Origin of the sequence: Kitasatospora sp. NPDC057015, from assembly GCF_042673745.1 — a bacterium.
GTDB lineage: Bacteria > Actinomycetota > Actinomycetes > Streptomycetales > Streptomycetaceae > Kitasatospora.
In genome coordinates, this window is the sequence record NZ_JBHUSG010000024.1 from 57672 (window position 1) to 114816 (window position 57145).

The 57145-nt window shown below is 74.6% G+C and carries 46 protein-coding genes, 2 tRNA genes and 2 pseudogenes (1 of these 50 running past the window's edge); 28 read left to right on the top strand and 22 right to left on the bottom strand.

Annotation, left to right across the window (positions count from 1 at the left end):
• The 5 genes and pseudogenes from ACFTWP_RS22390 to ACFTWP_RS22410 form a co-directional block, all read left to right on the top strand.
• Nucleotides 1–407, top strand: partial view of an FMN-dependent NADH-azoreductase gene (locus tag ACFTWP_RS22390; RefSeq protein WP_380266413.1) — the 3' portion only. The gene continues 229 nt to the left of window position 1, outside the view; the window shows 407 of its 636 coding nt (coding positions 230–636); its start codon lies beyond the left edge, outside the window; its stop codon occupies nucleotides 405–407.
• A 163-nt stretch (nucleotides 408–570) separates the two neighbouring features.
• Entirely contained in the window at nucleotides 571–1530 is a 960-nt protein-coding gene (locus ACFTWP_RS22395) for an MBL fold metallo-hydrolase (RefSeq protein WP_380266414.1), read from the top strand.
• A 94-nt stretch (nucleotides 1531–1624) separates the two neighbouring features.
• A pseudogene (locus tag ACFTWP_RS22400) lies at nucleotides 1625–2239 on the top strand (molybdenum cofactor guanylyltransferase); the annotation flags it as partial.
• A gap of 146 nt (nucleotides 2240–2385) precedes the next feature.
• The gene (locus ACFTWP_RS22405) at nucleotides 2386–2649 is read left to right on the top strand and encodes a DUF6457 domain-containing protein (RefSeq protein ID WP_380266415.1); all 264 of its coding nucleotides are present in this window, start codon (nucleotides 2386–2388) and stop codon (nucleotides 2647–2649) included.
• 149 nt (nucleotides 2650–2798) lie between these two features.
• Nucleotides 2799–3956 carry a molybdopterin molybdotransferase MoeA gene (locus ACFTWP_RS22410; protein ID WP_380266479.1) on the top strand — a complete coding sequence of 386 codons (1158 nt, stop codon included), beginning with the start codon at nucleotides 2799–2801 and terminating at the stop codon, nucleotides 3954–3956.
• An 85-nt stretch (nucleotides 3957–4041) separates the two neighbouring features.
• Here the strand turns inward: ACFTWP_RS22410 and ACFTWP_RS22415 are convergent, their stop codons facing one another.
• A complete protein-coding gene (locus ACFTWP_RS22415) occupies nucleotides 4042–5157 on the bottom strand; it encodes a potassium channel family protein (RefSeq protein WP_380266416.1) in 1116 nt (371 codons plus the stop codon).
• Nucleotides 5158–5299: 142 nt separating this feature from the next.
• Between ACFTWP_RS22415 and ACFTWP_RS22420 the strand changes: the two genes are divergently transcribed.
• From ACFTWP_RS22420 to ACFTWP_RS22440, 5 genes are all read left to right on the top strand, one after another.
• Nucleotides 5300–6277, top strand: a complete 978-nt coding sequence (locus ACFTWP_RS22420) for an NAD(P)H-quinone oxidoreductase (RefSeq protein WP_380266417.1) — start codon at nucleotides 5300–5302, stop codon at nucleotides 6275–6277.
• A gap of 170 nt (nucleotides 6278–6447) precedes the next feature.
• Complete coding sequence (locus tag ACFTWP_RS22425; protein WP_380266418.1) at nucleotides 6448–7611, top strand: hypothetical protein; 1164 nt, start codon at nucleotides 6448–6450, stop codon at nucleotides 7609–7611.
• A 247-nt stretch (nucleotides 7612–7858) separates the two neighbouring features.
• Nucleotides 7859–8464, top strand: a complete 606-nt coding sequence (locus ACFTWP_RS22430) for a bacterial proteasome activator family protein (protein ID WP_380266419.1) — start codon at nucleotides 7859–7861, stop codon at nucleotides 8462–8464.
• Nucleotides 8465–8675: 211 nt separating this feature from the next.
• On the top strand, nucleotides 8676–10163 hold the full coding sequence (locus tag ACFTWP_RS22435; RefSeq protein WP_380266420.1) for a protein kinase: 1488 nt from the start codon (nucleotides 8676–8678) through the stop codon (nucleotides 10161–10163).
• 116 nt (nucleotides 10164–10279) lie between these two features.
• The gene (locus ACFTWP_RS22440) at nucleotides 10280–12010 is read left to right on the top strand and encodes a protein kinase (RefSeq protein ID WP_380266421.1); all 1731 of its coding nucleotides are present in this window, start codon (nucleotides 10280–10282) and stop codon (nucleotides 12008–12010) included.
• A gap of 12 nt (nucleotides 12011–12022) precedes the next feature.
• Here the strand turns inward: ACFTWP_RS22440 and ACFTWP_RS22445 are convergent, their stop codons facing one another.
• Together ACFTWP_RS22445 and ACFTWP_RS22450 are read right to left on the bottom strand one after the other, a co-directional pair.
• A complete protein-coding gene (locus ACFTWP_RS22445; protein ID WP_380266480.1) occupies nucleotides 12023–13048 on the bottom strand; it encodes a phosphotransferase enzyme family protein in 1026 nt (341 codons plus the stop codon).
• A 186-nt stretch (nucleotides 13049–13234) separates the two neighbouring features.
• Nucleotides 13235–13894: a response regulator gene (locus tag ACFTWP_RS22450; protein WP_380266422.1), complete on the bottom strand. Its 660-nt coding sequence runs from the start codon at nucleotides 13892–13894 to the stop codon at nucleotides 13235–13237.
• Nucleotides 13895–14339: 445 nt separating this feature from the next.
• On the opposite strand from ACFTWP_RS22450, the gene pdhA reads away from it, so the two are divergent.
• From pdhA to ACFTWP_RS22480, 6 genes are all read left to right on the top strand, one after another.
• Nucleotides 14340–15491, top strand: coding sequence for a pyruvate dehydrogenase (acetyl-transferring) E1 component subunit alpha (gene pdhA, locus ACFTWP_RS22455; protein WP_380266423.1), 1152 nt, complete (start codon nucleotides 14340–14342; stop codon nucleotides 15489–15491).
• Entirely contained in the window at nucleotides 15491–16465 is a 975-nt protein-coding gene (locus ACFTWP_RS22460) for an alpha-ketoacid dehydrogenase subunit beta (protein WP_380266424.1), read from the top strand. The genes pdhA and ACFTWP_RS22460 overlap by 1 nt, the downstream gene beginning before the upstream one ends.
• 14 nt (nucleotides 16466–16479) lie before the next feature.
• On the top strand, nucleotides 16480–17892 hold the full coding sequence (locus ACFTWP_RS22465; protein ID WP_380266425.1) for a dihydrolipoamide acetyltransferase family protein: 1413 nt from the start codon (nucleotides 16480–16482) through the stop codon (nucleotides 17890–17892).
• A gap of 190 nt (nucleotides 17893–18082) precedes the next feature.
• The gene (locus tag ACFTWP_RS22470; RefSeq protein ID WP_380266427.1) at nucleotides 18083–19339 is read left to right on the top strand and encodes a benzoate/H(+) symporter BenE family transporter; all 1257 of its coding nucleotides are present in this window, start codon (nucleotides 18083–18085) and stop codon (nucleotides 19337–19339) included.
• 234 nt (nucleotides 19340–19573) lie between these two features.
• Complete coding sequence (locus ACFTWP_RS22475) at nucleotides 19574–20806, top strand: M64 family metallopeptidase (protein WP_380266428.1); 1233 nt, start codon at nucleotides 19574–19576, stop codon at nucleotides 20804–20806.
• A gap of 135 nt (nucleotides 20807–20941) precedes the next feature.
• Nucleotides 20942–22405, top strand: coding sequence for a nitrate/nitrite transporter (locus tag ACFTWP_RS22480; RefSeq protein WP_380266429.1), 1464 nt, complete (start codon nucleotides 20942–20944; stop codon nucleotides 22403–22405).
• 103 nt (nucleotides 22406–22508) lie between these two features.
• Here the strand turns inward: ACFTWP_RS22480 and ACFTWP_RS22485 are convergent, their stop codons facing one another.
• Nucleotides 22509–23342 carry a Bro-N domain-containing protein gene (locus tag ACFTWP_RS22485; RefSeq protein ID WP_380266430.1) on the bottom strand — a complete coding sequence of 278 codons (834 nt, stop codon included), beginning with the start codon at nucleotides 23340–23342 and terminating at the stop codon, nucleotides 22509–22511.
• Between the two features lie 182 nt (nucleotides 23343–23524).
• Entirely contained in the window at nucleotides 23525–24346 is an 822-nt protein-coding gene (locus ACFTWP_RS22490; protein ID WP_380266431.1) for a maleylpyruvate isomerase family mycothiol-dependent enzyme, read from the bottom strand.
• Nucleotides 24347–24516: 170 nt separating this feature from the next.
• On the opposite strand from ACFTWP_RS22490, the gene ACFTWP_RS22495 reads away from it, so the two are divergent.
• From ACFTWP_RS22495 to ACFTWP_RS22505, 3 genes are all read left to right on the top strand, one after another.
• On the top strand, nucleotides 24517–25314 hold the full coding sequence (locus ACFTWP_RS22495) for a carbon-nitrogen family hydrolase (protein WP_380266432.1): 798 nt from the start codon (nucleotides 24517–24519) through the stop codon (nucleotides 25312–25314).
• Between the two features lie 232 nt (nucleotides 25315–25546).
• Nucleotides 25547–26617: a GntR family transcriptional regulator gene (locus tag ACFTWP_RS22500; protein WP_380266433.1), complete on the top strand. Its 1071-nt coding sequence runs from the start codon at nucleotides 25547–25549 to the stop codon at nucleotides 26615–26617.
• A gap of 82 nt (nucleotides 26618–26699) precedes the next feature.
• Nucleotides 26700–27347, top strand: coding sequence for a hypothetical protein (locus ACFTWP_RS22505; protein ID WP_380266434.1), 648 nt, complete (start codon nucleotides 26700–26702; stop codon nucleotides 27345–27347).
• Between the two features lie 122 nt (nucleotides 27348–27469).
• On the opposite strand, the gene ACFTWP_RS22510 is transcribed toward ACFTWP_RS22505, so the two are convergent.
• A complete protein-coding gene (locus ACFTWP_RS22510) occupies nucleotides 27470–28261 on the bottom strand; it encodes an SLATT domain-containing protein (RefSeq protein ID WP_380266435.1) in 792 nt (263 codons plus the stop codon).
• 570 nt (nucleotides 28262–28831) lie between these two features.
• Between ACFTWP_RS22510 and purD the strand changes: the two genes are divergently transcribed.
• The 4 genes and pseudogenes from purD to ACFTWP_RS22530 all read left to right on the top strand — a co-directional run bounded on the left by purD (nucleotide 28832) and on the right by ACFTWP_RS22530 (nucleotide 35122).
• Nucleotides 28832–30082, top strand: a complete 1251-nt coding sequence (gene purD / locus ACFTWP_RS22515; protein WP_380266436.1) for a phosphoribosylamine--glycine ligase — start codon at nucleotides 28832–28834, stop codon at nucleotides 30080–30082.
• Between the two features lie 655 nt (nucleotides 30083–30737).
• Nucleotides 30738–32330 (top strand): annotated as a pseudogene (locus ACFTWP_RS22520) (hypothetical protein).
• Between the two features lie 240 nt (nucleotides 32331–32570).
• Nucleotides 32571–34130 carry a N,N-dimethylformamidase beta subunit family domain-containing protein gene (locus ACFTWP_RS22525; protein ID WP_380266437.1) on the top strand — a complete coding sequence of 520 codons (1560 nt, stop codon included), beginning with the start codon at nucleotides 32571–32573 and terminating at the stop codon, nucleotides 34128–34130.
• A gap of 92 nt (nucleotides 34131–34222) precedes the next feature.
• Nucleotides 34223–35122, top strand: coding sequence for a phosphoribosylaminoimidazolesuccinocarboxamide synthase (locus ACFTWP_RS22530; protein WP_380266439.1), 900 nt, complete (start codon nucleotides 34223–34225; stop codon nucleotides 35120–35122).
• Nucleotides 35123–35151: 29 nt separating this feature from the next.
• On the opposite strand, the gene ACFTWP_RS22535 is transcribed toward ACFTWP_RS22530, so the two are convergent.
• The 7 genes from ACFTWP_RS22535 to ACFTWP_RS22565 all read right to left on the bottom strand — a co-directional run bounded on the left by ACFTWP_RS22535 (nucleotide 35152) and on the right by ACFTWP_RS22565 (nucleotide 39882).
• Complete coding sequence (locus ACFTWP_RS22535) at nucleotides 35152–35790, bottom strand: response regulator (protein WP_380266440.1); 639 nt, start codon at nucleotides 35788–35790, stop codon at nucleotides 35152–35154.
• Nucleotides 35790–37088 (bottom strand): sensor histidine kinase, encoded by a 1299-nt coding sequence (locus tag ACFTWP_RS22540; protein ID WP_380266441.1) that lies wholly within the window; start codon nucleotides 37086–37088, stop codon nucleotides 35790–35792. The genes ACFTWP_RS22535 and ACFTWP_RS22540 overlap by 1 nt, the downstream gene beginning before the upstream one ends.
• A gap of 53 nt (nucleotides 37089–37141) precedes the next feature.
• Nucleotides 37142–37981, bottom strand: a complete 840-nt coding sequence (locus ACFTWP_RS22545; RefSeq protein ID WP_380266442.1) for an ABC transporter permease — start codon at nucleotides 37979–37981, stop codon at nucleotides 37142–37144.
• Nucleotides 37978–39024 carry an ABC transporter ATP-binding protein gene (locus tag ACFTWP_RS22550; RefSeq protein WP_380266443.1) on the bottom strand — a complete coding sequence of 349 codons (1047 nt, stop codon included), beginning with the start codon at nucleotides 39022–39024 and terminating at the stop codon, nucleotides 37978–37980. The genes ACFTWP_RS22545 and ACFTWP_RS22550 overlap by 4 nt, the downstream gene beginning before the upstream one ends.
• A gap of 207 nt (nucleotides 39025–39231) precedes the next feature.
• Nucleotides 39232–39307: transfer RNA gene (locus ACFTWP_RS22555), tRNA-Gly, on the bottom strand.
• 54 nt (nucleotides 39308–39361) lie between these two features.
• Nucleotides 39362–39434: transfer RNA gene (locus ACFTWP_RS22560), tRNA-Gly, on the bottom strand.
• Nucleotides 39435–39564: 130 nt separating this feature from the next.
• Nucleotides 39565–39882: an Lsr2 family protein gene (locus ACFTWP_RS22565; RefSeq protein ID WP_073929152.1), complete on the bottom strand. Its 318-nt coding sequence runs from the start codon at nucleotides 39880–39882 to the stop codon at nucleotides 39565–39567.
• Nucleotides 39883–40334: 452 nt separating this feature from the next.
• Here ACFTWP_RS22565 and purS point away from each other — a divergent pair, with 452 nt between their 5' ends.
• The 4 genes from purS to ACFTWP_RS22585 all read left to right on the top strand — a co-directional run bounded on the left by purS (nucleotide 40335) and on the right by ACFTWP_RS22585 (nucleotide 44486).
• The gene (gene purS, locus ACFTWP_RS22570; protein WP_073929151.1) at nucleotides 40335–40586 is read left to right on the top strand and encodes a phosphoribosylformylglycinamidine synthase subunit PurS; all 252 of its coding nucleotides are present in this window, start codon (nucleotides 40335–40337) and stop codon (nucleotides 40584–40586) included.
• Complete coding sequence (gene purQ / locus ACFTWP_RS22575; RefSeq protein WP_073929150.1) at nucleotides 40583–41260, top strand: phosphoribosylformylglycinamidine synthase subunit PurQ; 678 nt, start codon at nucleotides 40583–40585, stop codon at nucleotides 41258–41260. The genes purS and purQ overlap by 4 nt, the downstream gene beginning before the upstream one ends.
• Nucleotides 41260–43515 carry a phosphoribosylformylglycinamidine synthase subunit PurL gene (gene purL / locus ACFTWP_RS22580; RefSeq protein ID WP_380266444.1) on the top strand — a complete coding sequence of 752 codons (2256 nt, stop codon included), beginning with the start codon at nucleotides 41260–41262 and terminating at the stop codon, nucleotides 43513–43515. Before purQ ends, purL begins: the two co-directional genes overlap by 1 nt.
• Nucleotides 43516–43658: 143 nt before the next feature.
• Complete coding sequence (locus ACFTWP_RS22585; protein ID WP_380266445.1) at nucleotides 43659–44486, top strand: sterol carrier family protein; 828 nt, start codon at nucleotides 43659–43661, stop codon at nucleotides 44484–44486.
• Nucleotides 44487–44608: 122 nt separating this feature from the next.
• Here the strand turns inward: ACFTWP_RS22585 and ACFTWP_RS22590 are convergent, their stop codons facing one another.
• Nucleotides 44609–45040 (bottom strand): DUF3151 domain-containing protein, encoded by a 432-nt coding sequence (locus ACFTWP_RS22590; protein WP_380266446.1) that lies wholly within the window; start codon nucleotides 45038–45040, stop codon nucleotides 44609–44611.
• Nucleotides 45041–45199: 159 nt separating this feature from the next.
• The gene (gene fbaA, locus ACFTWP_RS22595; protein ID WP_380266448.1) at nucleotides 45200–46222 is read right to left on the bottom strand and encodes a class II fructose-bisphosphate aldolase; all 1023 of its coding nucleotides are present in this window, start codon (nucleotides 46220–46222) and stop codon (nucleotides 45200–45202) included.
• A gap of 325 nt (nucleotides 46223–46547) precedes the next feature.
• On the opposite strand from fbaA, the gene ACFTWP_RS22600 reads away from it, so the two are divergent.
• Nucleotides 46548–47267 (top strand): DedA family protein, encoded by a 720-nt coding sequence (locus ACFTWP_RS22600; RefSeq protein ID WP_380266449.1) that lies wholly within the window; start codon nucleotides 46548–46550, stop codon nucleotides 47265–47267.
• 110 nt (nucleotides 47268–47377) lie between these two features.
• Here the strand turns inward: ACFTWP_RS22600 and pyrE are convergent, their stop codons facing one another.
• The 7 genes from pyrE to clpB all read right to left on the bottom strand — a co-directional run bounded on the left by pyrE (nucleotide 47378) and on the right by clpB (nucleotide 56958).
• Complete coding sequence (gene pyrE / locus ACFTWP_RS22605; protein ID WP_380266450.1) at nucleotides 47378–47929, bottom strand: orotate phosphoribosyltransferase; 552 nt, start codon at nucleotides 47927–47929, stop codon at nucleotides 47378–47380.
• A gap of 99 nt (nucleotides 47930–48028) precedes the next feature.
• On the bottom strand, nucleotides 48029–49123 hold the full coding sequence (locus tag ACFTWP_RS22610; RefSeq protein ID WP_380266451.1) for a hypothetical protein: 1095 nt from the start codon (nucleotides 49121–49123) through the stop codon (nucleotides 48029–48031).
• Between the two features lie 141 nt (nucleotides 49124–49264).
• Nucleotides 49265–50854, bottom strand: a complete 1590-nt coding sequence (locus ACFTWP_RS22615; RefSeq protein ID WP_380266482.1) for a polyamine aminopropyltransferase — start codon at nucleotides 50852–50854, stop codon at nucleotides 49265–49267.
• Between the two features lie 217 nt (nucleotides 50855–51071).
• A complete protein-coding gene (locus tag ACFTWP_RS22620) occupies nucleotides 51072–51602 on the bottom strand; it encodes a DUF2617 family protein (protein WP_380266452.1) in 531 nt (176 codons plus the stop codon).
• Nucleotides 51603–52253: 651 nt separating this feature from the next.
• Nucleotides 52254–53414, bottom strand: a complete 1161-nt coding sequence (locus ACFTWP_RS22625; RefSeq protein ID WP_380266453.1) for a pyridoxal phosphate-dependent aminotransferase — start codon at nucleotides 53412–53414, stop codon at nucleotides 52254–52256.
• Nucleotides 53415–53598: 184 nt separating this feature from the next.
• Nucleotides 53599–54162 (bottom strand): YbjN domain-containing protein, encoded by a 564-nt coding sequence (locus ACFTWP_RS22630; protein ID WP_380266455.1) that lies wholly within the window; start codon nucleotides 54160–54162, stop codon nucleotides 53599–53601.
• Between the two features lie 189 nt (nucleotides 54163–54351).
• A complete protein-coding gene (gene clpB, locus ACFTWP_RS22635; protein ID WP_380266457.1) occupies nucleotides 54352–56958 on the bottom strand; it encodes an ATP-dependent chaperone ClpB in 2607 nt (868 codons plus the stop codon).
• Nucleotides 56959–57145 lie beyond the last annotated feature (187 nt).

Sequence of the window (57145 nt, forward strand, 5' to 3'; positions counted from 1 at the left end):
GCGAGGCGCTCGCGGAGGAGCTGGAGCAGGCCGACGCGATCGTGATCGGCACCCCGATGTACAACTTCACGATCCCCTCCAGCCTGAAGGCCTGGCTGGACCAGGTGATCATCGTCGGGCGCACCGGCGGCGAGAGCCCCTCGGCGGCCGGCACGCCCGTCACCGTGGTCTCCGCCCGCGGCGGCTCGTACGGCCCGGGCAGCCCGCGCGAGAGCTTCGAGTTCGTCACCAACTACCTGGAGAAGGTGCTCACCGGGATGCTCGGCCTGGAGGTCGACTTCATCGTCCCCGAGTTCACCCTGGCCCCGGTCAACCCGGCGCTGGCCGAGTTCATCGAGCACGCCCGGATCTCCAAGGAGCAGGCCCTGCAGGCCGCCGAGGCCAAGGCCAAGGCGCTCGCCGCCTGAACGCCCGGCGCACCCCGTCCGGCGGCGGCGTACGGCGGCCCGGCCCACCACTCGGCCGGGCGCGCCTAACCGGCGAACCGGGGCGCCAGCTCCCATGCTGGTCGGACACGGCGGGCCGGGGCGAGAACCGGCCCGCCCGCCGATCGCGACCAGGGAGCAGACAGTGACGCCGTCCCCGTCCGAGGAGAGCGCCGGACCGGGCCCGGCGGCCCACCACCCCGGCGCCCGGGACGTCCGCCCGCTGGAGATCGCGGTCTTCACCGGCCCCGAGTCGGCCTTCTTCGCCACCTCCACGCTCATCCTCGGCGAGCGCACCGCGATCCTGGTGGACGCCCAGCTGACCCGCAGCGCCGGCCGCGAACTCGCCGAGTGGGTGGCCGGCAAGGGCCGGCGACTGCTGGCCATCGTCATCACCCACCAGCACCCCGACCACTACTTCGGTGCCGAGGAGGTGCTGCGGCTCTTCCCCGAGGCGCAGCTGCTGGCCGCCCCGCCCGTGGTGGAGGGCATCATGCGCACCGCCGCCGCCAAGGTCGCCCAGTGGAAGCCGGTCTACGGGGACGACATCCCCGACCATCCGCTGGTGCCCGCGCAGCTGCTCCCGCAGCCCCTGATGGTCGACCGCCAGCTGATCCCCGTGCTGCTGCTCGGCCAGGGCGACTGCGCCGGCTCCACCGTGGTGCACGTGCCGAGCATCCGCACCGTGGTCGCCGGGGACTTCGCCTACCAGGGCACCCACGTCTGGACCGCGGACACCACACCCGAGCAGCGCGCCGAATGGCGGCGCAACCTGGGCCGGATCGCCGAACTCGGCGTCGAACGCGTGATCGCCGGGCACCGGGCGGCCGACCTCGGTGACGACGCCGCCGAGGTGCTGGCCTTCACCGGCCAGTACCTGAAGGACTTCGACGAGCGGCTGCGCGAGCACCCCACGGATGCGGAGGCACTGGTCGCGGCGATGAACGAGCGGTACGCCGGGCTCACGCTGCCCGCGATCCTGGAGCACGGCGCCGCCGCCAACGTGGCCCGGGAACAGGCCGTGCGGCGGGAGAGCGAGGACGAGATCGTCGAGGGCGAGATCGTGGAGGACGACGACCTCGACGCCGGCCCCGGCCGGACCTGACCGGGGCCTCCCCGGCCTGCCCGACTCGGGCGGACCCGCTCGGCCCGCCCGCGGTCCGCGACGGGAACCGCGCCCGTCGGCGGATACTGACGGCATGACACCGTACGACGCCATCGTGGCCGCCGGCGGCGCGGCGCGGCGCCTCGGCGGGGCGGACAAGCCGGGCCTGACGGTGGGCGCGGACACCCTCCTCGACCGGGTGCTCGCCGCCTGCGCGGGCGCCGCCGCCACCGTGGTGGTGGGGCCCGTCCGCCCGACCGCCCGCACCGGACTGCGGTGGACCAGGGAGGAGCCGCCCGGCGGCGGACCCGTCGCCGCGGTCGCCGCCGGCCTGGCCCGGGTGGACTCGGCCACCGTGCTGCTGCTGGCCGCCGACCTGCCCTTCCTCGACGAACGGACCGTCCACCGCCTGGTCGAGGCGCTCGACGGCCCCGCGCTCGACGGCCCCGCGCTCGACCGCCCCGACCGGACCGGGCCGGACGAAGCCCCCGAGGCCGCCCTGCTGGTGGACGCGGCCGGCCGGGACCAGCCGCTCGCCGCCGCCTACCGCACCGCCGCGCTGCGCGCCGCCCTCGCCGCCCTGGGGGACCCGGCGGGCGTCCCGCTGCGCCGGCTCACCGGCGGACTGCGCACCGTACGACTCGCGGACACCGAGGACGTCACCCAGGACTGCGACACCTGGGAGGAACTGGCCCGGGCCCGCGAGCGGGCCGGCGCCGGGCGGCCGCCGGGCGGGCCCGGGCGGGCGTGATCGGGCCCGCTCACAGCCGCCGCCGGCCGCGGGTGAGCGAAACGACGCGCGCTGCTCACCGCCCCAACATCGCGCTCCGCGCCGGATCAGGCAGCATGGGTGCCATGGAGCGCACGCTGGACGACTGGATCGCCGAGGTCAGCAACGAGCTGGGCATCGAACTCGACGTCGACGTACCCGGACTGCTGGACCTCACCCGGGTGGTCGCGCACGGGGTGGCCCGCCCGGCGGCCCCGCTGACCGCCTTCCTGATCGGCTACGCGGCCGCCCAGCAGGGCGGCGGGGCGCAGGCCGTGGACGCCGCCACCCGGCGCACGGTGGCCCTCGCGGAGCGCTGGACCGCCGCCACCCCGCCGGACGGGACGTGAGCGTCCTGGCGGGCGCGGAACCGGGGACGCCCGGTCCGGGCGACCACCGTCCGGGCGACCACCGTGCGGGCGGCCCGCCTCCCGGCGCCGCCTCCCCGGGCCCCGGCACTGCGGCCGGCCGGATCACCGCGGGCGACGCCGTCCACGAGCTGACCTGGGAGCGGGCCCGCGAGGCGGCCCGCCGGGCCGGCCGGCGACCGGCGGAGCCGCTGCGGGTCGACCTCGCGGACGCGCTCGACCGGACCCTCGCCGAGCCGCTCACCGCGCTCACCGACCTGCCCGCCTTCGACACCTCCGCGATGGACGGCTGGGCCGTCGCGGGCCCGGGCCCCTGGCGCCCGGCCGGCCGACTGCTCGCCGGAGAACCGGCCGGCGCCGGGCCGCTCCCGGACGGCGCCGCGGTGGAGATCGCCACCGGGGCCCAGCTGCCGCCCGGGGCCACCGCCGTGCTGCGGCGCGAGCACGGCCGCCCGGACGGCGCCCTGCTGCACGACCGCACACCGGGTGGCCTCGCCCCCGGGCAGGACGTCCGCCCGCGCGGGCAGGAGTGCCACCGGGGCGATCGGCTGCTCCCGGCCGGGACCCGGGTCGGTCCGTCCGTCCTCGGCCTGGCCGCGGCCTGCGGGCACGACCGGCTCGCCGTGCACCGCCGCCCCACCGTCGACCTGCTCGTCCTCGGCGACGAACTCCAGGAGTCCGGGCTGCCGCGGCCGGGCATGGTCCGGGACGCGCTCGGGCCGCTGCTGCAGCCCTGGTTGTGCGCGGCCGGCGCCGAGGTGCTCGGCCGGCGGTCGGTACGCGACGACTTCGACCTGCTCCGCGACGCCGTCCGGCACTCGCCCGCCGACGTGCTGGTCACCACCGGCGGCACCGCCGCCGGGCCGGTCGACTTCCTGCACCGGGCGCTGGGCGCGGCCGGTGCCCGGCTGCTGGTGGACGGGGTGGCCGTCCGCCCCGGCCACCCGATGCTGCTCGCCGAACTCCCGGACGGCCGCCACCTGGTGGGGCTGCCCGGCAATCCGCTGGCCGCGGTCGCGGGGACGGTCACGCTGGCGCTGCCGCTGCTCCACGCGCTCGCCGGGCGGGCCGCCGCCGGCCCGTGCGTGGCGCCGGCCGCCGAGGCGCTGGCCGGCCATCCGCAGGACACCCGGCTGGTGCCCGTCCGGCGGACCGTGCGGGGGGTGGTGGGCCTGGCCTTCGACGGCCCCGCGATGCTGCGCGGGCTGGCGCTGGCCGAGGCCCTCGCCGTGGTGCCGCCGGGCGGCGTCCCGGCGGGCGCCCCGGTGGAGCTCCTGCCGGTGCCCTGAGCCCCCGTCGCCGTCGCGGTCCCGGTCCTGCCCCGGGCCCGGCCCCGGCGGCCCGCGCCGGTCAGTCGGTCAATCGGTCGGACGGTCAGCCGGACGCCGTCGGGGTGGCCTGGCGGATGGTGATGACCCGGTCGGTGAGGTGCAGGGTGGCGGCCTCCGGGTCGGTGTAGTTGAGCACCCGGCGCCCCCGGACCACCGCCACCACCAGGTCGGCGCACTCGCGCGGGCTGCGCCCGGCCTCGGCCCGGGTGACCGGGCGCTCCACCACGTCCAGGCCGGTGCCGTAGGTGAGCAGGTCCTCCATCACCGAGCCGGCGTGCGGGCTGAGCATCGACATGCCGAGCAGCCGCCCCGCCGAGCTGGAGCTGGTCACCACCACGTCGGCGCCGCTCTGGCGCAGCAGCGGCGCGTTCTCGTCCTCCCGCACGGCCGCCACGACGGTGGCGGCCTTGTTGAGCTGGCGGGCGGTCAGGGTGATCAGGACGGCGGTGTCGTCGCGTTCCGGTGCGACCACCACCTGCGCCGCGCGGGGGAGTTCGGCGCGCAGCAGGGTGTCCGTGCGGGTGGCGTCGCCGACCACGCCGACCAGGCCGTCCCGGGCCGCCTGGTCGATCACCTTCTGCTGGGGGTCGACCACGACGATCGAGTCCTTGCGGACGCCCTGGCCGAGCAGGGTGTCCACGGTGGTGCGCCCCTTGGTGCCGTAGCCGATGACGACGGTGTGCTCGCGCACGGTGGACCTCCAGCGTCCGATGCGCCATTGCTGGCGGGTGCGTTCGGTGAGCACCTCCAGGGTGGTGCCGACCAGGATGATCAGGAACACCACCCGCAGGGGGGTGATCACGAGGATGTTGATGAGCCTGGCACTGTCGCTGACCGGGGTGATGTCGCCGTACCCGGTGGTGGAGAGGGTGACCGTGGCGTAGTAGGCGGCGTCCAGGAAGTCGACCTGGCCGTCGGAGTTGTCGTTGTAGCCGCCGCGGTCCGCGTAGACGATCAGGGTGGTGGCGACCAGCACGCCGAGGGCCAGCAGCAGGCGCTTCATCACCTGCCGCAGCGGCGGGGTGGCCCGACGGCTGGGCAGGGCGATCTGACGGTCGGACTCGCTGCCGCCGTCCGCGAGGCTCCTGGCGCCGATGCCGGCCAATCGCAGCCGCGACGGCCGGGCGCGCGGCCGGGGTGGTGGTCTGTCGATGGTCATACGAAGAATCATGCGGCGGCCCGGCGCGGGTGACCGACACCGCCGCGCTGCCCCGGCCGGCCGGGGCGCCCGGATCCCGCCGGGCCGCGCGGGGCCCGGTCGTTCGCCGGTGCGCCCGCCCGGCGGGCGTAGCGTGGCGGGCATGCGAGCCATCACAATTCCCCAGCCCGGCGGCCCCGAAGCGCTGACCTGGGCCGAAGTCCCCGATCCCGTACCCGGCGACGGCGAGGTGCTGGTCGAGGTCGTGGCGACCGCCGTCAACCGGGCCGACCTGTTGCAGCGCCAGGGCTTCTACGACCCGCCGCCCGGCGCCTCCCGCTACCCCGGCCTGGAGTGCTCGGGGCGGATCGTCGCGCTCGGCGCCGGGGTCTCCGGCTGGGGCGTCGGCGACGAGGTGTGCGCGCTGCTGGCCGGCGGCGGCTACGCGGAGCGGGTGGCGGTGCCCGTCGGGCAGCTGCTGCCGGTGCCGAAGGGGGTCGATCTGGTGGAGGCCGCGGCCCTGCCGGAGGTGACCGCGACGGTCTGGTCGAACCTCTTCATGGTGGCGCACCTGCGCCCGACCGAGACGGTGCTGCTGCACGGCGGGGCGAGCGGGATCGGCACCATGGCGATCCAGCTGGCCAAGGCGGTGGGCGCCCGGGTGCTGGTGACGGCCGGCAGCGCGGAGAAGCTCGCACGCTGCGCCGAGCTGGGTGCCGACGTCGGGATCAACTACCGCGAGCAGGACTTCGCGCAGGCCGTCCAGGAGGCCACCGGCGGGGTCGGGGTCGACGTCGTCCTGGACATCATGGGCGCCAAGTACCTGGAGCGGAACGTCGATTCACTGGCCGTGAACGGGCGGCTGGTGATCATCGGCCTGCAGGGCGGGGTGAAGGCCGAGGTGAACCTGGCCGCGCTGCTCGCCAAGCGGGCCGCGGTGGTGGCCACCTCGCTCCGGGGTCGTCCGCTGGCGGAGAAGGCGGCGATCGTCGCGGGCGTGCGCGAGCACGTCTGGCCGCTGATCGAGGGCGGTGTGGTCCGGCCGGTGGTGCACCAGGTGCTGCCGCTGGCGGAGGCGGGGGCCGGCCACCAGCTGCTGGAGGCGGGCGCCCAGGTGGGCAAGGTGGTGCTGCGGGTGTGACGCGCGGGGCGGCGGGCGGGGAGGTCATGGGTGGTGCCCCGCCCGGGCCGCCCGCCGCGGCGCGGACCGGTTCGACATGCCCGGAATGCCGGATTGTGTGAGGCTGATTACCGAGCTGTCCCGCCGCCGCCCGCGCCGAGCGCGGCCGGCCGTCGGAAGGACCTCCGTCCGTGGCCACGACTCCGAACGTGTTCTCCGAGCTCCCTCCCGTCGCGCCGAACGGCGCCCGCAACGGCAGCGGCACCGCCGGTGCCGTTCGTACTCGCCACCCGGTCCGCGCGGGCGGCGGACGTCTCCGCCTGGCCGCCGCCTGCTGGGCCGCGGCCGGCGCCGGCATCGCCCTGCCCCTGCTGCTCTCCACCGGCGCCGTCGCGGCGACGGCGGGCGGGCCGGCGGCCGGCGCGATCGTCCGGCTCGCAGCGGCCCCCGCCGCGGGTGAGTCCGCCGACCCGACCCCGCCCGCCGCGCCCGCCGTCGGAAACTCGCCCGTCGGGCCGGCGGCCGAGGACCAGGGCGCCGAGAGCGACCAGGGCTCCGAGGCGCAGTACGCCGAGGACTCCGCCCCGGACCAGACCGCCGCGGAGGACGCCGATCCGGCCGAGCAGGACCAGGCCGAGCAGGACCAGCAGGACGAGACGGGTCAGCAGGGCCAGCCGGACGCGGAGAGCCGGCCGGAGCCGTCCCCGGGGGCGACCGGGCCGGGCACGCCCTCCACGCCCACGCCCACCTCCGGATCCACGCGCGCGGGGTCGCCCGGCGCCGGCCCCGACCGGTCGGACCAGGGCTGGGGCGGGGACCGGCCGGAGCCCGTACCCTCCCCGCTCGCGGAGCCGTCCGCACCCGCGGCCGCCCCGGAGGCTGCGCCCTTCGGGCCGCCCGACCAGCCGCCCACCGCGCCGGCCGAGTCGTCCGCCGAGCCGTCCGCCGATCCGTCCCGCCCCGATCCGTCCCGCCCCGGCCCGGACGCCCGGCACCCGGTGCCGGACCGCGGCGCCCAGCCGGCCCGGTCCCCGCTGCGGCGGCACCACCCGGATCCGGCGCCGCAGGGCCGCGACGCCCGCGCGGGCGGCCACCTGCGCGACGTGGCACCCGCCCCGGCGGCGGGCACCGGCGCGGCCGACGACGACGTGGCGCCCGCCCCGCCGGACGCGGGCGAGGCGGCGCAGGCCCCGCAGGAGCTGGCGGCCGGTGCCGCCACCGTCGCCGTCCCGGTGCCGCTCGCCACCCCCACCCGCTGGACCGACTCCTCGACCCTGCAGCTGCCGCTCGGGGCCGGTCTGGGGCTGATCGGGAGCGGCCTGGCCCTGGTCGGCCTGCGGATGCGCCGGGGCTGACCCCGGCCGGCGCCGGTGCGGCGGAGGCTCCGCGCGGCGGACGCCGTTTGACCGGATCTGACGGTGCGGCAGATCATCTGCGTGACGGTCGCACACGACCCGGGGCGGCCACCACGGGCCTGCGCCGTGGACGGCCGGGAGGAAGGCCCGGGCCGCCGGGCGCCGGCTGCCGGAACGCGCCGGTCACGGGCCCGGTGGGGGCCGGGGTCTTCCGCTACCCGAAGCCCGGTGAGAGAGAATGGGATTCATGACGAAGCCGATGAACGAGCGCTCGCAGCAGGAGTCGTACCAGGCGTCGGGCGGCCAGTCGGAGGACGGGCCCAAGGTGCTGATCGTCGGGCCGGACGGGATGCCCGTGGGCCAGGGGTTCGCCCGGCTCGGCGAGGAGGAGGGGTTCGAGCCCCGCGAACTCCCGGTGACGGAGATGGTGGAGCAGCCGGCGAAGGTCATGCGCATCGGCAGCATGATCAAGCAGCTGCTGGAGGAGGTCCGGGCGGCGCCTCTGGACGAGGCCAGCCGGGTCCGGCTGAAGGACATCCACGCCAGCTCCATCAAGGAGCTGGAACTCGGGCTGGCCCCCGAGCTGGTCGCCGAGCTGGAGCGGCTGTCGCTGCCGTTCACCGAGGACACCATCCCGACCGAGGCCGAACTGCGAATCGCGCAGGCCCAGCTGGTGGGCTGGCTGGAGGGGCTGTTCCACGGCATCCAGACCGCGCTGTTCGCCCAGCAGATGGCCGCCCGGGCGCAGTTGGAGCAGATGCGGCGGGCGCTTCCGCCGGGTCTGCACGGCGGTGAGCACGACCTGGAGGAGCCCGGCGAGGGCCGGGGCATGCGCTCCGGGCCGTACCTCTAGGCAGGTGGCCGCACCCGGGGGTGTCGCAGGCCGGTCACAGTGTCGGCCCTGCACCGAGCGGTGCCCCTCCGAGCCGATACCCTGGCCCCAGTCGCAGGCCCCCCGAGGCCGCGGCGGGGGCCGGGCCGGCCGGTGACGGCGCCCGGTCCGCACGGACGATACCGAACGTCACGGCCGGGGTTGGCACCGCGGCCGGGGGGAGCAGAGGACCATGAGCGAGGGCGGCACCGCGGGTCAGGGCTACTCCCTGGGCAACGGCAGGTACGAGCTTCAGCACCTGCTCGGTGAGGGCGGCATGGCCTCCGTGCACCTCGCGTACGACAACGTGCTGGACCGCCAGGTCGCGGTGAAGACCCTGCACACCGAACTCGGCCGCGAGCAGTCCTTCCGCGAGCGCTTCCGCCGCGAGGCGCAGGCCGTCGCCCGGCTCGAACACACCAACATCGTCACGGTCTACGACTCCGGCGAGGACGTCGCCGCCGACGGTGCCACCACCCCGTACATCGTGATGCAGCTGGTCGAGGGCCAGCCGCTGCGCGACGTGCTGAACGAGGCCATCGCGCAGCACGGCGCGATGCCCACCGAGCGCGCGCTGAAGATCACCGCCGGGGTGCTGGCCGCCCTGGAGGCCTCGCACGACGCCGGCCTGGTGCACCGGGACATCAAGCCCGGCAACGTGATGTTCGACCGCAAGGGCGTCGTCAAGGTGATGGACTTCGGCATCGCCCGCGCGCTGCAGTCCGGGGTCACCTCGATGACCCAGACCGGCATGGTCGTCGGCACCCCGCAGTACCTCTCGCCGGAGCAGGCCCTCGGCAAGAGCGTGGACGCCCGCTCCGACCTCTACTCCGTCGGCTGCATGCTGTTCGAGCTGCTCACCGGCCGACTGCCGTTCGACGGGGACTCCCCGTTCTCGATCGCGTACAAGCACGTGCAGGAGGAGCCGCCGGTCCCGTCCTCGCTGAACCGGGCGCTCACCCCGGCGGTGGACGCACTGGTGGCGCGGGCGCTGCGCAAGGACCCGGCCCACCGGTTCCCGACCGCGGAGGCGATGCGCGAGGAGGTGGAGCGCGTCATCGGCGGCGGCTCCGGCAGCCCGCTGCAGGCCAGCACCCCGCTGGTGATCAACGAGGGCCCGCGCTCGGCGCACGCCTCCACCTCGCTCACCAACATGCCGCAGGTGCCCGGCGACCTCAGGACGCCCACCCCGCAGGTGCAGCAGCCGTACCAGCCGGTGCACACCGCGCCGCAGTACGGCCCGCAGACGCCCCCGCCGCCCTACCGGACGCCGGCGCCGCAGGCCCCGCACACGCCGCAGCCCTTCCCGCAGCCGCAGGCCCCGCACACCCCGCAGCCGTTCCCGCAGCCGCAGTACCGGACCCCGCCGCCGCACGGGTTCCACCCGCAGGCCCCGCACACCCCGCAGCCGTTCCCGCAGCAGGCGCACACGCCCGCGCCGATGCCGATGCAGCAGCCGGTGTTCGCCCCGGCGCCGGCCACCAACAACAACGGGTGCTCGACCGCGCTGGTGGTGGTCGGCATCATCATCGGCGTGATCGTGCTGGTGATCATCATCATCGCCATCGTGGTGACCAAGGCCGACAACACGTCGTCCGACTACAGCGGCCACTCGCTGACCGGGACGGCGTCCGTGCTCCGGCTGGACCACCGGCCCGCGGCGGGCGAGGGCCTGCTCTGAGGTGAGGTCCCGCCCGGTCGGCCGTGCCACGGCAGGCTGCCCGAGGCGGTAGCGTTCTAGGGATTACGTAGCGACAGGGCGACCGCGATCCGAGCGAAGGCCCGGGGCGAGGAGCGATGGCACAGAAGCAGCAGCCCGGCGACGGCGAGGGGGACCACGGCGCCGGCCGGGACGAGGCCGGGCGCGGGACGCCCAGCCCGCCCGACGTCACCGCTCCGACCGCCGCCCTCCCGGCCACCGGCACCGGAGGGCACACCCCCGGCCGGGGCGGCGCGGCCCCGCTCGGCACCGTCGGGGACGGCCGCTACCGGCTGACCCACCGGCTCGGCCGCGGCGGCATGGCGGAGGTCCTCGCCGCCCAGGACGTCCGGCTCGGCCGGACCGTCGCCGTCAAGCTGCTCCGCCCCGAGCTGGCCCAGGACGACATCGCCCGGCTGCGCTTCAGCCGCGAGGCGCAGTCGGTCGCCGGCCTCAACCACCACTCGATCGTCGCCGTGTACGACACCGGCGAGGAGCACCAGGGCGACGAGTCCACGCCCTACATCGTGATGGAGCTGGTCGAGGGCCGCACCGTCCGCGAGCTGCTGGTGGACGAGGAGGCCCCGCCGGTCGACCAGGCGCTGATCATCATCGCCGGGGTCCTGGAGGCGCTCGCCTACAGCCACCGGCACGGCATCGTGCACCGCGACATCAAGCCCGCCAACGTGATCATCACGACCGGCGGCGCGGTCAAGGTGATGGACTTCGGCATCGCCCGGGCCCTCACCGGCGCCGCCAGCACCATGACCCAGACCGGCATGGTCATGGGCACCCCGCAGTACCTCTCGCCCGAGCAGGCCCTCGGCAAGGCGGTCGACCACCGCTCCGACCTGTACGCGGCCGGCTGCATGCTGTACGAACTGCTGACGCTGCGCCCGCCGTTCACCGGTGACACCCCGCTCTCGGTGGTCTACCAGCACGTCCAGGACGCGCCGGTGCCGCCATCGCAGGCCAACCGGCGGGTACCGGCCGGGCTCGACGCGCTGGTGCTGCGCTCGCTGGCCAAGAACCCCGACGACCGCTTCCAGGACGCCGACGAGTTCCGCGCGCACGTCCAGCACGCGCTGCGGCAGCTGCACGGCGCCGAGGCCGGCTACCCCGGTGCGGCGGCCGCGGCCGCCGCCGCCGGGCTCGCCGCCGCCGGCCAGGGCCACGGCGGAGCCTTCCCCGGCCCCGGGACGGGCGGCTCGGGCGGCTACGGCGGTTACGGCACGCCGGCGGCCGGCACCGCCGCCACCGAGCCGTTCGGCTCGGTGGGCCGGAGCGACCCGACCACCGCGCTGCCCTACCAGGCGGGCTCCCCCTACCAGACCCCCTCGGGGCCCTACCAGGGCCCGGGCGGGCCGAACGGCGGGGACGACGGCGGGGACGACGACGACCACCGCCGCGGTCCGTGGGGGTGGGTGGCCGGCGTGGTCGCCGTCCTGGTCGCGGCCGGGATCGGCATCGCCATCGCGGTGCAGGCCGGCAACAACGACAACGGCGACACGCCCCGCACCCCGGCGGTGACCACCACGTCGGCCCCGGAGGCGACGCAGAGCTCGCCGTCCGCGCTGCCCTCGCCGTCCGCCACCAGGCAGACCCAGGCGCCGACGGACAGCCAGACCTTCGTGCCCACCCCGACGCCGACCCGGCACAGCACGCCGTCGCCCTCGCCCTCGCCGACCGCGACGGCCACCAAGTCGCCGACGGCGACGGCCTCGCCGACGGCGACCACGTCCCCGAGCGCGACGACCGAGCCGTCCGGGACCGCCCCCGCGCCGACCGGGGGCCCGCCCAAGACGACCCTGCCGCCGGTCCTGCCCTGACGACCCGCCGGGTCAGTTGGTGAAGGCGTCCAGGACCTGTTCGTACTCCTGGCACCACCAGGCCAACTGACCCGCCGTCGCGGGGAACAGCGGATCGGCGCGGTGGTCGCCGCGCTGGTAGTGCCACTGCAGGATCCAGAAGTCGTTCAGCCGCTCCCACCAGACCCGGTGCACCGCCGCGGCCAGCTCCTCCGGGCGGACCGCGCCGGCGGCCCGGTAGGCCTGGGAGTACCGGCGGACCCGGACCAGGTCGAGCACTCCGGTCACCGGATCGTTGAAGAGCAGGGTGGCGCCGCGCACCGCCTCCTCGGCCTGCGGCTGCGGGCCGAGCTTGTCCCAGTCGAGGACGGTCGCCACCCGGCCCTCCCGGTACAGCAGGTTGAGGCCGTGGAAGTCCCCGTGGGTCCAGCCGGTGCGCGGGGCCGCGTCCGGCGCCGGGCGGCGGTGGGCGAAGTCGGCCAGCAGGTCGAGCCGCTCGGTCAGCCGCTGCTCGGCCAGCGCGTCGAAGGCCCCGTACGGGTGGTGTCCGCGCGCCCGCAGGCGCAGGGCGGCGGCCAGCCGGGCGCTCTCGCGCGGGTCGGCGCTGCGGTAGCCGGCCGGCTGCGGCGGGGCGGCGCAGACCTCGTCGAGCGCGCCGTGCAGCCGGGCGAGCAGCGCGCCGAGCGCCTCGCACTGCGGCAGGTCGAGCCCGGTCCCGTGCCGGTGCCGGCCCTCGACCCAGGGGAAGAGCGCGAAGAGGCGGTCGCCGAAGGCGGTCACCGTACGGCCGTCGGCGGCGGCCAGCGGCGGTGCGACGGGTAGTCCGCGCGCGTGCAGGCCGGCGCTCGCGCGGTGCTGGCCGGCGATGACCGGACGGCTCGCGGTGGCGGCGTCCACGTAGCACTTGAGGAAGTACGAGCCGGCCTCGGTGGTGATCCGGTAGCCCCGGTTGAGCAGTCCCTCCGCGACGGGCAGGGCCTCCAGCAGCCGGCCCACCGGGTAGGTCCGCAGGACGGCGGCCAGCGCGGAGTGCGGCACGGGCGGGCTGAGCGTCCCTATCGGCGGGGCCTGGAGGTCGGGCCGGGCCGGGGCGCAGGCCAGGGCCGCGGTGGGAGGTGTGCGGGGAGCGGGGGGCCGGATCGCCGCGGCCGTGGCTGAGAGTGCTTGTGGGCTCACGGCCAGAGCGTAGGGCCCCCCGGTGGGGGCCCTTGACAAGTCGCCTCCGATGTGAACGGAGGCATCGGCTCAGTGGCTCTGGTCGGCCTGGTGGCGGGCCACGAAGGCGGCGGCCTGGGTGCGCCGTTCCATGCCCATCTTGGCCAGCAGGCTGGAGACGTAGTTCTTCACGGTCTTCTCGGCGAGGTGCAGTTCGTTGCCGATCTGCCGGTTGGTCATGCCCTCGCCGATCAGGTCGAGGATCCGGCGCTCCTGCTTGGTGAGCTGGGAGAGGCGCTCGTCCTGCTTCTCGCCGCCCTCGCGCAGCCGCTCCAGCACGCGGCTGGTGGCGACCGGGTCGAGCAGCGACCTGCCCGCCGCGACGTCCCGGACCGCGGTGATCAGGTCGGTGCCGCGGATCGCCTTGAGCACGTAGCCGGAGGCCCCGGCCATGATGGAGTCGAAGAGCGCCTCGTCGTCGGAGAACGAGGTGAGCATCAGGCACTTGACGTCCGGCAGCTGCGAGCGGATCTCGCGGCAGACCTCGACGCCGTTGCCGTCCGGCAGCCGGACGTCGAGCACCGCCACGTCGGGGTGCACGGCCGGGATCCGGGCGAGGGCCTCGGCGGCGGTGCCGGCCTCGCCGACGACCTCGATGTCGCCCTCGACGGACAGCAGTTCGTGGACGCCCCGCCGGACCACCTCGTGGTCGTCGAGAAGAAATACTCTGATATGTCCGTTTGTCGTCACCTCCAAAGAGTCCCACACCGGATGCCCGGGGACCCGCCGTCCGCCACGGCGTGCGCCGCCCCCGGGCCCGCGCCCCGCCCGCCCCGGTCCGCGAACGCGCCCGCGCACCGCCGGTGCGCGGCCCGTCACCCGTCGTCCGAACGGAAAACCGATCCCCATTACCCCCTTACGCGGAGCCCGCTGCCCGGATAGCGTGCGCAGGTGTCCTGACGGCCACCACCGTGAGAGCTGCGCCACACCCGCCGCTCCCGGACGTGAACAACTAGGACGTCCTAGCGCAAGCGCGCCAAGGGCGGTCGCTGGGTAACGTTCTCGTGAGGTACGCCGTCGGAAGAGGATCACCACCTGCCCCGCAGCCGGTGCGCACACCCACGCGCGCCTCGCGAGGCGGTGACCGGACCGGTCACCGGCGACCCCGGGCGGCCGGACAGACCGAGGAGTGAACGTGACCGTCAAAAGCACGGCGAGGGCGCGCAAGAAGGCCGCCCCGGCCGTCCCTGACAACCTCCCCGCAGGTTCGGGAGCCCAGCCGGAGCTGATCCAGTTGCTCACCCCCGAGGGTGAGCGGGTCGAGCACCCGGACTATCCGCTCACCACCACCCCGGACGAGCTCCGCGACCTCTACCGCGACCTCGTCCTGGTACGGCGTTTCGACGCCGAGGCCACGTCGCTGCAGCGCCAGGGCGAGCTCGGCCTGTGGGCCTCGCTGCTCGGCCAGGAGGCCGCCCAGGTCGGTTCGGGCCGCGCCATGCGCCCCGGCGACTACGCCTTCCCCACCTACCGCGAGCACGGCGTCGCCTGGTGCCGGGACGTGGACCCGCTCAACCTGCTCGGCATGTTCCGCGGCGTGAACCACGGCGGCTGGGACCCGAACGAGAAGAACTTCCACCTCTACACCATCGTGATCGGCGCGCAGGCCCTGCACGCCACCGGATACGCGATGGGCATCACCAAGGACGGCACCGACGACGCGGTGATCGCGTACTTCGGTGACGGCGCCTCCAGCCAGGGCGACGTCAGCGAGGCCTTCACCTTCGCCTCGGTCTACAACGCGCCGGTCGTCTTCTTCTGCCAGAACAACCAGTGGGCGATCTCCGAGCCGACCACCACCCAGACGAAGATCCCGCTGTACCGCCGCGCCTCCGGCTTCGGCTTCCCCGGCGTCCGCGTCGACGGCAACGACGTGCTGGCCTGCCTCGCGGTCACCCGCTGGGCACTGGACCACGCCCGCAGCGGCAACGGCCCGGTGCTGGTCGAGGCCTTCACCTACCGGATGGGCGCCCACACCACCTCGGACGACCCCACCCGCTACCGGCTCGCCGAGGAGACCGAGGCCTGGCGCGCCAAGGACCCGATCTCCCGCCTCAAGGCCCACCTGGACCGCGAGGGCCTGGCCGACGAGGCGTTCTTCGCCGAGGTCGAGGCCAGGAGCGAGGAGCTGGGCCTGCGGGTCCGCGAGGGCGTCCGCTCCATGCCGGACCCGGACCCGACCCTGATCTTCGACCACGTGTACGCGGAGCCGCACACGCTGGTCGACGAGGAACGGGCCGAGTACACCGCGTACGCGGCCTCCTTCGAGGGCGGGGAGAACCTCTGATGGCCGGTCAGCTCAGCATCGCGAAGGCGCTCAACGAGGCCCTGCGCAAGTCGCTGGAGAGCGACCCCAAGACGCTGCTGATGGGTGAGGACATCGGCAAGCTCGGCGGCGTCTTCCGGATCACCGACGGACTGCAGAAGGACTTCGGCGACAGCCGGGTCATCGACACCCCGCTCGCCGAGTCGGGCATCGTCGGCACCGCGATCGGCCTCGCGCTGCGCGGCTACCGCCCGGTGGTGGAGATCCAGTTCGACGGCTTCGTCTACCCGGCCTTCGACCAGATCGTCTCCCAGCTCGCCAAGATGCACGCCCGCGCGCTCGGGCACGTCAAGCTCCCCGTCACCGTCCGCATCCCGTACGCGGGCGGCATCGGCGCGGTCGAGCACCACAGCGAGTCGCACGAGGCGTACTTCGCGCACACCGCCGGCCTGCGGGTGGTCAGCCCCTCCAACGCGCACGACGCGCACTGGATGCTGCGCCAGGCGATCGCCTCGGACGACCCGGTGATCTTCCTGGAGCCCAAGCGCCGCTACTGGGACAAGGGCGAGGTCGGCGACGCCGCCGACCTGCCGCTGTACGACGCCCGGATCGCGCGCTCCGGCACCGACGCCACGCTGATCGCCTACGGCCCGATGGTCAAGGTCTGCCTGGACGCCGCCGCCGCGGCCCAGGAGGACGGCCGCAGCCTGGAGGTCGTCGACCTGCGCTCGCTCTCCCCGGTGGACTTCGCGGCCCTGGAGGCCTCGGTCAAGCGCACCGGACGCGCCATCGTGGTGCACGAGGCACCGGTCTTCCTCGGCATGGGCGCCGAGCTCGCCGCCCGCCTCACCGAGCGCTGCTTCTACCACCTGGAGGCGCCGGTCCTGCGGGTCGGCGGCTACCACGCGCCCTACCCGCCCTCCCGGGTGGAAGAGGCCTTCCTGCCCGATCTGGACCGCGTGCTCGACGCCGTCGACCGCTCGTTCGCGTACTGAGCCAGGGAGCGATGATGACCACCGAAGTTCGCTCGCTGCGCGAGTTCAGGATGCCGGACGTCGGGGAGGGCCTCACCGAGGCCGAGATCCTGACCTGGTACGTCAAGCCCGGCGATCCCGTCACCGACGGCCAGATCGTCTGCGAGGTGGAGACCGCGAAGGCGGCGGTCGAGCTGCCGATCCCGTTCACCGGGACGGTCGAGCAGCTGTTCTTCCCCGCGGGCGCGACGGTCGACGTCGGCACCGCGATCATCACGGTCGCGGTGGCCGGCGGGGCACCCGCCCCCGCCGCCGCGCCCGTGCCCGCGCCGGTCGCGGAGGCCGCCCCGGCCGCCGCCGAGCCGGAGCGCCGCGAGGTGCTGGTCGGCTACGGCCCCCGCACCGGCGGCGCGCAGCGCCGGGCCCGCAAGTCCACCACCGTCGCGGTCTCCAACGGCACCCCGGTGGCGGCCCCGGCCCCGGCGGCGGCGCCCGTCGCGCCCACCGCGCCGGCGCCCGTCCTGCCGGCGCAGGCCGTCGGCGAGCGGCCGCTGGCCAAGCCGCCGGTGCGCAAGCTCGCCAAGGACCTCGGGGTCGACCTGCGGACGGTCACCCCGACCGGCCCGGACGGCGTGATCACCCGCGAGGACGTCCACGCGGCGGCGGCGCCGCCCGCCGTGGTCGCCCCCGCCCCGGAGGTCGCGGCGGCGGAGCCGCTCGCCCCGGCCGCGGTGGCGGTCACCGGCGGCGAGGTGCGGATCCCGGTCAAGGGCGTCCGCAAGGCGACCGCGCAGGCGATGGTGGCCTCGGCCTTCACCGCCCCGCACGTGACCGAGTTCGTCCAGGTCGACGTCACCCGCACGATGAAGTTCGTCCGGCGGCTCAAGGAGACCGGCGAGCTGGGCCAGGGAGTCCGGGTCAGCCCGCTGCTGCTGGTCGCCAAGGCGCTGCTCACCGCGATCAAGCGCCACCCGGAGATCAACGCCTCCTGGGACGAGGCCGCGCAGGAGATCGTGATCAAGGGCCAGGTGAACCTCGGCATCGCCGCGGCCACCCCGCGCGGACTGATCGTGCCCAACATCAAGGACGCCGGCGCCCGGACCCTCTCCGGTCTGGCCACGGCGCTCGGCGAGCTGGTGGACACCGCGCGCCAGGGCAGGACCTCCCCGGCCGACATGCAGGGCGGCACCGTCACCATCACCAACGTGGGCGTCTTCGGCGTCGACACCGGCACCCCGATCCTCAACCCCGGCGAGGCCGCCATCCTGGCCTTCGGCGCGGTCCGGGACATGCCGTGGGTGCACAAGGGCAAGGTGGTGCCGCGCCAGGTGACCACGCTGGCGCTCTCCTTCGACCACCGCCTGGTGGACGGGGAGCTGGGGTCCAAGGTGCTGGCGGACGTCGCCGCGCTGCTGGAGCGCCCCAAGCGCCTGATCACCTGGGGCTGACACCCGCCGGAACCGGCACAGGGCCGTACCCCCACCGCGGTGGGGGTACGGCCCTGTCGCGCGTGCCGACGGTGCGCCGGCGGGGGAGACCGACCCCTTCCGCCGACGGCGTCCGTCCCCGCCGGGTCGGCAGGCGGGGGCGGAGGTTTTTTCGGAGGCTCCGCGGGCCCCGCTCCGGGATACTGCCGGGATGGTCGAACAGCAGCTCATGGCCCAGCCGGTGGGGGACCCGCCGGACCACGACCGGCGCCGCTCGCTGCGCCGGGACGCCTCCCTCCCGGCCCTGCTCGCCGGGCTGGTCTGCATCGTCGTCTCGTTCTCGGGCCCGCTGGTGGTCGTCCTCGCCGCGGCGGCGGCCGGCAGGCTCGACCAGGCGCACACCGCCTCCTGGATCTGGGCCGTGGCCGTCGGCAGCGGCCTGACCTGCCTGCTGCTCAGCTGGTGGACCCGGCTGCCGGTGATCACAGCCTGGTCCACCCCGGGCGCGGCCCTGCTGGTGACCAGCCTCGGCGCCTACCCGTACCGGGAGGCGGTCGGCGCGTACCTGGTGAGCGGGGTGGTGGTCGTGCTGTTCGGGGTCACCGGGCTGTTCGGGCGGCTGATCCGGGCGATCCCGGCCGGGATCGTGAACGCGATGCTCGCCGGGATCCTGTTCTCCTTCGGCACCGGCATCTTCACCGCCCTGCACGGCGCGCCGGCCCTGGTACTGGGCACCTTCGCGGCCTTCCTGCTGGCCAAGCGGCTGGCGCCGCGCTACGCCGTACCGGTCGCGCTGGTGGCGGGCGGGGTGCTGGCGGCGGTCACCGTGGGCCTGCCGCTGCACCTGGGCGGGGCCGCCGGCCCGACCCGGCCGGTGTTCACCGTGCCGGCCCTCTCCTGGCCGTCCCTGGTCGGCCTCGCGCTGCCGCTGACCATCGTCGCGCTGGCCTCGCAGAACGCCCCCGGGCTCGGCGTGCTGCGGGCCTTCGGCTACCAGCCGGACGACCGGCTGCTGATCGGGGCCACCGGCGGCGTCTCGGTGCTGCTGGCGCCGTTCGGCTCGCCGGGGATCAACATCGCGGCCATCACCGCCGCGATCTGCGCCGGGCCGGAGAGCCACCCGGACCCGCGCCGCCGGTACGTGGCCGGGATGTCGGCCGGGGCGCTGTACCTGGTGGTCGGCACCTTCGGCGGGGTGCTGGTCGGCCTGTTCGCCGGCCTGCCCGAGGAACTGGTCGCCGTCGTCGCCGGGGTCGCCCTGCTGGCCTCGCTGCAGGGCAGCCTGGCGGCGGCGGTCGCCGACGAGCAGGGGCGGGACGCCGCCGTGGTGACCTTCCTGGCGACGGCGTCCGGGATGTCGTGGTTCGGTATCGGCTCGGCCTTCTGGGGCCTCCTGCTCGGGGTCGGGGCGCATCTGCTGCTGCGTGCGCGGGTACCGGGGCGCTCCGGTCGCGGGGCGGCCGGCTGACGGGTGCGGCGGGTGGGCCGGCTGACGGGCGGCGGGCGGGCAGCTGCTCGGCCGGACGGCGGTCACCGGCCGAGTGCATGGCAAGTCATTGGTATGTCTGGGATGAGATGGATCTTCGGCCACTCCAGTGACATTGGGATCCCTTGGTAGGGGAGCGGCACGTCCGGGGGGTACGTCTTGGCGACCCCCACCCGAGCGCCCGCCGGGTGACCGGATCCCCTAGGACGCACCCGCATGCCGCCTGGCAACCCTGGCCGGCTCGTCCGGAGTCTGGCCGCGCTCGTCCTGCTGTCCACCGCCGTGCTCCCGGCCGCCCTGGAGCTGGCCGGCCCCGCGCCCTTCGGCGCGATCGGGGCCGGCGCCCCGGCCGACCGCGCGGCCCCGCCGCACACGGTGAAACGGGCCGACCTCCGGGCCGCCGGCTCCGCGCCGACCATCGACATACGCCGCACCGGCGATCCGGCCGACCGGATCACGCTGGTCCTGCTCGGCGACGGCTACACCGCCGACGAGCAGGAGCTCTTCCGCGAACAGGCCGACCGGGCCTGGAAGGCGCTGATGGAGATCGAGCCGTTCCGCAGCTACCAGGGGTTCTTCAACATACGGCGGGTCGAGGTCGTCTCCCCGGTGTCCGGCATCGTCGAGAGCGACAGCCACGACCACCGGAGCGAGACGCCGCTGGGCATGCACTTCTGGTGCGACGGCACCGCCCGGCTGCTCTGCGCGGACGAGGGTGCCACCGCCCGCCTGGCCGGGGACGGCGAGGGCCCCCAGTACCTGATCGCGCTGGCGAACTCCACCGAGTACGGCGGCGCCGGCGGCACCGGGGTGACCACCCTCGCGGGCGGCAGCCCGGACGCCGGCCGGATCATCCAGCACGAGATCGGACACACGGTCGGCGACCTCGGCGACGAGTACGACAGCGCCCCCGACGACGCCGACTACCCCAACCTGGCGACCGAGAACGCCGACGAGATGCGTCGCAAGCAGGTCAAGTGGTGGCGCTGGCTGGGCGCCCAGTCCCCGGACGGCGGCGGGACGGTCGGGGCCTACCGCAGTGCCAACGGCATCTACCGGCCCACCCCCGACTCCGTGATGCGCACGCTCGGCGGGACGTACAACCTGCCCTCGCGGGAGGCGATCATCGAGCAGATCTACCGTCGCGTCGGCCCGACCGACAGCCCGGTGCCACCCGCCGGCGAGGTCGGCGGCCGGCCCCGGCTGGAGGTCCGCCCGCTGCCGCTGGCCGGGGCCAGGCAACTGCAGGTGGAATGGAAGGTCGACGGGGTGCCGGTGCGGCCGCCGCCCGCCGACCCCGGCACGCTGGACACCGCCGCGCTGGACCTGGCGCCGGGTCGCGAGGCGACCGTCACGGCCGTCGTCCGGGACACCACGGACTGGGTGCGGGACGAAGCGTTCCGGGACCGCTACATGACCCGCACCGTGACCTGGACGCTCAAGGGCTGACGCCGCCGGCCGCCCGGCCGGCCTCTCGGTCCGGCCGCCGGAGGTCGCCGGCGTTCGGGCGCCCGGATCCTTCGTGTCCGGATCCCGCACCCCCGCCTCGGGTTCGGTAGGCGGACTGACTAATCTGGCCACACTATGACCGTGGACCCTGCCAGAACCGCCAGCCCGCCGCCCGCACCCGGTCCCGCACCCGCCGTCGCGCCCACGGCGCCGCCCGCGCCGGGCGCGCCGTCCGCCCTCGTCCTGCCGCCCGGCGGGCGGGCCGCCTGGGCCGCCTGGTCGATCGGCGTCAGCGCCTACTTCCTCGCGGTGATCCACCGGACCAGCCTCGGGGTGGCCGGGCTCGACGCCGCCGAGCGCTTCGGCATCGGCGCCTCGGCACTGTCCACCTTCTCCATCCTCCAGGTGCTGGTCTACGCGGCGATGCAGATACCGGTCGGTCTGCTGATCGACCGGTACGGGCCGCGCAGGGTCCTGCTGACCGGGGTGGTGCTGCTCAGCGCAGGACAGCTCGCGTTCGCCTTCAGCTCCTCCTTCGCGCCGGCCCTGGCCTCCCGGGCGGTGCTGGGCTGCGGCGACGCGATGACCTTCATCGCCGTCCTGCGGATCGCCGCACGGTGGTTCCCGGCCGCCAAGAACCCGCTGGTGGCCCAGCTGACCGGCCTCGCCGGCATGGGCGGCAACCTGGTCACCACCGTCGTGCTCGCGCAGGCCCTGCACCGGGAGGGCTGGCAGGCCACCTTCACGGCCATCGCGCTGCTCGGAGTGGTGGTGGCGGCCCTGCTCGCGCTCTTCCTGCGCGAGGCCCCGCCCGCCGCCGGGCCCGTCCTCGTGCCCGGGCCCGCGGTCGGGTCGGCGCTCGGGTCCGCGGCGTCGAGGGCCGCGGACCTGCCCGTGGTACCGGCCGTGGCGGACCTCCCCGCCGCCCCCGTGGCCGCGTCGCCCGCCGCCCTCAGGCCGTCCGTACGGTCGCAGATCCGGGACTCCTGGCGTGAGCCCGGTACCCGGCTCGGGCTGTGGGTCCACTTCACCACCCAGTTCCCCGGCAACGCCTTCGGCCTGCTCTGGGGGCTGCCCTACCTGGTGGAGGGCCAGGGCATGACCCGCGGGCAGGCCGGCGGACTGCTCACCCTGCTGGTCTTCAGCAACATGGCCTTCGGGCTGTTCTTCGGCCGGCTGCTCTCCCGGACCACGAGGGCCCGGATGCCGATCACCCTCTCGGTGATCGCCGTCACCGGCGTCGGCTGGGCCGTCGCCCTGGCCTGGCCCGGTGCCCACCCGCCGGTCGGGCTGCTGGTCGTGCTGATCCTGCTGATGGGCAGCAACGGCCCGGCCTCGCTGGTCGGCCTCGACTACGCCCGGGCCCACAACCCGGTCGGGCGGCTCGGCACCGCCTCCGGCATCGCCAACATGGGCGGCTTCATCGGGACGATGGTCACCCTGTTCGGCATCGGCGTCCTGCTCGACGCGCTCTCCCCGGCCGGCGCCGGCAGCTACTCGGCCGAGGCCTACCGGTGGGCCTTCTGCTGGATGTACGTACCGCTGGCGGCCGGCACCCTGATGATCCTGCGGCTGCGCCGCAAGGTGGCCGCCGGCTGAGGCCTGCCGACGAGCCCCGCCGACGAGGCCTGTCGACGAAGTACCGCCGACGGGGCCTGCCCGGGGCGCGCCGGGCCCCGGGCTTGCGGAGCGTCCGGGCGGCTCAGTCGGCGGCGGGCGGTTCGTCGAGCGCCCGCATCAGGTCCGCGATCTGCCGGGCGGTCCCGTGCGCACGGGCCTCGTGCCGCTGCATCTCCACCATCAGCACCCCCTCCGGGGTGTCGGCCGGATCGGGTACGGCGGGCGCCGGAGCCAGCAGCCGGATCAGGTCGACCAGCTTCAGCTTCGCGCAGTGCGGGATCGCCCGGCTGCCCCTGATCCCGACCCGCTCCACACTCGGGCAGAAGTAGTAGGCGCCGAAGGGCGGCCCGCTGTCCTCCTCCCGGCTCGGCACCCGGAACTCCATCTCCCCGTGCCGGCAGTGCACCGTCCCGTCCGAGCGGACGTGCACGCCCGGCCCGTCGTCCGCGCCGAACTCCGCGACGATCTCGACCCGCTGCCCGACCGCCTCGGCCAGGGTCTCGGCCATCCGCCTCCGCTGGGTCGGCACATGGGCGTCGCCCCGGCGGATCGAGGGGAGGAGATCACGGGTGACCCACTCCTGGAAGGCCTGGGCGGAGGGCTTCGTCGACCTCATGACCAGGGTGTAGAGGCCGGCCTCGCTGACCAGGCCGAGCATCGGATTTCCGCGTACGTAGGGTTTCCCACCTGCGGGAACGCCGTATGCCTCAGAAATTCTGAGGGTTTCCGACCGCAGGTCGATGGTGCGTGCGTCGCCCGGCCGCACGATGCGCAGCGCCTCACTCGGGTTGGTGCGCCCCAGCGCCCTGCAGACGTCCGCCGTGACGAACCACGGCTCCCCGTCGATCAGCACGACCCTGATCGGCTGCCCGGTGACCGGGAAGCTCGATCGCACCAGCACCATTTCCTCGTCCATGACGCCCCTCGTCGTTCCGGTGATGAACTGCCCGGAACAACGAGGCCGAACGGGTGAGGTACTGGTGCCGAGGGCTCGTACGGGAGCGCGAGGTGCGCCACCCCGCGCGCGGCTGCCGGGACGCCCCGATCGGAGCGACCGGGGCGAGGGGAGTCACGGCAACCGCCGGGGGCGTCACGAGGTCAGGGCGTCACGGCGAAGGTGGCCAGGATCCGGGCGGCCAGCTCCTCGTCGCCCTCGACCTTGAGCGGGCCGGGCCGGCCGCGGCCGCAGGCGAGCCGCAGGTAGGTCTCCCAGCCGAGGGTGAACTGCACGTCGGGGGCGAGGCTGATGCCGTCGTCCACCGAACCGCGGCCCTCGGCGTCCACCCGCACCGTGCGCAGGAACTCGACCGGACCGGTGACGTCGAAGGCGACGGTGCTGCCGGCCGGTGCGCCGGCCGACTTGGCGACGACCCTGGGCAGGGCGGCCACCAGGTGGTCGCGGGTGATCAGGGCGGCGGCCGAGTCCAGGTTCCCGGGCTCGCCGAGTGCGCGGCGGAGGTCCTGCTCGTGCACCCAGACGTCGAAGACCCGGAGGCGGAGCAGCTCGTGGTACGGGAGGTCGCGGGCCAGCGGCCCGGCCGGCCAGCGGACCAGGTCGTCGGGCTCGTGGCGGGAGGTCCGCAGGGCGCGCGAGCGGCGGATGATCGTGTACTCCAGCTCGCCGGTCATCTCGGGCGAGGTGTGGCAGCGGCGCTTGTCGACCGGCATCTCCATGTACCGGGTGAACTCGTCCGTGACGTGCCGCAGGTCGCTCGGCACCGAGTGGATCGGCCGCGGGTCGCCCAGGAGCTCGGACTCGAAGGCGATGACGTGGGACACCACGTCCCGGACGGACCAGCCCGGGCACTCGGTCGCCCGGTTCCAGGCGTCGGCGGGCAGCGGAGCCACCAGCTCCGATATCGACTCGATGGACTGCGTCCACGCATCGGTGTATGCCTGCACGGTCTGGTTGTCCGTCACGGGAATCTCCGGCCCTCCGTCAGCTGCCCAACGCGCGTGTCCGGGAATGGCGGAAGACGGGAACGGCGGCTTCCGGGCGCACGCGCTAACCGCACGTTACGCTGCCTGGAGAGAGCAGGGCAGCGCTTTCGGGTGACGATCGTAGGACTCTTGCCGTGGACGGTGGTACTGTGCGCGCTTCATTGATCCAACTCTCGGTCTCCGACACCGAGCCCGCCGACGAGCGGCGGGCCAGGGCTGCCGCCCTGGTCCGGGCCCAGCGGGGTGCCGACCTGGTGGTCCTGCCGGAGCTCTGGGCGCTTGGCGGCTTCGCCTACGACGCGTGGTCGACCGGTGCCGAGCCGCTCGACGGGCCGACCTCCGACGCGATGGCGGCGGCTGCGAGAGCGGCCGGGGTGTGGCTGCACGCGGGTTCGATCGTGGAGCGCGACCCGGACGGGCCGATCTACAACACCTCGCTGGTCTTCGCGCCGGACGGCGAGTTGGTGCACACCTACCGCAAGATCCACCGCTTCGGGTTCGACAGCGGCGAGGCGGTCGTGATGGGCGCGGGCCAGGAGATCGTCACCGCCGCCACCGACTTCGGGGTGCTGGGCCTGGCCACCTGCTACGACCTGCGCTTCCCCGAGCTGTTCCGGGCGCTGCTGGACGCCGGCGCCGAACTGCTGGTGGTGCCCGCGGCCTGGCCGGAGCGCCGCCGCGAGCACTGGATCCTGCTCAACCGGGCCCGGGCGGTCGAGGAGCAGGCCTTCGTCCTGGCCTGCAACACCGCCGGGACGCACGGCGGTGTCGAGCAGGCCGGCCACAGCATCGTGGTGGACCCGTGGGGCCGGGTGCTGGCCGAGGCGGGGCTGGGCGAGGAGGTGCTGGTGGTCGAGTTCGACCCGGCCGAGGTGGCCAAGGCCCGGGCCGACTTCCCGGTGCTGCGGGACCGGCTGCTGGGGATCCCGGCGCCGGCTCAGCGCTGACGGCACCGGTGCGGCGCTGACGGCCCGCCCGTCGGCCCCGCCACCGCGACCGGCCGCGCCGGCTCCGCCCTCCGCTCCGCGCCGTCGCCACGCGCCGTCGCCACGCGGCCCGGGCGGGCGGGGCCCCGCGGCGTCCGGTTTTCGGGTGTTGGTACCCCTGTGCACCGCATGGGCAAGTTTGAGAAGATGAGCGGCCGTCGTGTTCCAGCCCCGCCGGGAGGAGGTCGCACGCATGTCGGACACAGGCACGGGCGACAGCCGCTCCGCCATCCACCGCAACAGCCTCCGCGAGCAGATCGCCGGAGCGCTGCGCGAGGAGATGATGGCCGGCCGGCTGGCGGCGGGACGCAACTTCACCGTGCGGGAGATCGCCGAGCTCTACGGCGTCTCGGCGACCCCGGCCCGCGAGGCGCTGGTGGACCTCGCCGCCCAGGGCCTGCTCCGGGCCGAGCACCACCGGGGTTTCACCGTCCCCGAGTTCGGCTGGGACGACTTCGTGGAGATCTTCGAGACCCGCACGCTGCTCACCGACAGCGCCCTGCGCCGGCCGGCCGGCTGGGTCGCCTCCTCGGACGGGAGCCGGCTGCCGTCGCTGCGCCGGCGGGCGGACGCCGCGGCGCGGGCCGCCCGGGCCGGGCAGCTGGACGTGATGGTGGGCTGCGACCGGCGCTTCTGGCAGGAGGCGGGCGCCCTGCTCGGCAACCGGCGGATCGCCGACTACCTGGACTGGCTGCGGGTGCAGTCCTGGATGTTCGCGGCGCCGTACCTGCGCGCCCTGCCCGACCTCGCCGGGGTCTGCTGGGACGGTCACGACGCCTTCGTCGACGCGGTCGAGGCCGGGGACGTGTCCGCGGCCCGCCGGGTGATCGCCGAGTACAACCTGCTCACCCTGCGCCTGATGGCCGGGCTCGCCGGGCACGATCCGGAGAGCGTCGGGGTGCTCGCGCTGTTGACCCGGGCCGCTCACCGGCAGTCCGAGCCCGCCGCCGACCGCCCTTCGGCGGAACAGTCCGTCGGGCAGTCCGTCGGGCAGCCGGTGGGCCGGACCACCGGGCTGGGCGCCGGCCGGCCCGCGGCCCAGCCGACCGGCCAGATCGCGGCTCAACCGGCCGGCCAGCCTGCCGGCCAGCCTGCCGGCCGGAGCGCCGGCCGGGCCGTCGCACCGATGCCGGGCCGGGTGCTCGACCTCTCCCGCGACCTCGGGCTCGGCCTGGTGCCGCAGCCGCGCTCGATGCCGTTCGGCGGCTCCGAGCAGGCCCTGCCCCCGTCCGAGCCGGACTCGCGGCGCACGCCGGGCCGGTAGGGTGGCGGTCGCTGAACCGACCGCACCCGTTCGTCGCCCGCCATCGCGTGCGGCGTCGCCGCCCGAGAGGAAGAGCCGGCTCATGGCCTGCGACCTCTGGCTCGTCCCGCTGGTGGACGTCCTGAGCCACAGCCCCGAGAACCCCTTCCGGGACGACCTCGTGGTCTACAACGCCGCTCTGAACGCCCACGGGCTGCCCGAGGTGCCGGTGTACCAGTACGTGCCGGGGATCAGCGGGGCGGTGGAGCCGATAGCCGCGTTCGACTACGACTCGCTGCACTTCCTGCGCCGGGCGTACCTGCTGGGGCTGACCGGGTTCGAGATCACCCCGGTGGACGCGCTCGGCGGCGACTACGAGCAGCTGCTGGAGATGTTCGAGAGCACCGCCGAGCAGTCCCACCTGGTCTGGCACTTCGACCACGCCGGCGCGTACGTGCCGATCGAGTTCGCCGTCCCGCTGGTGGACGACGCGCTGCTCGCCTCGGGCGGCCCGCTGGGCTCCACCCAGGGGCTGCTGCGGGAGCTCCAGGCGGTGGCGCCGGTGATCGGCATCAACCCGATGGACCCGCCGGCGCCGACCAGGCCGCTCGGGCCGACCGGCCTGGAGCAGCCCTTCGGGCCGCCGCTGGACGACGTCCACCCGTACGCGCGCGAGCGGCACGCCTGGGCCGGCCTGTACGCGGCGGCGACCCGCAGCCTCACCCAGGGTTCGATGATCGTTTTCGCCTGAGCGGTCCGCCGCGCCGGGGCCGCCCGCTCGGGGGCCCAGGCCCACCGCAGGTCCACCCCGGGCCCACTCCGGGCCCGCTCCGGCGCGGTGCGGGCCCGGAGCGGCTGCCCCGGGCCCGGCGGTCAGCGGAGCGGACCCTCCGGGGGACGCTGGCGGGGCATGGTGGGGCGGGTCCCCGGCGAGGGCAGGATCCGGACCTGGGCGCCGCTGCCCGACTCCGTCCGCCCGCCCCAGGACCCCGCGCCCTGGGTGGGCAGCTGGGTCATGGTGGCGCGGAACTCCAGCATCCACTCCGAGGTCTCGCTGCGGACCATGTCCGAGACGTCCTCGCAGAACCGGCGCAGCACGCCGAGGCAGCGCTCGGCCGCCTCGCCCGCGGTGCCCTCGGTGGGGCCGAGCACCTCCCGGACGCACTCCGAGGCCCAGTCGAACTGGAAGGCCTCCAGGCGCCGCTGCAGGGCCTGCGACGTGCTCACGTCCCGCATCCAGCCCGAGGTCAGCCCGAAGACGCGGTCGGCGCCCAGGCAGGCGGCGGCGAGGGCCAGGCCGACGTACCCCCAGTGCGTCGCGTGGGGCAGCACGCCGGTCAGGTCCACCAGCGGAGCGGTCGCGCCGGCCACGGTGAAGGTGGCGGCGCCCAGGCGCAGCAGCCGCGCCCAGCGGCGCTTGGCGAGCCGGTCGCGCCGGTACCAGTCGATCGCCTCCACGGCCCGCTCCTCCGACCAGCGGTAGAGCTCCTCCAGCCGCTCGGCGGGCTCGCCCCAGTCGCCCAGGGGGAACTGGCGGGCGCTCAGGTCGGTACGGCGGCGGGTGGAGGCCCGGCGCGGGGCGGCGGCGGCCGTCGCGGGCGGGTCCTCCTCACCGACGTCCTTGCCCCAGGCACTCTCCTCGGGCTGCATTTCCGGCTGGCTCACCTGTGGGGCTCCCTGTGGCGGGCTGACTGCTGGGTCGACTACTGGTGTCCGGACCACGAACGGTCCGGACTGCCGGTGGTCCGCACGGCCCGGGCTGCGGGCCGTGGGCTTTCGGAAGCCCGGGGGGAATCATCCGGAAGGAGCACTTCCTGACGATTCGTCCCCTGACGGTTCGTGAAGTCCTGCTGGTGCGGCGGACGCGCGGGGCCGTCGGGCGGGTGTGGGCCGCCGGCAGGTCCGTGTACCGGCACATCGCCGGTGGTTGTCCAACAGCACTTCTTACCGCCAAATGGCTGACCGTGGGGCTGCTTCGACAATGATCGTTACCGGAAATGACCTCAGGATCCCGAGGTGGGAGGGTTGCGGGGGTCGGCGAGATTTCACCCTTCCGAGCGAGGCGCCGGTGACCCGCTGTCCTGACCCGGGCACCCGCTGCTCGCCCCGGGCCGCCGGCCGCCGGCCGCTCCTGGATGTTCCTCCAGGTGAAGGCGGTCTCCGCGGGCGCCCCCTCGGAGCTCGCGATGAGACCGGAGAGCGATCCGATCGCGTCACCGACTACCCTTGCCAACCGTGAAGGTCCTCGTCATCGGCGGCGGCGCCCGCGAACACGCCCTGTGCCGCTCTCTGTCCCAAGATCCCGCCGTCACCGAGCTGCACTGCGCCCCGGGTAACGCCGGGATCGCGCAGGTGGCGACGGTCCACCCGGTCGACCAGCTGGACGGTGCGGCCGTGGCCGCGCTCGCCCGGCTGCTCGCCGCCGACCTGGTCGTGGTCGGCCCGGAGGCCCCGCTGGTCGCGGGCGTCGCCGACGCCGTGCGCGCGATCGGCATCCCGGTCTTCGGCCCCTCCGGCCCGGCCGCCCAGCTGGAGGGCTCCAAGGCCTTCGCCAAGGACGTGATGGCGGGCGCCAACGTGCCCACCGCCCGTTCCTACGTCTGCACCACCGAGGCCGAGGCGGCCGAGGCGCTGGACGCCTTCGGCGCCCCCTACGTGGTCAAGGACGACGGCCTGGCGGCCGGCAAGGGCGTGGTGGTCACCTCGGACCGCGCCGAGGCGCTGGCGCACGCCGCCTCCTGCGAGCGGGTGGTGATCGAGGAGTACCTGGACGGCCCCGAGGTCTCGCTCTTCGCGATCACCGACGGCACCACCGTGCTGCCGCTCCAGCCCGCCCAGGACTTCAAGCGGGCCCTGGACGGCGACGAGGGTCCGAACACCGGCGGCATGGGCGCCTACTCCCCGCTGCCCTGGGCCCCCGAGGGGCTGGTGGAGGAGGTCCTGGAGACCGTCCTGCAGCCCACGGTGGACGAGCTGCGCCGCCGCGGGACGCCGTTCTCCGGCCTGCTCTACGCCGGGCTCGCGCTCACCTCGCGCGGCACCCGCGTGATCGAGTTCAACGCGCGCTTCGGCGACCCGGAGACCCAGGTGGTGCTGGCCCGGCTCGTCACCCCGCTGGCCGCCGTCCTGCACGCCTCCGCCACCGGCACCCTGGACCAGCTGGAGCCGTTGCGCTGGGACGAGGGCGCCGCCGTCACCGTGGTGATCGCCTCGGAGGGCTACCCGGCCGATCCGCGCACCGGTGACCCGATCGAGGGCCTCGCCGAGGCGGAGTCCGCCGACGGCACGGCCTACGTGCTGCACGCCGGCACCCGTGCCGACGAGGACGGCCGGGTGCTCAGCGCCGGCGGCCGGGTGCTCTCGGTCACGGCGACCGGTACCGATCTCGCCGAGGCCCGCGAGCGGGCCTACGACGCGCTCGCGCTGATCGGCCTCAAGGGCGGCCAGCACCGCACCGACATCGCGCTGAAGGCGGCCCGGGCGTAGCTCCCGGCCGAGTCGAGCCGGCCCGGGCCCCGTGCCCGGGCCGGCTTTCGCGTACCGGCGTACCGACCGGCCTTCTCGTGTCGGCGTACCGGCTGGCCCGCGATCGAGTGCCGGGGTCCGCGTACGGCGGGCCGCCCGGTCGCGGTCGGCTTCCCGGAACCCGGGGGTGGGGACCCTCATGGCCGCAGCAGCCGCGGCCGCTTCCGGGAGTGCCAGCTGCCACACCGATCAGCCGTCGGATTCCACCAGTTCGAGTGACAGCATCCTCGTCCGGCTGACGTGGTCCGGCCATCGGCCTTATGGTGCGCTGGATCGCAGTGCCACGGGCCGTGCCGCGATGATCGTCACCAGGTGGCGGGGCCCGTGCGGGGGGATGCTGGGGGGTGCGTGGCCCGGCGTGCCGGTCCGGTCCGGGCCCGCCATGCACCGGAGCCGGACAACGGCGTCCGGAATGCGTGCGCCGTCACTGGGACGAGTGGAAACCGGGGCGATCCGGAACACCCACATGCACGCGGGCGTCAAAACTGTCAGAAGCGCCACGCAGGATGCACAGCCGGGGTCGGATACCGCCGTTCCCGGTCGGAACTGATCGTTTCGAGTCGGCCCGGTCGTCCTGACAAGGCGCCCGGGGACTCCGAAGGGGGTGCCGCACCGTATGGCCGCTGTCGAGACCGCACGCGCCCGCGCCCAGGCGGTGCTGCGGGTCCGTGGCCGGGCCGTGGCGCTCGCCGTGCTGCCGGCCGCCGCCGCGGTGGTGCTGCTCGCCGGGCGGGTCACCGGCCGGATCGGCGCGCCGGGTTCGCCCGACGCCCCGGCCTGGGACGCCGTCCGCTGGGCGGTCTGCGCGGTCGCCGCGGCCACCCTGCTGCTGGCCGCCCTGGTGGCCCGCGCGCACCGGACGGCCACCCCGCCGCAGACCCCGGCCGTTCCGCTCTCCCGGGCGGACGCCCCCGAGCTCTACCGACTGATAGGCGAGCTGGCGGACCGCCTGGAGGTCCCGGCGCCGTCCGCCATCGCGCTCACCCCCGACTGCGACAGCTGGCTGGAGGAGGTGCCGACGCGCCGGTCCCGGCGCCGCGGCGGGCAGGCGCAGCCGCCCGCGCCCGTCCTGGTGATCGGCTCGCCCTTCCTGTGGTGGATGCGGGCCGGTGAGCTGCGGGCCCTGCTCGCCCCCGTGGTCGCGGGCACGGCCGCCGCCGCCGACCGCGACGTCGCGGCCGCCCGCCGCTTCGTCCGCGCGCTGGACGCGAGCCTCGACTCCGGCGCCCGCTCCGACCTCGGCCCCGGCCCGGACGCCGCCCGCCCGGCCCGCCGCGGCAGCCGGGTCCTCACCGACCCGATCACCCGGCGGATGCTCGGCGCCTGCCGCGAGCACTCCGCCGAGTTGGAGCGGGCGGTCGCCGCCTGCGCCTCCGAGCAGGCGAAGGCCGTCGACCACGGGCTGCGGATCGCCGCCCAGGAGCAGGTCGGGCTGGCGTACGCGGGGTGAGACCGGCTGCTCACCAGGGTGGCCCTGCCGGCCTGGAAGCTCGGCCGCCACCCCTGTCATCTCAACGCCGGCGTGGTCTCCGCGCTGACCGAGCTCTCCCGCCGCGACCGGCTCGCCGCCGACGGCTACGGCAGCCGGCTCGGCGACCGGCCCGCCTGCGACCTGCTGGAGGAGCCCGGCGCCGTCGACGCCGCCGTCTCGCTGCTGGCCGCCGAGCTGTTCTTCGGGCTGCCCGCCGCGGCCGACGCACCCCCGGCGCCGGCCGCGGGCCCCGGGGGCTGGCGGGAGCTGGACTGGGCCGACTACCCCGCCGAGGTCGTCGACCTCGGCTGGCGGGCCCGGGCCGCCGCGCTGCAGACCGCGCTGGACCGGCTGGCCCCGCAGGCCCGCCCCGGCGCCCCGACCCTCACCCGGCTGCTGACCCGGCTCGCCGAGGGCGACGGCGAGCCGCTGGCCGCCGCCCTGGCCAGCCAGCTGGCCCGGACGGGCCGCCCGCTCTCCCCGCTGGAGCCCGCCCGCAGCGGTCGCGACCTGCTGGTCGACCACGTCACCGCGATGGTCTGCTGCGCTGCCGTGGACACCGCCGGCGGCACCCCCGGCCTGGACTGGCTGGACGGCCCCGTGCTGCTGGTCGGGGGCGTGCGCCGCACCGACCTGGCCGAGCCGGTCGCCCAGGCCGTCGAGCAGGGCCAGGACGGCCCGCTGCGGGCCTGGCTGGACGCGGCCGGCGTGCGGCTGGAGAAGCCCGTACGGCTGTGAGGGCGGCGGCCGGTCCTCCGCCGGGAGCCGCCCGGGGCGGCGCACGCCTCAGGGGTGCGCGCCCCCGCGATCCCGGTGTTCCCGCAGGACAGCGGCCTCCGCGGGGGAGCGGAACGGATTGTCGGACACTAGTTGCTACCGTGAGGCTACGCAGCGCCAGCACTCTGTGGTGTGCTAGACCGCACGCACATCCGGGTGGCACATGCCGACCCGGTGGAGGTGCACCTGTGGGAGGGGCGCGTGGGGACCGAGCTCAACCGTCGCTGGGAGTCCGGGACGCAGGCGCACGGCGTCAGCGACCCCTTCGGCCAGGGCCCGCTGCCCTGGCTGCGCAGCCCCGACCAGTACGTCGCGGGCACCGGGGAGGCCGTCCCCTGGTACGTCTCGCTGAACGCGCCCGGCCAGCAGCCGCTCACCGGCGCCAGACCCAGACCCCCGGTGGGGACGCCCGCCAACTCCGACGACGTGGACCAGCAGATCAAGGGCTTCGCCTCGGCCGGCGTGGTCCGCCCCGGCGGGTCGGTGGACTTCCGGGTCACCGTCCGCCCGCCGCGGGAGTTCACCGTCGACGTCTACCGGATCGGCCACTACGCGGGCGACAACGCCCACCACATGACCTCCAGCCCGCTGATCGCCGGTCTCGTCCAGCCCCCGCCGCTGGTGGCCGGGCGCACCGTCTCCTGCCACCACTGGTGGCACTCCTGGCGACTGCAGGTCCCCGCGCACTGGCGTCCCGGCGCGTACGTCGCGGTGCTCACCACCAGCGACAACCTGCACCGCAGTCACATCCCCTTCACCGTCCGGGACTTCGACGACCAGACGCACAGCGCCGACCTGCTGCTGGTGCTCCCGGACGTCACCTGGCAGGCCTACAACCTCTTCCCGGAGGACGGCCGGGACGGCGCCAGCCTGTACCACGCCTGGGACGGCGAGGGCGGGCTGCTGGGCGAGCGGGAGGCGGCCGTCACCGTCTCCTTCGACCGCCCGCACGCCGGGGCCGGCCTGCCGCTGCACGTCGGCCACGCCTACGACTTCATCCGCTGGGCCGAGCGGTACGGCTACGACCTCGCCTACGCGACCGCCACCGACCTGCACGCGGGCCTGGTCGACCCGGCCCGGCACCGGGCCCTGATCTTCCCGGGCCACGACGAGTACTGGTCCGAGCCGATGCGCCGCACCGTCGAGCGGGCCAGGGACGGCGGGACGTCGCTGGTGTTCCTGTCCGCCAACACCATGTACTGGCGGGTCGAGCTCTCCGCGGCGGCGTCCGGCGAGCCGCACCGGCTGCTGAACTGCCGCAAGCGTCAGAAGGTCCCGGCCGGCAGCCCGGCCGCGGGGGTGGCCGGCAGCCAGAGCGCGCTGTGGCGGGACGCGGCCGAGCCGGAGCAGCACCTGCTGGGCATCCAGTACGCGAGCCGGGTCGCCGCCCCCGTCCCGATGGTGGCGCGCAACACCGAGCACTGGCTCTGGGACGGCACCGGCCTGGGGGAGGGCGACGAGCTGCCCGGCCTGGTGGCCGGCGAGGCGGACCGCTACTTCCCGAAGGTGGCGCTGCCCGAGCACACCGAACGGGTGCTGCTGGCGCACTCGCCCTACCGGGACTCCGCCGGGCGGCTCCGGTTCCAGGAGACCTCGCTGTACCGGGCGCCCAGCGGCGCGTACGTCTTCGCGGCGGGCACCTTCGCCTGGTCGCCGGCGCTGGACCGGCCGGGCCACACCGACGAGCGGATCCAGCGGGCGACCGCGAACCTGTTGGATCGTCTGTGCAAGGAGGGGCGCGGGCCGGACGACCTTGGGTGAACGGACAAGTGGCCTCGTGAAAGACTCGGCCCACCGACCTCCCCCTTCGCGCCCCCCTGAGTACGCGAACCACCCTGAGGACTGAGACGACCTTGAGCGGATTTGTCACCAAGCCCGAGCCTGTCCAGGTACCCGGCCTGATCCACCTGCACACCGGCAAGGTGCGCGACCTGTACCGCGCCGAGTCGGGCGAGCTGGTGATGGTCGCCAGCGACCGGACCTCGGCGTACGACTGGGTGCTGCCCAACGACATCACCGACAAGGGCCGCATCCTCACCCAGCTCTCGCTGTGGTGGTTCGAGCGGATCGCCGACATCGTCCCCAACCACGTGATCTCCACCGAGGTCCCGGCCGGCGCCCCGGCCGACTGGGCCGGCCGCACGCTGATCTGCCGCCCGCTGGCGATGGCGCCGGTCGAGTGCGTGGCCCGCGGCTACCTGACCGGCTCCGGCCTGCTGGAGTACCGCAACGACGGCACGGTCTGCGGCATCGCGCTGCCCGAGGGCCTGGAGGACGGCTCCGAGCTGCCCAGCCCGATCTACACCCCGGCCCTGAAGGCCGAGGTCGGCGAGCACGACGAGAACGTCAGCTACGAGGAGACGGCCCGCCGGATCGGCGCCGACCTGGCGGCCGAGCTGCGCCAGGTCACGCTGGCCGTCTACGCCCGGGCCCGGGACATCGCCCGCGAGCGCGGGATCATCCTGGCCGACACCAAGTTCGAGTTCGGCCTCGCCGACGGCGAGCTGGTGATCGGCGACGAGGTGCTCACCCCCGACTCCTCCCGGTTCTGGCCGGCCGACCAGTGGCAGCCGGGCCGGGCGCAGCCCTCCTTCGACAAGCAGATCATCCGCGACTGGCTGACCTCCCCGGCCTCCGGCTGGGACCGGCACGGCGAGCAGGCCCCGCCGGCGCTGCCCGCGGAGGTCGTCGAGCGGGTGCGGGCCAAGTACGTCGAGGCGTACGAGCGCCTGACCGGCACCGACTGGGTCTGACGCCCGGGGGCGCCCGTGGGCCGGCCGGCTCAGATCCAGCCGTGCTCACGGGCGATCCGCACCGCCGCGTGGCGGTTCTCCGCGCCCAGCTTGGCGGCGGCGGAGGAGAGGTAGTTGCGGACGGTGCCCTGGGAGAGGGCCGCGCGTTCGGCGATCCCGGCGATCGAGGTGCCGTCCGCGGCCAGCTCCAGCACGTCGGTCTCCCGCGGGGTCAGCGGGGTCGCACCGGCCGCGATGGCGTCCGCGGCCAGCTCCGGGTCCACGTACCGGCCGCCGGCGTGGACGGTGCGGATGATGCCGGCCAGGTCGGCCGCCGAGACGGTCTTGGGCAGGAAGCCCCGGACACCGACCTCCAGGGCGCGCTTGAGGTAGCCCGGGCGGCCGTGCCCCGTGACGATCATGGTGCGGCAGTCCGGCAGCAGCCGGCGCAGCTCGGTGGCCACCTCGATGCCGTCCAGGCCGGGCATCTGGAGGTCCAGCACGGCCACGTCGGGCCGGTGCGCCTTGGCCATCGCCAGCGCCTCGGGGCCGGACGCGGCCTCGGCGACCACCGTCAGGTCGTCCTCCAGGGCGAGCAGCGCGGCCAGCGCCCCCCGGATCAGGTGCTCGTCGTCGGCGAGCAGGACGCGTACGGGGGGCGGTGCGCTCGGCGCCGTCGGGATGCTCATCAGGGGGTCGTCTCCAGTGCGTTCGGGCCGCCGACGGCGCCCAGCGGGACGCTCGCCCGCAGCAGGAAGCTGCCCGGCCGGGCCGGCGGCAGGTCGAGGGTGCCCTCGTGGGCGGCGAGGCGCTCGCGCAGCCCGCGCAGGCCGGTGCCGTTGCCCGGTCGGGCGGGGCGCGCGGGGGCCGGGACGCCGTCGTTCTCCAGCTCCAGCACCGCCCGGCCGTCGGCCAGTCGCAGCCGCACCGAGCAGTGCCCGGCCTCGCTGTGCCGCAGCACGTTGGTGGTGGCCTCCCGCAGCACCCAGCCGAGGACGGACTGGACGGGCCCGGTGAGGTCGTCCGCCGCGTCCCCGAGGTCCGTCTCGCACTCCACGCCGGCCGCGCGCAGCACCGCGCGGGCGCCGATCACCTCGGCGTTCAGGTCGGCGGTGCGGTAGCCGCGGACGAGGTCGCGGACCTCGCGGTGGGACTCCTGGGCGATCCGCTGGACCTCGGTCATCTGGTCGGCGGCCTCGGGGCGTCCGCGCCGGGCCAGTTGCACCGCGAGCTCGCTCTTGAGCGCGATGGTGGTGAGGTTGCGCCCCATCACGTCGTGCAGGTCCCGGGAGAAGCGCAGCCGCTCCTCGGCCACCGCCAGCCGGGACTGCGCCTCGCGCGCGGCGTCGAGCTCCCAGACCACGCCGAGCAGCCAGGCGAAGCTGCGGCAGCTGGCGCCGAGCAGCGGCAGCAGGACGGCCAGACCGACCACCACCCCCGCGGTGGTGCCGGCGTCGACGCCGGTCAGCAGCAGCGGCGGGGCGAGCATGGTCAGCCCCAGCAGGCCCTGCCAGGCGATCGTGCGGGGCGGGCGGGCGACGCTCAGCGGGCCGAACCACAGGATGAGCAGGGAGCCCCCCAGGGTGGCCGCGAGGGCCCCGCGGTCGGTGGCGCCGCCCCCGGCGGTCCGGCCGACGAGCAGCACGGTGACCCAGATGCCCACCAGGGTCGCGCCCGCGGTGACGGCGAGCCGGCGGTCGATCGCGCTCGGGCGCCCGAGGTAGTGGTCGACGGCGGCCCCGAAGCTCCTGACGGACAGCCAGGTGAGCACGGAGCAGAGCAGGACCAGCCCGCCGATGACCGGGGCGGGCGGCCCGTACCGCTTCGCCCCCGAGCCGAGGGCGAGCAGGAAGCTCAGCGGCTGGGCGAGCGCGATGAGGTAGAGCGACCAGCGCAGGTAGAGCTCGGAGCGGTGCGGCTTGCCGAAGCTCCTCCAGCGCCGCACCGGTGCCAGGACGTCCATCTCGTGCGCTCCCCCTGCTGCCATGACCGTGCCGCCTGTCTTCCTATCAGTGGGGGTGTGGGCCGGGCCAGCGGCGGTCAGCGGCGGGGCTCCCAGCGGAACGCGCGCAGGGCGCCCCAGATGGCGAGGGCGGTCCAGGCGCCGCCGACGGCGAGGTGCGGCGCGGCCTGGGCCCAGGTGCCCGCGAAGCCCGTCGCGGGGTCGGAGCCGTCGGTGCCGAACCAGCCGATCCGCACCAGCGCGAAGGCCGGGGTGGTGGGCAGCAGCCGGCAGAGGTCGGCGGCCCGCTCGGGCATCGCCTCCAGCGGTACCAGCAGGCCCGAACCGAACTGGGTGATCAGCATCACCGGCAGGGTGGTGATCCCCGCGGTCTCCACCGTCCTGGTGAAGGTGCTGGAGAGGGCGGCGAGGGCGATCAGCAGGATCAGGGCGAGCGCCAGCCCGACCGCGATCAGCAGCGGGTTCGCCGGCCCGGGCAGGTGCAGCAGGACGGCCCCGCCGCCGGCGACCAGCGCGCTCATCACGAGTCCGAGCACCACCGAGGGGGCGGCGGTGCCGCCCAGGATCTCCGGGTCGGTGGCCTCCCCGGTGCGCAGCCGCTTGAGGACGAGGTCGTTGCGCCGGGCGACGTAGGCGCTGGTGAGGTTGTAGTAGACGACGAACATCAGCACGAAGCCGAGCAGACCGGTGACCAGTGCGGCGTCCAGGTCGAGTGCGGGGTGGTCCTGCTTCTGCTGCTCCAGGAGGCCGCGCAGGGCGCCGATCATCAGCAGCGGCAGGGTGAGCGCGATGAACACGGCGCTGCGGTTGCGCAGCAGCAGGGTGGCCTCGGCCCGGCCGAGGGCCAGGATCCGCCCGGCCGCGGTGGTGGTGGCCGGCCCGGCGGCGGGCGTGGCGGTGGTCGCGGCGGTGGTCATCGGGCACTTCCGATCAGCTTGCGGAGCGGGTTGCGGCGGGCGGGCACGCCGGGCGCGTCGGGTGTCGGGGCCTCGCCGGCCTCGGCGGCGATGGCGAGGAAGGCCTCCTCCAGCGAGGCGCTGCGGGCGTCGAGCCCGGCGAGGGCGACGTCGTGCCGGGCGGCCCAGCCGAGCAGCTCGGTGAGGGTGGCCTGCAGGTGCGGGGTCTGGACGGTGATCCGGCGCCCGTCGGCGCGGACCTCGGCGCCGGCCAGCGGGGGAACCGCCAGGTCCGCGTACTCCCTCTCGCGCTCGGGGAGTTCGAAGGAGATCCGGGAGGGTCGGCCGGCGATCACCTCGGCAACCGTCCCGGTGGTGACGATCCGGCCGCGGTGCATGATCGCCAGGCGGTCGGCCAGCTCCTCGGCCTCCTCCAGGTAGTGCGTGGTGAGCAGCACGGTGGTGCCCCCGGCGCGCAGCTCGCGGACCAGGCGCCAGGTGGCCGCGCGGGCCTCCGGGTCGAGGCCGGTGCTCGGCTCGTCCAGGAAGAGCACCTCGGGGCGGCCGAGCAGGGCCACCGCGAGGTCGAGGCGACGGCGCTCGCCGCCGGAGAGCTGTTTGACCCGTACCCGGCGCCGGTCGGCCAGCCCGACCAGCTCCAGGGCCTCGTCCAGCGGCCGGCCGCCGTCGCCGGGCCCGGCGCCGCTGGTGAGGCCGGCCCAGCAGCGGCCGGTCTCGGCGACGGTGAGGTCGCCGGGGAACCCGCCCTCCTGCAGCATGATGCCGATCCGGGGGCGCAGGGCGCCGCGCTCGCGGTACGGGTCGCGGCCCAGCACCCGGACCATCCCGCCGGTGGGGGCGGCCAGGCCCTCGATGAGTTCCATGGTGGAGGTCTTGCCGGCTCCGTTGGTGCCGAGCAGGGCGAAGAGCTCGCCGCGGCGGACGGTGAGGTCCACGCCGCGGACGGCGTCGAAGCCGGTGCTGTCGGCCGGTCCGTAGCGGCGGTGCAGCCCGGCGACCTCGATCACGTGGTCCGCGGCTGGCTGGCGGTGGCTCGTTTCCATGGCTCAAGCGTTCCGCGGGCCGGCCCGCGCGGTCAGTGCGCGCTGTCATCGGACGCGGACGCGTATTCACGGGCGGGCCGTGACAATTGTCATGGTCCTCGCGGCCGCGGTGCGGGGCGGCGGCGTCGGGACGGAGCACCGGAGCGCGGCGGCGACACCGGCCGGAACGACGAAGGGCCCCCTCGCGAGAGGGGGCCCTTCGACTCATGGAGCGGACGACGAGATTCGAACTCGCGACCCTCACCTTGGCAAGGTGATGCTCTACCAACTGAGCCACGTCCGCATGCTGAGCTATTGAGTTGTGCGTACTGCGTGTGCACTGTTCGTGCATACTGCGAGCGGACGACGAGATTCGAACTCGCGACCCTCACCTTGGCAAGGTGATGCTCTACCAACTGAGCCACGTCCGCACGGTGCTTTGTAAGGCACCTGCCGCCTCGGCCGGAGTCCGGTTGCGGCGACGAGGAATACTTTACCCCATCGATCGGGGTGGTCGCCCCACCCTTTGCGGCGGGCGGGGCGACCGGGCGCTCCGGGAGGTCAGTTGGCCTCGGCGAAGGACTCGTAGACGTGCTTGGGGATGCGACCCCGGGCGGGCAGCTCCATGCCGCGGGACTGCGCCCAGGCGCGCACGGCGGCCGGGTCGGGGGTGAGGGCGGTGCGGCGGAAGGACTTTCCGGTGCGGCTCTGGCGGCGGCCGGCGGCGACGAACGGAGCGAGGGCCTCCCGCAGCTTTTCCGCGTTGTCCAGGGACAGGTCGATCTCGTACGACTTCCCGTCGACGCCGAAGTGGACGGTTTCCGCTGCCGCGCCGCCGTCCAGGTCGTCGGAGAGCGTGACAACTACACGCTGAGCCATGGGTGTCAATCCTCTCGGGCAATTCGGCCGCAGGGCGCGGGGTGCGCTCCTGAGACCCGATGTGCACCAGTCGCGCAAGCGCATACGGGCAGGCGGGATGCCAAGCCGGATACGCAGCACTTGCCGCAGCAGGTGGCCCTATTCTGCACCCGAAGCGGGGTGAAATCGAAGAGTCCTGCTTTCTTTTCCGGATATTCACGTGATTCACCGACGATCGGATACCGGCGGCACGGCATGGCCGATCTGTCCGGAGTGCCGGTATTCGGGTGTTCTTGAGAAGGGGTCCGAATCCGGCGAAATGGGGCGCCTTCGGGAGTGCCCGGGGCCCCGAACCCTTGGGGCGTAAGGGGCTGGGGTCTACGCGCGTTGCGACGGCCGGGCCGCAATCGGACCCCAAACCCCCGGTAGTCTGGAGTTCCCCCGCCTTCACGAGAACACCACCGGGAGTGCCAGTGGCACGCGTCGTAGTCGACGTCATGCTCAAGCCGGAGATCCTCGACCCCCAGGGACAGGCGGTGCAGCGTGCACTGCCCCGCCTTGGTTTCGCCGGGATCGCCGACGTCCGCCAGGGCAAGCGTTTCGAGCTGGAGCTGGAGGGCCCGGTCGACGACGCCGCGCTCGCCCGCATCCGCGAAGCCGCCGAAACCTTTCTTGCCAACACCGTGATCGAGGACTTCACCGTTCGAGTGGAGGAGTCCTCGTGACCACACGCGTCGGCGTCGTCACATTCCCCGGCTCGCTCGACGACCGCGACGCGCAGCGCGCGGTCCGCCTGGCCGGTGCCGAGCCGGTCGCGCTCTGGCACCGTGACAAGGATCTCCACCAGGTCGACGCCGTCGTCCTGCCCGGCGGATTCAGCTACGGCGACTATCTGCGCTGCGGTGCGATCTCCCGCTTCTCGCCGGTGATGGACACCATCATCGAGCAGGCGAAGCTGGGAATGCCCGTCCTCGGTATCTGCAACGGCTTCCAGGTGCTCTGCGAATCGCACCTGCTGCCCGGCGCGCTCACCCGCAACGACTCGCTGCACTTCATCTGCCGCGACCAGAAGCTGCGGATCGAGAACGCGAACACCGCCTGGACCCGGGATTACTCGGCCGGCCAGGAAATCGTCGTGCCGCTGAAGAACGGCGAGGGCCGCTTCGTCGCCGACGAGCACGTCCTCGACGAGCTGGAGGCCGAGGGCCGGGTCGTCGCCCGCTACCTGGACGTCAACCCCAACGGTTCGTACCGCGACATCGCCGGCATCACCAACGCCGCCGGCAACGTCGTCGGCCTGATGCCGCACCCCGAGCACGCCGTGGAGCCGCTCACCGGCCCGACCATCGAGGGCCTGGGCTTCTTCACCTCCGTACTGAAGCAGCTGGTGAACGCCTGATGAGCCTCGACACCGTCAAGAACGCCGAGCAGACCCCGGACGCCGCGCAGCCCTGGGCCGAGCTCGGCCTCAAGGAGGACGAGTACGCGCGCATCCGCGAGATCCTCGGCCGCCGCCCGACCGGCGCCGAGCTCGCGATGTACTCGGTCATGTGGTCGGAGCACTGCTCGTACAAGAGCTCCAAGGTGCACCTGAAGCAGTTCGGCGAGAAGGCGCCCGCCTCGGACGCCATGCTCGTCGGCATCGGCGAGAACGCCGGTGTGGTCGACGTCGGCCAGGGTTACGCGGTCACCTTCAAGGTCGAGTCGCACAACCACCCGTCGTACATCGAGCCCTACCAGGGCGCGGCCACCGGCATCGGCGGCATCGTGCGCGACATCCTGGCGATGGGCGCCCGCCCGGTCGCCGTGATGGACCCGCTGCGCTTCGGCGCGGCCGACCACCCGGACACCCGGCGCGTGCTGCCCGGGATCGTCGCGGGCATCGGCGGCTACGGCAACTGCCTGGGCCTGCCGAACATCGGCGGCGAGGTCGTCTTCGACTCCTGTTACCAGGGCAACCCGCTGGTCAACGCGCTCTGCGTGGGCGTCATGAAGCACGAGGACATCCACCTCGCGCAGGCCTCCGGCGCCGGCAACAAGGTCATCCTGTACGGAGCCCGCACCGGCGGCGACGGCATCGGCGGCGTCTCCGTGCTCGCCTCGGAGACCTTCGACGCCACCGGCCCGGCCAAGCGCCCGGCCGTCCAGGTCGGCGACCCGTTCCAGGAGAAGCTCCTCATCGAGTGCACCCTGGAGATCTTCGCCGAGAAGCTGGTGCTCGGCATCCAGGACCTCGGCGGCGCCGGCCTCTCCTGCGCCACCTCCGAGCTGGCCTCGGCCGGCTCCGGCGGCATGCGGGTCGAGCTCGACACCGTCCCGCTGCGCGACTCCTCGCTCTCCCCCGAGGAGATCCTGATGAGCGAGTCGCAGGAGCGCATGTGCGCGATCGTCGAGCCCGGCAAGGTCGACCGCTTCCTGGAGATCTGCGAGAAGTGGGACGTCATCGCCACCGTCATCGGTGAGGTGACCGAGGGCGAGCGCCTGGAGATCTTCTGGCACGGCGAGCAGGTCGTCGACGTGCCGCCGCGCACCGTCGCCCACGACGGCCCGGTCTACAACCGCCCGTACGCCCGTCCGAGCTGGCAGGACGCGCTGCAGGCCGACGCCCCGACCGCCGAGCGCCTGCTGCGCCCGGCCACCGGCGAGGCCCTCAAGGAGGCCCTGCTGCAGGTCGCGGGCTCGCCGAACCAGGCCTCCAAGGCGTGGATCACGGACCAGTACGACCGGTACGTCATCGGCAACACCGTGCTGGCCACCCCCGAGGACTCCGGCATGGTCCGGATCGACGAGGAGACCAACCTCGGCGTCTCGGTCGCCACCGACGGCAACGGCCGCTACGCCAAGCTGGACCCGTACGCCGGTGCCCAGCTGGCCCTGGCCGAGGCGTACCGCAACGTCGCGGCCGGCGGTGCCAAGCCGCTCGCCGTCTCCGACTGCCTCAACTTCGGCTCCCCCGAGGACCCGGACGTGATGTGGCAGTTCGCCGAGGCCACCCGCGGCCTGGCCGACGCCTGCCTGGTGCTCGGCACCCCGGTCACCGGCGGCAACGTCTCGCTCTACAACCAGACCGGCGAGGTCGCCATCCACCCGACCCCCGTGGTCGCGGTGCTCGGCGTCATCGACGACGTCACCCGCCGCACCCCGATCGGCTTCGCCGAGGAGGGCCAGCACCTCTACCTGCTCGGCGACACCGCCGACGAGCTGGGCGGCTCGGCGTGGACCCAGGTCGTCCACGGCCACCTCGGCGGCCTGCCGCCCAAGGTGGACCTGGAGCGCGAGCGGCTGCTCGGCGAGATCCTGATCGCCGCCTCCCGCGACGGCATGATCGACGCCGCGCACGACCTCTCCGACGGCGGCCTGGCCCAGGCCCTGGTGGAGAGCTGCCTCAAGGGCGGCAACGGCGCGCGCATCGTCGTGCCCGCCGAGCTGGACCCGTTCGTGTTCCTGTTCTCCGAGTCCGCCGGGCGCGCCGTCGTGTCGGTGCCGCGCAGCGAGGAGCTCCGGTTCAACGACATGTGCGGTGCGCGCGGCCTGCCGGCCACCCGCATCGGCGTGGTGGACGGCGACGTCCTGGAGGTCCAGGGCCAGTTCACCGTCTCGCTGGCCGAGCTGAAGGACGCCCACACCGGCGTCATCGAGGCACTGCTCGCCTGAGCGGGGCGGCTCGCCGAACAGCACAGCAGCCCGAGGGGCGGTCCGTACGGACCGCCCCTCGGGGCTTTCCCCGGCCGGTCGACCGGGCCCGGCCGCCCGGACGGCCGCGGCGCCCGCACGGGCCGGCGGGATAGCCTGCCGCCATGCCACCCAGGACCCGTAGTTACGACCCCGCGAAGGTGCGCACGGCGCTGGCCGGGCAGGTCGAGGCGCTGCGCGCCGCCGTCCGCGAGCTGTGCGCCGACCCGGCCGCCGAGCAGCTGCTCGCCCGCCCGACCCGGCTCGGCGGTTGGCGGGTCAGGGAGCTGGTGGCCCACCTCGCCCTGCAGATCGGCTGGGTGCCGCGGCACCTCGACGAGCCGCTGCGGGGCGCGCCGCCGATCGGCCTGGCGCAGTGGGCGGCGGGCGTGAGCGAGGTGGCGCCGCTGCTGGACGCCGGTACCCGGGAGTACACCGCGAGGGCCTTCGACGGCGGTCCGGCCGAGGTGTCGGCCGGGTTCGACCACGAGGCGGACGCCCTGCTGGCCCTGCTCGCCGGGCCCGAGGCAGCCGACCCGGTACGCCGGTTCGAGATCCGGCTGGGCTCGATGCTGCTCTCCGACATGCTGGTCACCCGACTGGTGGAGACCGTCGTGCACGCCGACGACCTGGCCGACGCGCTGGGCCTCGCGGACTTCGCCCACGACCGGCAGGCGGTGGCGGCCGTGGTGCGCCTGCTGGCGGACGCCCTGGCGGCCCAGGCGCCGGGCGGGGCGGTGGAGTTGAGAGTGCCGCCGTACGCCGTGGTGCAGGCGGTCCAGGGGCCCAGGCACACCCGCGGCACGCCGCCGAACGTGGTCGAGACCGATCCGCTGACCTGGATCCGGCTGGCCACCGGCCGCACCGGCTGGGCGACGGCGGTCGAGGAGGCACTGGTCCGTGCGAGCGGCGAGCGCAGCGACCTGAGCGGGCACCTGCCGGTGCTGGCCTGACGGACCTGCCGGCGGGGCCGGCGGCCGTGCGGGCGGACGCCGTGCGGGCGGACGCCGGTGGCCCGGGCCGCGTCGTGAGACGCCTGCCCGGGCCACCGGCCGGTCCGAGTACGGGTGCGGTCTCAGCCCAGCGTGTCGGCGGCGGTCGGCGAGCTGTCCCGCAGGAAGGTGGCGCAGCGCTCCGCCTCCTCCTTCTCGTCGATCGCGGCCGCGGCGCGCCCGAGGGCGTGCAGCGCGCGCAGGAAGCCGCGGTTCGGCTCGTGCTCCCACGGCACCGGGCCGTGGCCCTTCCAGCCGGCCCGGCGCAGCGAGTCCAGCCCGCGGTGGTAGCCGGTCCGGGCGTAGGCGTACGACTCGACGACCCGGCCGGCGACGAAGGCGTCGTCGGCGAGCTGGGCCCAGGCGAGGGAGGAGGTCGGGTACTTCGCGGCGACCTCGGCGGGGGAGGCGCCGCCGGCCAGCAGCTCCAGCGGGGCGGTCTCGGCGGGCAGGTGGGTCGGGGCCGGGCCTCCGAGGAGGTTCCGGCCCGCGATCGGGTTCTCGTGTGCGCTCATGCCCCCAGTCAACCACCAGCGGGGCGCGCGACCGCGGCGAAGGGGCGGACCGCCGGGCCGGCGGGGGCACGGCCTGTGCGCACACCCCGGTGGGGTGCGTGCGGGGTGGCGCGGTCGGGGCGGGTCCGGCGCCGGCCGGCCCCGGGTGCCCCGGAGGTCCTACTTCAGGCGGGTACCGGCCGAGCGCAGGCTCTGGGTGGCCTCGACGACGCGGGCGGCCATGCCGGCCTCGGCGAGCTTGCCCCAGGTGCGCGGGTCGTAGGTGTTCTTCTTGCCGACCTCGCCGTCGACCTTCAGCACACCGTCGTAGTTGCGGAAGACGTGGTCCACCACCGGGCGGGTGAAGGCGTACTGGGTGTCGGTGTCGAGGTTCATCTTCACGACGCCGTTCTCCAGCGCGGTGGCGATCTCCTCGGCGGTGGAGCCCGAGCCGCCGTGGAAGACGAAGTCGAACGGGTCCTTCTTGCCGTACTGGGCGCCCAGGGCGTCCTGCAGCTCGCGCAGCAGCTCCGGCTTGAGGACGACGTTGCCCGGCTTGTAGACGCCGTGCACGTTGCCGAAGGACGCGGCCAGCAGGTAGCGGCCCTTCTCGCCCAGGCCGAGGGCCTCGGCGGTGCGGACGGCGTCGTTGACGGTGGTGTACAGCTCGTCGTTGATCTCGTGCGAGACGCCGTCCTCCTCGCCGCCGGTCGGGGTGATCTCGACCTCAAGGATGATCTTGGCGGCGTGGGCCTGGGCCAGCAGCTCCTGCGCGATCGACAGGTTGTCGGCGAGGGTCTCGGCCGAGCCGTCCCACATGTGCGACTGGAACAGCGGGTTCAGGCCCTTGGCGACGCGCTCGGCGGAGATCGCGAGCAGCGGGCGGACGTAGCCGTCCAGCTTGTCCTTGGGGCAGTGGTCGGTGTGCAGTGCGACGGTGATGTCGTACTTCGCGGCGACGATGTGCGCGAACTCGGCGAGCGCCACGGCGCCCGTCACCATGTCCTTGTTGTGCTGGCCACCCAGGAACTCCGCACCACCGGTGGAGATCTGGATGATGCCGTCGCTCTCCGCCTCGGCGAAGCCGCGCAGGGCCGCGTGAAGGGTCTGCGTCGAGGTGACGTTGATGGCCGGGTAGGCGAACTTGCCCGCCTTGGCCCGGTCCAGCATCTCGTTGTAGACCTCGGGAGTTGCGATGGGCATGCGAATCCGCTCCTGTCGGGTTGCGGCGTACGGACGGTGATGTCCGACGCTGTGTACGCCTTCGGTACGACCTGAGGTACCGGGGGCCGACGCGGCTCTGCGACACGGCTGTCTGGTACCGGGCTTCGGGGTGGCCGCCGCGGTGACACGAAGAGGGTGTTCGCGACCACGGGCGGGACGCCGCTGCCATCTTCCCAGACTCGCGTCCCGGGTCCACCAAGGGCCCGCCAGTCGGACGCCCGGCTCCCGCATGCTACGAACGGATGACCGCTCACGGCCCCGGAGGCTGAGGACCGCGTCAAGGTTGGCCCGCTATCCTGCGGCCGTGGACTACAACCAGCTAGCCGTCAACCTGCTTGACGCAAAGTCGCTGATCTCGTCGCTCGGTGCGATCGGGCTGATCGCGATCATCTTCGCGGAGACCGGCCTGCTGGTCGGTTTCTTCTTCCCCGGGGACTCGCTGCTGATCCTGGCCGGTGTGGCCTCCTCCAGCGCGGCCTCCTCGGTGCTCGGCGAGGGTGCCCGCCTGCCGATCGCGGCGCTGCTGATCGGCGCGCCGATCGCGGCCGTCGCCGGGGCGCAGCTCGGTCACCTGATCGGCGTCCGGGTCGGCCCCCGGCTCTTCGACAAGCCCGAGTCGAAGATCTTCCGCCGCGAGTACGTGCTCAAGGCCGAGGAGTACTTCGAGAAGTTCGGCCCGGGCAAGGCCGTGGTGCTGGCCCGCTTCATGCCCATCGTCCGGACCTTCCTCAACCCGGTGGCCGGCACCCTGAAGATGCCCGCCCGCACGTTCCTGCTGTGGAACGTCGTCGGCGGCGTGCTGTGGACCGAGTCGATGCTGCTGATCGGCTACTTCTTCGGCGACGCGCTGGCGCCGGTGATCGACAAGTACCTGATCCCCGCCGTCCTGCTGATCGTCCTGCTCTCGGTCTCGCCGATCTTCGTCGAGGTGCTGCGCGAGCGGAAGAAGAAGAAGGCCGGCGGCGCGGCCGCGGTCGAGTCGCCCGAGTCGCTGCCGGCCGGCGGGCGCCACCGCCGCGGCTGACCGCCGCGGCGGTCCGGCGGGCAGGTACGGCAACGAGGAAGCCCCGTGCTGTTTCACGTGAAACAGCACGGGGCTTCCTCGTTTGCCCGGGGCGGCCGGGCGGGCCGGTCTCAGCCCAGGTCGAGGTCGGCCAGGTTGTACGCGGTGTAGTAGGGCAGGCCGGTCGCCCGGACGGCCTGCTCGCCGCCGCGCTCCACGATCACCGCGACGCCGACCACCTCGGCGCCCGCCTCCTGCAGGGCCTCGACGGCCGTCAGCACCGAGCCGCCGGTGGTGGAGGTGTCCTCGACGGCCAGCACCCGGCGGCCCTTCACGTCCGGGCCCTCGATCCGGCGCTGCAGGCCGTGCGCCTTGCCCGCCTTGCGGACGACGAAGGCGTCCAGCTTGCGGCCGCGGGCGGCGGCGGCGTGCAGCATGGCGGCGGCGACCGGGTCGGCGCCCAGGGTCAGCCCGCCCACCGCGTCGTACTCCAGGTCCGCGGTCGCGTCCAGCATGACCTTGCCCACCAGCGGCGCCGCCTCGGCGTCCAGCGTGATGCGGCGCAGGTCGACGTAGTAGTCGGCCTCCAGCCCGGAGGAGAGGGTGACCTTGCCGTGCACGACGGCCTTGTCCTTGATCTGTGCCAGCAGGGCGTCGCGGTCGTTGCTCAGGTCGGTGCTCATGGACAGCCAGTCTAGAGCCCGGGACACGGCCGGACCGCCGGGCACACCCGCCCGCGGGCGCGGCGCCCCGGGCCGTCGCGGCGCCCCCGCCCCGGCCGGTCAGCGCCGGCGCAGCACCCGGACGAGCACCACCGCGCCGCCCAGCAGGGCCACCCCGCCGCCGATCATCCACGGCACGGCCGCCCGGCCGCCGGGGACGGACCCGCCGGCGCCCTCGCCGCCCCAGCGCGACGCGGCCCGGGCCCGCGCGCTGCGGGCGGGCAGGGCCGGGGCGTACGGTCCGCGCGGCGGGGCGTGGTCGACCTCCTCGGCGGAGCGGCCCACGATGCTGCGCCGCACCGGGCCGGAGAGCACCGGATCCTGGTCGTAGTCGTACGGCACGTCGGCGGAGGCGTTGGCGGGCCGGCCGGTGTCGCCCTCGGCGCCGGTGGGCAGGCCGAAGCGCTCGGCGTCGGCGTCCGAGAAGGCGATCAGGTCGGACAGGTCGTCGTCCAGCGAGTCGCCGTCGAAGTCGTCCGCGAAGTCGTCGGCGAGGGCCTCGGCGGCGGCCTCGCGCTCACTGTGCCCCTCGTCCTCCTCCGGGCCGGCGGGGACGTCCTCGCCCGGCGCCCCGCTGCGGGGCTCCTCGGCACCCGGGGCGCGGTCGTCCAGGAACAGCACGGTGGCGCCGGGGCCCTCGGCGGCCTCGTCCAGGCCCTCGTCGGTCTCGTCCTCCTCCGGCAGCTCGTCGCCCTCGGAGGCCAGCGCGGCGGCGAACCGGTCCAGCAGCCGGCGCCCGGCCGTGGCCAGGGACTCCGCGTCGAACTCGGCGAGCCGCCCGCTGGCGCTCAGGTCGCCGGTGAAACGGATGGTCGCGGTGGCGGGCTCGGCCCCGGCGTCGCCGTCGAGGCCGCCCTCGCGGACCGAGATCCGGACGGTGGCCGTGGCCTCACCGCCGCCGCGGGCCTCCTGGCCCTCGGCGAAGGCCGTGAGCACGCCCTCCCGGCCCTCGATCAGGGACAGCACGCCCCGGTACGTGATCGTCGAGCTGCCGATCCGCAACCGGAGCCGGCCGCTGATCTCCTCGGCCTGGCCACTGCCCGCCGCGGCCGGCTCGGTGCTCAGACCGGGCACGCAGCGGGCCAGCAGGGCCGGATCCTGCAGGGCCTGCCGGACCAGTGCGGCCGGCCTCGGTACGACAACCTCATGCTCCATGTCTGCGAGCCTACCCACCGCACCGGGCTCTGCGGGTGCTCCGGGCCCGTGCGCCGGTGGCGACTGCGCCCGGGCGGCCCCGGGCCCGCCGGTTCCGGGGCCCGCGCGCGGTCCGGTCCGGGGGAGTGCGGCCGGCCGGCGTCAGTGCGAGCCGAACACGGTGGAGGGCTCGGGGGGCGGCGCGGGCCGGTCGGCGGACAGCCGGTCGGCGGCGGCGCGCAGCCCGGCCGTGGTCAGGGAGCGGGGGAGCGGGGCGTCCCCGGCCAGCGAGAGGTCGGGCGGCCCGACGGCGGCCAGCAGGAAGCCCTGCGGGCCGGCCGGGCCGCAGCTCCCGGGCGGCGGTGCCGGGACGCCGTACGGCAGGGTCTGCAGGCCGGCCGCGCGCAGGCCCGCCTCGACCGGCCACAGGCCGGGCCCGGAGGAGCCGACCCGGACGGCGAGCCGCCCGCCGGGGGCGAGCAGCCGGGCGGCCAGGCCGAGGAACTCGCGGGAGCGGAACTTCACCGCGCGGGCGTCGGGCGGCGCCGGCAGGCCGGAGAGGATCACGTCGAACGGGCTCTCAGAACGACCGCCGGACGGGCTGCGCAGCCACTCCATCGGATCGGCATGGGTGATCCGCACCCGGGGGTCGTCCAGCGAGTGCCCGCCGAGCGCGGCGAGCGCGGGGTCGCTGCGGGCCAGCGCGGTGAGGGCCGGGTCCAGCTCGACCAGCCGGACGCTGCGCACGCCCGAGTGGCGCAGCACCTCGCGCAGCGCGAGTCCGTCGCCGCCGCCCAGCAGCAGCACCCGGGTGTCCCGGCCGCCGCCCATGGCGGGGTGCACCAGGGCCTCGCTGCCCCGGTACTCCTGCGGGCCGCAGACGGCGGGCCTGCCGTCCAGGTAGAGCCGCAGCGGTTCCCCGTCGCCGGAGTCGGAGCCCGGCCCGGGGCGGGTGCCGTCCGGGCCGGTGAGCACGATCTCCTGGTAGCGGGTCTGGGCGGCGAAGCGGACCTGCGCGCCGTACAGGGCCTGCCGGGCGGCCCGTTCGATCGCGCCGGAGAACGCGGCGGCGGCCGCGAGGGCGACCAGGACGAGACCGCAGCCCGTCCAGAGCAGGGCGCGGGCCCGGGGCTGCGGCTCGTCGCGGAACAGCCACAGCACCACCGCACCGCCCGCGACCGCGTTGACGGCGCCGGTGACCAGGGCGCCGGTGGCCTGGCCGAAGGCGGGCAGGATCAGGAAGGGGAAGGCCAGCCCGCCCACCAGGGCGCCCACGTAGTCGGCCGCGAAGAGGTCGGCGACGGCCCGGCCGGCGTGCTCCCGGCGGATGCGCTGGATCAGGGTCATCAGCAGCGGGATCTCGGCGCCGATCAGGATGCCGATGACGCCGGTCAGGGCGACGATCGCGGCCTGGTAGCCGCCGAACCGCGCCCACCAGACGTGCAGGGTGAGCACCGAGAGCCCGCCGACCAGGGCGAGGGCGCACTCCACCAGGGCGAAGGCGGTGGCCGGGCGCCGGGTGAAGCGCTTGGCGAGCAGCGATCCGAGGCCCATCGCGAACACCATCACGGAGAGCACCACGGAGGTCTGGGTGACTGAGTCCCCGATCAGGTAGCTGCCGAGCGCGACCAGTTCCAGCTCGTAGACCAGCCCGCAGGCCGCGCAGACGAACGCGGCCAGCAGGACGGCCGGCCGGGCCAGCCCCGGCCTGGTCCGGGGCCTGCTGCGCCGGCGGGCGGTCAGCCGGGTCAGCGGCCGTCCGCCCCCCGCCGGGCGTCCGCCGCCGTCGGTGCCGCCGGCCGGGCCGGCGTCGGGTTCGAGGACCGGCTGAGCGGGTGGACCCGCCGGATGGTTGATCACGAACAAACGCTAGGCGACGGATGATGCGGATGGCTGCGTCCATCCGGTGGACAGCGCGGTGCGTCCGGTTGACGGATCGTTCCTGCGTGCGAATCGGCGGCCGCCCCCGTCATCGGCCGCGGACCACCAGCGAGGACCGGGTGCAGACCAGCCGCCCCTCCTGCGGGTAGGCGTGCCAGGTGCGCCAGAGCAGCCGGTCGGCGTCGCCCTGGGTCATCAGCGCCGTGAAGGCGCTCGGGTCGCCCGGGAAGACCCCGGCGAGGCCGCGCGGATGGCCCTCGACCAGCGCCAGCAGCTCCTGGGCGCGGGCGGCGAAGTCGTGCGGCGGCATGGCCTCGATCCGGGCCGCGAACTCGTACTCCCAGCCCGCGACCTGCTTGGCGACCCGGGCCGGCAGCGGGGTGCGCCGGCCCGGCAGGCAGGCGACGGTCTCCAGGCACTCGCCGGGGCCGGCCGCGATCAGCACCTGGTGGGAGGCGCCGAGCAGGCGCAGCTGCAGCGTGCCGGTGGCGCCGGGCCTGTCGACGCCGCCGATGCTCAGGTCGCGGACGGCGAGTGCGGGCAGGGGTTCGCCGCCCAGGCACCAGGCCAGGTCACCGGCGCGGGTGTCGGTGTAGGAGGTCTGCAGTGTGGTGAGCATGCTCGGCTCCGCGTTTCAGCTCCGTGCGCGCCCGCCGTGCAGCGTCCGACTAGGCCGAAGACGAGGCTGTTCGAGGCTGTGCGGTCCCGGGCGCGGCCGACCGTGGAAGGAAGGATTCCGGCTGGAGATTCAGCAGCAGAGAAGCATGAATACGCCGGGTCCGTCGGTGATTTACCCAACTTTGTCAAGCATTCACCGTTTCGGGCACGGGCGCTTCCCCGGTCCGATCGCTCCGGTGCGCGCCTGTGTTCGGTGTGCGCCCCCTTGACCGGAGCGTGCGCCGCGCAATTTGGTTGTGCGCCCCCGGATTCCACGCCCGGCGCACCGCTCCTGTTCGACGTGCGCCCGGTCCGGCGGACTGCCCCGGCCGGTCCTGCGGGTACTGCCGTCCGAGTGGCGGCCGACCCCGGGCCGCTGCGGAAGTGACGGCGCCACTGGCATATGACCATGCGTCAGATCGCCTGCGCCGGAAGGCCGCCGGCCGCCTGCGACGGCACGGCGGGAGGCCGCCTGCGACGGCACGGCGGGAGGCCGGGTGCGCGCCGGAGCGCGACTCCCCGGCGCCGGCCCGGGCCGACCGGGAGCCCCGGCCGGCCGCTGCCGGCGCGGACCGGACGGCCGGGGCCGCGACCCCCGGGAGTCGCGCTCCGCTCAGAGCCGGCCGAGCCGCTCGACGGCCTCCTGGAGCACCGCGTCCTGCTTGCAGAAGGCGAACCGGACCAGGCTCCGGCCGGCCTCGGCGTCGTCGTAGAAGACCACGTTGGGGATGGCGACGACACCGCAGCGCGCGGGCAGGGCCCGGCAGAACTCCATGCCGTCCTTCTCGCCCAACGGAGTGATGTCGGTGGTGATGAAGTACGTGCCCTCCGGCCGGAATACCCGGAAGCCGGCCGCGGCCAGGCCGTCGGCGAGCAGGTCGCGCTTGCGCCGCAGGTCGGCCCGGAACCCGGCGAAGTACTCGTCCGGCAGGCGCAGCGCCTGCGCGACGGCGTACTGGAAGGGGCCCGCGCTGACATAGGTGAGGTACTGCTTGGCGGTGCGGACGGCCGCGACCAGCGGCGCGCTCGCGGTCACCCAGCCGACCTTCCAGCCGGTGAAGGAGAAGGTCTTGCCGGCCGAGGAGATCGACACCGTCCGCTCGCGCATGCCCGGCAGCGCGGCGATCGGGTGGTGCGCGCCCTCGAAGACCAGGTGCTCGTAGACCTCGTCGGCGACCACCAGGAGGTCGTGCTCGACGGCGAGGGCGGCCACCGCGGCCAGCTCCTCGGGGGTGAGGACGGTGCCGGTCGGGTTGTGCGGGGTGTTCAGCAGGATCAGCCGGGTGCGCGGGGTGATCAGCGCCCGGAGCTCGTCCAGGTCGGGCCGGAAGGACGGGGCGCGCAGGGTGAGCGGCACCCGCCGGGCGCCGGCCATGGCGATGCAGGCGGCGTAGGAGTCGTAGAACGGCTCCAGGGCGATCACCTCGTCGCCGGGCTCCAGCAGGGCCAGCAGGGCCGCGGCGATGGCCTCGGTGGCGCCGGCGGTGACCAGGACCTCGGTGTCGGGGTCGTAGCCGAGGCCGTGGAAGCGCTGCTGGTGCTCGGCGATCGCGGTGCGCAGTTCGGGGATGCCGGGGCCGGGCGGGTACTGGTTGCCCCTGCCGGTGAGGACGGCGTCGGCGGCGGCCCGGGCGATCTCGGCCGGGCCGTCGGTGTCGGGGAAGCCCTGGCCGAGGTTGATCGAGCCGGTGGCGGTGGCCAGGGCGGACATCTCGGCGAAGATCGTCGTGCCGAGGCCCTCCAGTCGGCGGTTCAGCAGCGGCCTCGTACCCATACCGGATCCTCCTGGGCTCGTCGTCGGGCTCATCCTGCGGGCATCGCGGCGCCCGGGACAAGTCCGGACGGGCGCCGGACGCGACGACGGCCCGCCCCCGGGGGGACGGGCCGTGCGGGCGGTGCGGGTCGTGCGGGCGTGCCCCGACCGTCCGGAGTCGGCGCGGACTCGGCGCGGAGTCGGCTCAGGACTCGTCGGAGGCGTCGTCCTCGGGGGTGCCCTCGTCGCCCTCGATGTCCTTCTGCAGGCCGAGGCGCTCGACGATCCACTGCTCGAAGCCGACCGCGGCCTGGGTCCAGTTGGCGGTCGTCGTCACGAAGTACTCCAGGTTCACGCCGGTGCCGACGATCATCTGGGACTCGCCGATCAGGCGGACCACGCCGTCCTCGTGCGTGTGGGTGTAGACCTTCGGCCAGAGGGTCTCGCGGTTCCACTCGTCGATCAGGTCGAGGATCTCGCCCTTGTCCTCCAGCGGGTACGAGCGGTCGTAGAAGGCGCGGACCGCGAAGAGCTCCTTCTGGTCGCCGCGGAACATGTAGTAGACGCGGAAGCCGTCCCAGGGGGCGGTGAGGTCGCCCTCCTCGTCGACCACGTGCTTGAGCTGCATCTGGTCGAGCAGCTGCGCCACGAGGGCCTGGTCCGGCACCACCACGGGCGGCGGGCCGGCCGGCTGGCCCTGGCCGGGCTGACCACCCTGCGGGCCCTGCGGGACGCCGAACGACGGGATGGACGACGGGTCGATACTCATGGGAGGTCCTCTTCTCAGTGCACATGGGTGGTCGGCAATGAGAGGCCGCCCTTCCACGTCCCATCCTGCCTCATCCGGGGCGCCAGACACAGGGCTGCCCGGAGCCGGACCGCCGGTCGGCGCGGGTCCTCGTGCCGGTGCGCCCCGGCCGGGCGGGCCGCCCCCGAGGGGGCCCGCCCGGCCGGCACGCTACTTCTGCAGCGGACCCCGGGCGCGGACGGCCAGCCGGTCGCCGTCCTCGTCGCGGTCGACCACCACGGTGTCCCCGTCGTGGACCTGGCCGGACAGGATCGCCCTGGCGAGCTGGTCACCGATCGCCGACTGCACCAGCCGGCGCAGCGGCCGCGCGCCGTACGCGGGGTCGTAGCCGGTGAGGGCCAGCCAGTCCCGGGCGGCGGGGGTGACCTCCAGGGTGAGCCGGCGGTCGCGCAGCCGCTCGCCGAGCCGGTCGACCTGCAGGTCCACGATCCGGGTGAGCTCGGCGGTGCCCAGCGGTTCGAAGACCACGATGTCGTCCAGCCGGTTGAGGAACTCCGGCTTGAAGGTGGCCCGGACGGTGTCCAGGACGAGCTCCTTCTTGCGGTCCTCCGGGGTGTTCGGGTCGATCAGGAACTGCGAGCCGAGGTTGGAGGTGAGGATCAGGATGGCGTTGCGGAAGTCCACCGTCCGGCCCTGCCCGTCGGTGAGCCGGCCGTCGTCCAGCACCTGCAGCAGCACGTCGAAGACCTCGGGGTGCGCCTTCTCCACCTCGTCGAGCAGGACGACGCTGTACGGGCGCCGGCGCACCGCCTCGGTCAGCTGGCCGCCCTCCTCGTAGCCGACGTAGCCGGGCGGGGCGCCGACCAGGCGCGAGACGGAGTGCTTCTCGCCGTACTCGCTCATGTCGATCCGGACCATCGCCCGCTCGTCGTCGAACAGGAAGTCGGCCAGGGCCTTCGCGAGTTCGGTCTTGCCGACGCCGGTCGGGCCGAGGAAGAGGAAGGAGCCGGTCGGGCGGTCCGGGTCGGCGATCCCCGAGCGGGTGCGGCGCACCGCGTCGGAGACGGCCTGCACGGCCTCGCGCTGGCCGATCAGCCGGCGGCCGAGCTCCTCCTCCATCCGCAGCAGTTTGGCGCTCTCGCCCTCCAGCAGCCGGCCGGCCGGGATGCCCGTCCAGGAGGAGACCACGTCGGCCACGTCGTCCGGGCCGACCTCCTCCTTGACCATCGACTGACCGGCGTCTTCGTCGGCGGCCCGCTCCTGGGCCTCGGCGAGCTCGCCCTCGGCGGTCGGGATCTCGGCGTACATCAGCTTGGAGGCGCGCTCGAAGTCGCCGTCCCGCTGGGCGCGTTCGAGCAGTCCGCGCAGGTCGTCGAGGCGCTCCTTGAGCTCGCCGACCCGGTTGAGGCTCTTCTTCTCCTGCTCCCAGCGCGCGGTCAGCACGCTCAACTGCTCGTTCTTGTCGGCGAGATCGCGGCGCAGCCGGGCCAGGCGGTCGATCGACGCGGGGTCGGACTCCTTCTCCAGGGCCAGCTCCTCCATCCGCAACCGGTCGACGGCGCGCTGGAGTTCGTCGATCTCGACCGGGGAGGAGTCGATCTCCATCCGGAGCCGGGAGGCGGCCTCGTCGACCAGGTCGATCGCCTTGTCGGGGAGGAAGCGCGAGGTGATGTAGCGGTGGGAGAGGGTCGCGGCGGCGACCAGGGCGGCGTCCGAGATCTGCACCTTGTGGTGGGCCTCGTAGCGGCCCTTGAGGCCGCGCAGGATCGCGATGGAGTCCTCCACCGAGGGCTCGCCGACGATGACCTGCTGGAACCGGCGCTCCAGGGCCGGGTCCTTCTCGATCCGCTCGCGGTACTCGTCCAGGGTGGTGGCGCCGACCATCCGGAGCTCGCCGCGGGCCAGCATCGGCTTGAGCATGTTGCCCGCGTCCATCGCGGAGTCGCCGCCGGCGCCCGCGCCGACCATGGTGTGCAGCTCGTCGATGAAGGTGACGACCTGGCCGTCGCTCTGCTTGATGTCGTTCAGGACGGCCTTCAGCCGCTCCTCGAACTCGCCGCGGTACTTGGCGCCGGCGACCATCGCGCTGAGGTCCAGCGAGACCAGCCGCTTGCCGCGCAGCGACTCGGGCACGTCGCCGGCGACGATCCGCTGGGCCAGGCCCTCGACCACGGCGGTCTTGCCGACGCCGGGCTCGCCGATCAGCACCGGGTTGTTCTTGGTGCGGCGGGAGAGCACCTGGACGACCCGGCGGATCTCCTGGTCGCGGCCGATCACCGGGTCGAGCTTGCCGTCGCGGGCGGCCTGGGTGAGGTCGGTGCCGTACTTCTCCAGCGCCTTGTAGGTGCCCTCCGGGTCCTGCGAGGTGACCCGGCCGCTGCCCCGGACGTCCTTGAACGCGGCCAGCAGGGCCTTGGCGGTGGCGCCGTGCCGGCCGAGCAGGTCGGCGACCGAGCCGCCCTCGGCGGCCAGGCCGACCAGCAGGTGCTCGGTGGAGAGGTACTGGTCGTCCAGGTCGTCGGCCCGCCGGCCGGCCTCGGTGAGCACGGCCAGGGTGTCGCGGGCGAGCTGCGGTGCGGCGACCGTCGAGCCGCTGGCGCTGGGCAGCGCCGCCAGCAGACGGCGGGCCTCGGCGGTGACCTGGCCGGCGTCCGCGCCGACGGCTTCGAGCAGCGGCTTGGCGATGCCCTCGGGCTGTTCCAGCAGGGCGAGCAGGATGTGCACCGGCTTGACGTCCGGGTTCCCTGCTGTGCCCGCCTGCCGGATCGCGGCGGACAGGGCGTCCTGCGTCTTGGTGGTGAACTTGCTGGCGTCCACTGCTGGTTCGTCCTCCTGTGCGTCGGCGGTCGACTGTCGGCCCCGGTACGTCGGCGCCCGCTGCGGCGGTGCCGGCGGGGCCCGGGCCGGTCTGTCGGGGAGCATCGCTCCTGATGGATACAGCATGCACTAAGTTGAGTCTATTCCGCTCAACTTTGGGTGAACAGCTCGGGCGGGCACCGTGCCG

Excerpts from the sequence above, each read along its gene's own strand:
- ACFTWP_RS22415 (WP_380266416.1), bottom strand. The coding sequence starts at position 5,157 with ATGACCATCGACAGACCACCACCCCGGCCGCGCGCCCGGCCGTCGCGG.
- ACFTWP_RS22435 (WP_380266420.1), top strand. The coding sequence starts at position 8,676 with ATGAGCGAGGGCGGCACCGCGGGTCAGGGCTACTCCCTGGGCAACGGC.
- ACFTWP_RS22540 (WP_380266441.1), bottom strand. The coding sequence starts at position 37,088 with ATGGCAGCAGGGGGAGCGCACGAGATGGACGTCCTGGCACCGGTGCGG.
- pyrE (WP_380266450.1), bottom strand. The coding sequence starts at position 47,929 with ATGAGCACCGACCTGAGCAACGACCGCGACGCCCTGCTGGCACAGATC.
- fbaA (WP_380266448.1), bottom strand. The coding sequence starts at position 46,222 with ATGCCCATCGCAACTCCCGAGGTCTACAACGAGATGCTGGACCGGGCC.
- ACFTWP_RS22465 (WP_380266425.1), top strand. The coding sequence starts at position 16,480 with ATGACCACCGAAGTTCGCTCGCTGCGCGAGTTCAGGATGCCGGACGTC.
- ACFTWP_RS22480 (WP_380266429.1), top strand. The coding sequence starts at position 20,942 with ATGACCGTGGACCCTGCCAGAACCGCCAGCCCGCCGCCCGCACCCGGT.
- ACFTWP_RS22625 (WP_380266453.1), bottom strand. The coding sequence starts at position 53,414 with ATGGGTACGAGGCCGCTGCTGAACCGCCGACTGGAGGGCCTCGGCACG.
- ACFTWP_RS22535 (WP_380266440.1), bottom strand. The coding sequence starts at position 35,790 with ATGAGCATCCCGACGGCGCCGAGCGCACCGCCCCCCGTACGCGTCCTG.
- ACFTWP_RS22470 (WP_380266427.1), top strand. The coding sequence starts at position 18,083 with ATGGTCGAACAGCAGCTCATGGCCCAGCCGGTGGGGGACCCGCCGGAC.
- ACFTWP_RS22610 (WP_380266451.1), bottom strand. The coding sequence starts at position 49,123 with ATGGAGCATGAGGTTGTCGTACCGAGGCCGGCCGCACTGGTCCGGCAG.
- ACFTWP_RS22475 (WP_380266428.1), top strand. The coding sequence starts at position 19,574 with ATGCCGCCTGGCAACCCTGGCCGGCTCGTCCGGAGTCTGGCCGCGCTC.
- ACFTWP_RS22430 (WP_380266419.1), top strand. The coding sequence starts at position 7,859 with ATGACGAAGCCGATGAACGAGCGCTCGCAGCAGGAGTCGTACCAGGCG.
- ACFTWP_RS22550 (WP_380266443.1), bottom strand. The coding sequence starts at position 39,024 with ATGGAAACGAGCCACCGCCAGCCAGCCGCGGACCACGTGATCGAGGTC.
- ACFTWP_RS22590 (WP_380266446.1), bottom strand. The coding sequence starts at position 45,040 with ATGAGCGCACACGAGAACCCGATCGCGGGCCGGAACCTCCTCGGAGGC.
- ACFTWP_RS22585 (WP_380266445.1), top strand. The coding sequence starts at position 43,659 with ATGCCACCCAGGACCCGTAGTTACGACCCCGCGAAGGTGCGCACGGCG.
- ACFTWP_RS22440 (WP_380266421.1), top strand. The coding sequence starts at position 10,280 with ATGGCACAGAAGCAGCAGCCCGGCGACGGCGAGGGGGACCACGGCGCC.
- ACFTWP_RS22405 (WP_380266415.1), top strand. The coding sequence starts at position 2,386 with ATGGAGCGCACGCTGGACGACTGGATCGCCGAGGTCAGCAACGAGCTG.
- ACFTWP_RS22500 (WP_380266433.1), top strand. The coding sequence starts at position 25,547 with ATGTCGGACACAGGCACGGGCGACAGCCGCTCCGCCATCCACCGCAAC.
- ACFTWP_RS22630 (WP_380266455.1), bottom strand. The coding sequence starts at position 54,162 with ATGAGTATCGACCCGTCGTCCATCCCGTCGTTCGGCGTCCCGCAGGGC.
- ACFTWP_RS22485 (WP_380266430.1), bottom strand. The coding sequence starts at position 23,342 with ATGGACGAGGAAATGGTGCTGGTGCGATCGAGCTTCCCGGTCACCGGG.
- ACFTWP_RS22545 (WP_380266442.1), bottom strand. The coding sequence starts at position 37,981 with ATGACCACCGCCGCGACCACCGCCACGCCCGCCGCCGGGCCGGCCACC.
- ACFTWP_RS22420 (WP_380266417.1), top strand. The coding sequence starts at position 5,300 with ATGCGAGCCATCACAATTCCCCAGCCCGGCGGCCCCGAAGCGCTGACC.
- ACFTWP_RS22565 (WP_073929152.1), bottom strand. The coding sequence starts at position 39,882 with ATGGCTCAGCGTGTAGTTGTCACGCTCTCCGACGACCTGGACGGCGGC.
- ACFTWP_RS22620 (WP_380266452.1), bottom strand. The coding sequence starts at position 51,602 with ATGCTCACCACACTGCAGACCTCCTACACCGACACCCGCGCCGGTGAC.
- ACFTWP_RS22505 (WP_380266434.1), top strand. The coding sequence starts at position 26,700 with ATGGCCTGCGACCTCTGGCTCGTCCCGCTGGTGGACGTCCTGAGCCAC.
- ACFTWP_RS22460 (WP_380266424.1), top strand. The coding sequence starts at position 15,491 with ATGGCCGGTCAGCTCAGCATCGCGAAGGCGCTCAACGAGGCCCTGCGC.
- purL (WP_380266444.1), top strand. The coding sequence starts at position 41,260 with ATGAGCCTCGACACCGTCAAGAACGCCGAGCAGACCCCGGACGCCGCG.